Below are 57,671 nucleotides of genomic sequence, written 5' to 3' on the forward strand. Positions count from 1 at the left end.
TTATCTGAAGATGAAGTATTGGTCAAGCGTTTAGAGATGATTCCAGTTGAGTGCGTGGTTCGTAACTTTGCTGCGGGCAGCTTGGTGCGTCGCTTAGGCTTAGAAGAAGGGCAAGCGTTGACGCCACCTACTTATGAGTTGTTTTATAAAGATGATGCGCTGGGTGATCCGATGGTGAATGAGTCGCTTGCTGTGTCTCTTGGCTGGGCCACCAAAGAGCAGTTGGCTAAGATGGAAGAATTGACTCATCAAGTTAACGATGTATTAAAAGCTTTGTTTGATGCGGGTGATTTGATACTGGTCGATTTCAAACTAGAGTTTGGGGTGTTCCATGACCGTATCGTCTTAGGAGATGAGTTCTCACCAGATGGTTGCCGTATTTGGGACAAGACGACCAAGAAGAAGCTGGACAAAGACCGCTTCCGCCAATCATTAGGCGATGTCATCGAAGCTTATGAAGAAGTGGCTAACCGTATTGGTGTGCCATTAAGCTAGATATTTGATTGGCACTGCATTGCAGGTCAATTTCTATTGTAAAACAAAAAACTGAGCCACGCGCTCAGTTTTTTTGTGATTCTAAAGGGGTTTTAGTGTTTATCTTACGACTACTAATATAAAGGTTCTGGCCTAAAGATAGTCATTATTATCAAATATGGTTTTCTGAATAGCTCTTTACCAAAGCAGTTTCCAAAGTAACCAAAGCGATTGATAGCTCCACTGCTATTTGATTCACTCTATTGTTTCTAAAGTTAAAAATAACCTTATCGTTAAGACAGGTAAGGTTAGAGTTCTAGAGTTTATTATAAAAACAATAGTCCTAAACCAATCACAACACCACTGACAATCAGCACGATGACACAAAAGCCCATGATATCTTTGGCTTTTAGACCTGCGATCGCCAGTGCTGGTAATGCCCAAAATGGCTGAATCATATTTGTCCAAGCATCACCCCATGCCACAGCCATAGCAACTCGCGACGGATCACTACCCAACATTTCCGCCGCTTCTAACATAATCGGCGCTTGTACTGCCCATTGTCCACCACCTGAAGGAACGAAAAAGTTGACGAGTCCTGCACTGAGGAAAGCAAAAAGTGGTAGCGTCTCCGTTGTTGAAACGTTGACAAATGCTTCTGACATCACACCTGCCAACCCCGAAGCTGTCATCATTCCCATAATGCCTGCATAAAAGGGAAATTGGACGATGATAGCACCTGCACCTTTAACCGCTTCTTGAACCGCAATCAAATACTTGCGAGGTGTACCGTGAAATATAATACCAAGAAACAAGAACATAAAGTTAACCAAGTCGAGCGTTAGAGCAAAACCGTTCTGTGCGAAATAATACACGATAAAGGCGATGCCCAATACGCCAATGACCATTGATAAAATCCAGCTGTTTTCTAAACGTTCTGCTGGTGTCATATCCGATTTGGCTGGAAGTTCCTCAGGGATAGGATCTACTAGAAGTTTTGGATCTACCGTAATAGTATCTTCTTTTTTTGGCATCATCAGACGGTTTAATAAAGGGACGATAATCACCAATGCTGCAACGATAATTAGGTTATAGCTAGCAAAGATGGTTGCACTTGTTGGAATAACACCGATTTTATCAACGAAGGGATGGCCTGCTGTTGCAATGGATAATGGAATCGACCCAGAGAATCCGGCATGCCAAATAATAAATCCAGAATAGGCGCTGGCAATCAATAAACGGTAATCAACATTTTCGACACGCTTCGCCAATTCTTTGGCAAATAATGCCCCAATGACCAAGCCAAATCCCCAATTAATCCAGCTTGCTGCAAGCGATACTAAGGTGACCAGTATAATCGCACTACCTGGCGAGCTTGCAAAACTGGCAAGTTTACCCAATCCTTTTTTGAATATGGGGCTGCTTGCCAATACAAAGCCAGTTACTAACACCAAAACCATTTGCATTGAGAATGCTAGCAAAGCCCAGAAGCCTTCGCCCCAAAACGCCACCATCTGTACCGGTGAAGAGTCGGTTAAACCTAAGCCCATTACAAAAATAACCAAGGTTAAAATAATGACGAACAGAAATGGATCTGGTAAATATTTTTCCATCAAGCTATTCGAGAAGCGTGTAATCCCTTTCATTTTTTGACTTCCTTTTTGTCTAAGTTTACGTTTCATTCCTCATTCCAATGTTACCTCATTCTTACTTTTTTATGCTTATTCATTCAGCAGAAATCATCTTTTTTAATGCTATACCGACCTTGCAAGGTTTGTTTGAACATTCCTTAAACACTGTGCGCCATATCTTGCTTTATTTTTATGCTAACTTATTAGGGTATGTGGAACAGTCACCAATCGGTACTGTCAGTGCCATAGTCAAATATTACACACGCCCTAATTATTCAATAATATAAAAAGTATAAAAGGTCATTACTAATGTCAACGCCTGAAACTTCCACGACGCAGCCTACTATTTTAGAGCCATCATGGTTTACTCGTCCTACTTGTGTAGTGGCTGCTGACTTGGTTGGTAAGGTATTGTGCCGTCAGCTTACAGACAGTGATGGTGTGCAAAAAACGCTACGCATGCGCATCTCTGAGACTGAAGCTTATATCGGTGAGGGCGATCCTGCCTGTCATTCACATGCTGGTAGCCGAACGCCGCGCACTGAAATCATGTATGAGCAAGGTGGCATTTTTTATGTGTATTTGACTTATGGTGTCCATCATATGCTCAATTTAATCAGTGGTTCTATAGACTCGCCTGAGTCGGTACTGATACGTGCTGGGTTTTTGGCAGAGGGTAGTGATCGCCTGCGAGAGGAGCAATTGCTGAGCTTAGACCAACAACTTATTCATCCTAAGCAGTTTGCTGGTCCTGGTAAGCTGACCAAGCGTTTACAAATCGAGCGTGACTTGTATGGCAAATCTATTCATCCAGTGTCTGCCGTTTGGGTAGAAGAGGATGGTTGCAAGCCACCAGTATCGCTGCGTCCGCGTATTGGTATTGATTACGCAGGCGAGGCAAAAGAGTGGTTATTGCGTTATGTGTGGACAGATCATCCGTCGCTATCTAAGAAGTAAAGACAACCAAAAAAAGGACACGTTATGTATAAACTTACCGTTTTTATTCCAAATGCAGCGTTAGAGCCAGTAAAGTTAGCTTTATTTGCAGCGGGCGCTGGGACGCTTGGCAATTATGAACAGTGTTGTTGGCAAGTGCAGGGAACAGGGCAGTTTATGCCACTGGTAGGCAGTAACCCAAATATTGGAGCGCATGATAAACTTGAAACCGTTGAGGAATGGCGGGTAGAAATGGTGGTGGCTGATGCTGATATTAAGCAAGTTATCGAGGCGTTAAAGCAGGCGCATCCTTATGAAACGCCTGCCTATGATGTGATTGAGCTGCTAACCTTTTAGGCCAAGCTATCAGTCTTTTTTAATTTTAATCACGTTATAGCTCGGATAGCCAAGCTCGATTTTGTAATCTTCACCGCCGCGACGGGCTTTTACTTTTATTTTACTGTCACCTTTTTTGTATTTGACGTCTTTGACCTGATAACCCATATTGCTGACTTTATTAGCGGCTCTTTGCTCAATAGCAGGCTGATAAAGCTCTTTATCAATAGAGTTGATAGTCTTCTTATGCTTTTTGTAGACCTTACTGTCTTTATAAATGTCCTCATAAAGGTCGCCGTATGCATTATACCCCGGTGCGGTGACACAGCCAGTCGTTATGGTCAGTAGCGCTGCAATGAGACTGGTTGCAGCGGTGGTTTTTAATAAATGATGTTTTTTCATAATATCCTCTTATGATGTTAACGGCATCGGCAACTATGCCATACTAAATCATGCTATAAAAAGTCATGCTATAAAAAGTCATGCTATAAAAAGTCATGCTATAAAAAGTCATGCTATAAAAAGTCATGCTATAAAAAATGGTCAAATAAACCAAGGGCTGGCTTATTTGACCAAAGGCATCAAGTAGTCAACGATGCCAAAAAACTTAGTGGTACGTACTCAAAGGAAATTTAAGCAATCATTAGGTACAAGTAAGTACTAAGTACAAGCAATTTCCATCAATTCTAAGATAATTAAAAGCCGTATGCTGTTAGTAGAAGTGATATGCAGAGCTACTCTCTAAACGTGTAGCCGATAGACTACACCCGTATTTTTATGAGTTCTTCAATACTGTCAATTTACTTATAACGGTAATGGCTGTTTTGATAGCGACCATCATTGTTGTAGCGGCCGTTATTTTTTTTATGCTGACTTTTTTTATTTTTATAATGATTATTCTTATTTTTATGCTGATCTTTTTTATTATCATAGCGCCCGTTATTCGTTTTATAGCTGCCATTATTGTAACGCCCATTATTCTCATACTTCCCGTTACCCTGATGATGACCATTTGGATAATAGCCTTTATGATTGTCATATCTTGGCGTTACAGTGGTACAACTAATGGTGGTGCCTAATAAAGCAACCACAACCCCCGCAGAAAAAATACTTTTTAAAGCTGAAAAGGCTGATATTTTCATAATAATTAATCCTATTATCTAACTAATACTTTGGTGACTATTGTTGTTAAGAATGCAGCATACAGAATAGTGGTGTATCCAAAAAAATAATAAATCCATCTAAGGCGGGAGCATCGTGCCAAAGGTGTCAATTCAACAATGACGCCAAAGACCTAGCTTGATGCTGTGTAAATGACTGTTAGCAGGAGATAGCCAATGAAATCAGTCTTTCTCAACTTTAATCACATTTAAGTTTGGATAGCCAAGTCGTATTTCATACTCCTGTGATCCGCGCTTGGCCTCGATCTCAAATACACCGCGCCCGTTCTTTTCTTCCAGCTCAATATCTTTAACCCGATAGCCCATGCCTTGTATTTTATTGATTGCACGTTGCTTGATTGCACGTTGCTTGATTGCTGGATAACGCGACTCTCTTTTAATACTATCTTCGATATCATCATTCTTGTAGCGCTTATTATTCTTATATTTGTCATTATTTTTATATTCATCTTTCTTATAATGGTCTTTTTCATACTTATTATCTTGCCAAACATTAGACCAAGATTTTTTATTTGAGCTAATAAGTTTTAGATCGGGATAAGTATATTTCAGCTCGTAAGCTTGGTTGTTCTTTTTGGCATAAGCGGTCATTGCGCGATTGCCGCGGTAGTTATCAGATTTAATATCCATAACCTGATAGCCTTTACGGCGTAGATCAGTGCGTAGCTTTTGACTGATGCGGTTGTAATCAGCGTTACCATAATCATCATTGCCATCATATATTGGGTAATTGTCATAACCTGAACCGACGACGGCACACCCAACTGTAGTACCCAATAATGCAACCGCAAGACCAGCAGATATAACGGTCTTAAATGAGAAAGGCTTTAGAGTTTTCATGATCCAATATCCTATAATATTTTTAGATTGCCCGTCGCATCATTGCTGGTGATAGCCAAGCACCTACACACTCTGACTCTGTAGATTATTCATCTTCATAAGAAACGCGTGCTTACTAACACTGTATACATTACCATTATGCGCTTTGAAATATTTTCTTACATTATCTATGATAAGGGACAAAACTTGATGGTAAGTGTCTTTTGCGTTAATAAGTTGTAATCATTGTCAAAAATGCGGGCAATGTAAGCATATGCTTACACGTAATGACGCTCACGCGACTTAACATCAGGTTAGGAATTAGGCATTATAGTCATACGGCATTAGGGAATGTGACTCAAGGATTGAGTTAACCGCATTAAGGATAATGATTCACTTATTAGCATCAGGATGATAATGATAAGTGGAGTAAGGACACATACCCTTTGCTGCTATCAGTAGTTAATACTGGTAGTTGTAGTAAAAAGGGCAGGATGCCCAGTATCACAATATGCTGAATATTATGCAAGGATGCATGAGAAACAGTCGTGATAGGTAACATGGATGGTTAACAATAAAACCGCATAACAGTTGATTGCTATGCGGTTTTATCGTGTCTGGACTTTGAAAAATGCCCAATCAATAAAGTAATCACTATTTGTTTTAAGGGCTGGCAATAAAAAAACCGTATAAAGAATATACGGTTTTTTGCTTTTCAGAATTAAAATAACTTAGTACTTATGTTCATGACGCCATGCATCTACTTCACGTTCAGCAGCATCTTTGCTATGACCATAACGTTCTTGGACTTTACCGACCAATTTATCACGGCTACCTTTGACATGTAATAAATCATCATCAGTAAGCTCAGCCCATTTTTGTTTTACTGAGCCTTTTATTTGGTTCCATTCACCTTTTAGAGTATGTTCGTTCATTCTTATTTTCCTTCTTTTATTATAAAGTTAGTTATTGAGACAATTATTCCGTCTGTCTTTAGTCGAGCTTCTACTCAGATGCCGTCAATAGACGTTGATCGGCTAACTGGTGATATCTAATATAAGCGCTCACCATTGCCATGTCTGTATATGCAATGTTGAGAGTGTTGCTCCATTATGGATATCTACACAACTATGTTATGCATTGGCTATTTGTGTAATAAATAGAGTGCTTTATCAGTGACATACGTAACGACAATCAACAAGTCTAGCGATAATTTATAAAAAATGACGTCGCAAAACGCTTTAAATCTAGGAATAATAAAAGCAAAAAAATAGCTGTCATCATAGATATGACGGCTATTTTTTTATGCTTGCTTTAATGTGAGTGTTAAAACGAATCATTAAGAATGAGTAGGGTCAAATATTTAGTAATAGACTTCTTGTTTAAATGGCTATAGCCTTATAGCTGAAATAATAATTGTCTTGTAGATCAAGCTGGGGCAGATTGAGGGTGAATGTACTTGATAGTGTAAGTGCTACAAAATCGGAAACAAATCGCGAGCTGGCAAAGGCGAAAACGCGTCATGCCTTACTGAAAAGTGCCTTGCAGCTGTATAGCGTAGAGGGCACTTGTGGTATGAGTATGAATAAAATCGCGAAAGGTGCAGGTATTGCTCAGCCAAGTTTTTATAATCATTTTGATAGTTTAGATGCGTTGCAGCAGGTGTTAAGCGAGCAGCTTAAAGACAATTATTTATCGCCGATACGCATGGCGTGGGTAGATATGCTTAAAGACTATCCAACGCTGTCTAAAGAGGGTTTTAAACATCGTTGTCAGCAATGCCTAATGTTAATTTTTGATGCCGCCTTTCAAAACATCACTTTATTTCAACGTCTAATCGAAGACAGTCTGCGCTTTGATTCAAAAATAGAACGCAAAGGCTTGGGAGGTCTAATCACAGAGATAAGAGAGGAGTGGAGCAAGATATTTATGCAAGGATTACAGTCAGCCAAGTGCTCTTTTGAGGAATCTGACGTTCATCTCTGTGTCGATATCGCTGCCGCCCAAGTACATGAATTGATATTGGGCTGTCATCAACAGCGTTATTCACGGCAGCAAGCCATTGAGATGTTGTGCAAAAACTTTGATGGAGTCTTTAGTCCTTTTTTCACCAAAGACAGGCTTAGAATACATGGTTAGTTATTCAGCTTATCAATGCTGCACTTTGGCTAATTCTCAAGATTTTTAAGATGAGTCAGTTTATTAACTTCATAAAACGGAATTTATATAGTGGAAGCTATAATAAAAAATAATAGGGAGCGCCGCCATGAGTAGTGAAAAGAGTCACACGGATGAACAAACACATTTTAGAACTTGTAACTTATGTGAAGCGATGTGCGGTATTGTCATCAAGCATGATGGTAAAAAGGTATTATCGATTAAAGGCGATAAAGACGATCCATTTTCTAAAGGTTATATTTGTCCAAAAGCGACCGCCTTGCAAGACTTGCATGAAGACAGTGATCGCCTGCGTCATCCCGTTGAGAGAACGGCTAACGGTTGGAAAGAGATTAGCTGGGCTGATGCGTTGGATAAGGTGGCAGCCGGTATTCAGTCGGTACAGAAAAAACACGGTCAAAACGCCTTCGGTATTTATCTAGGCAATCCTAATGTCCATAATCTGGGCGGCATGTTAACCATTAAGCATCTATTAACCAGTATCAAGACGCGCAGCCGCTTTTCTGCGACTTCCATCGACCAGTTACCGCACCATATTGTGAGCATGCATCTGTTCGGGCATATGCTGCGCATCCCTGTACCTGACGTCAATCGTACCCAATATATGCTTATCATTGGTGGCAATCCGCTGGCATCTAACGGCAGTATTATGACCGCGCCAAATATGCGTCAAAAACTAAAAGACATCAAAGCACGTGATGGTAAAGTGGTGGTGATTGATCCAAGGCGCACCGAAACCGCCGACATTGCTAGTGAGCATCACTTTATTCGTCCAGCGACTGATGTTTTGCTCTTGCTTGCCATGTTCAATGAAATTTATATCCAAGGGTATGCGGACAAGGCACGCGCTAACAATAATCGAGCGGCGGCGCTCGCGCCAGAGATTGCAAGCATTGCAGACTTTGCCAAAGATTATAGCGCCGAGTCCGTTGCTGATATTACTGGCATTGCCGCAAATGAGATCAGGCGACTGGTCAAAGAATTTTGTGAAGCCGAAAGCTCGGTTTGTTATGGTCGCATGGGCGTATCGGTGCAAGAGTTTGGCTTACTGAGTCAATATCTGATTATGCTGATTAATATTGTCACAGGTCGCTTGGATGAAGTGGGTGGTCTGATGTTCCCCAATCCTGCGGTCGATGTGGTCAATAACTCAGGCCCAGGTTATTTAGGTAAGCGCCATAGTCGCGTGAGTAACTTGCCTGATTTTAATGGCGATTATCCCGTCGTGGCAATGGCGGATGAGATGTTGGTAGAAGGGGCGGGACAGTTAAAAGGATTTATGACTGTCGCGGGCAATCCTGTCCTCAGCACACCGAATGGTGAAAAATTAGATACAGCTTTTGCCAACTTAGACTTTATGGTCGCTATTGATTATTTTGTCACAGAAACCAGCCGTCATGCTCATATAATTTTGCCACCCGTATCGCCACTAGAGCGCGATCATTATGACGTCACCTTTAACAATTTTGCCGTCCATAACGTCGCCAAATATTCAAAGGCATTGTTTACTAAGAAAAGAAGCGCCAAGCATGACTGGCAAATCTACTTAGAGCTGGCGAAACGCTTGGATAAAAAAGCCGCACTTGCAACCAAAGCTGAACGTTTGCTAGTAAAAGTTTTGGGACCGAAATTTATGCTCGATCAGGGTCTAAAGCGTGGGCCTTATAAGGGGCTAAATCTAAAGCAACTGAAGAAAAGTCCGCATGGTATTGATTTAGGTACTCTCAAAAGGATGTTGCCAGAAGCGTTAAAACATAAAGACAAAAAAATTCATCTCAATGTCGATTTTTATCAAGCAGATTTAGAGCGAGTACAAGAAATGGTGCAGGGTTATGATGACAAGCAAATTCTATTGATCGGTCGTCGTCATGTACGCAGCAATAATTCGTGGCTGCATAACAGCTATCGCTTGGTAAAAGGTAAGCCGCGCTGTACGCTCATGCTACATCCTGAAACAGCAAAAGAATATGGTATTGAGGATGGTCAGAATGTAAAAGTTACCTCGCGCGTCGGTAGTGTAGTTATTGTTGCAGAGGTGACGGATGAGCTGATGCCTAGAGTGGTGAGTATTCCCCATGGTTGGGGTCACGGCCGTAAAGGAGTAAAACAAAAAATCGCTCAAGCGCATGCTGGCGTCAGTGTCAATGATTTGACGGACGATACCTTAATCGATCAGCTAAGTGGCAATGCAGCAGTCAATGGCGTACCGGTACAACTGCAAGCAATCGCGCCAGAAGTGGTTGATTTGGAGACCATTGATTCTAATGTTAATTCCGACATTGAATCAGGGAGCGCTGCATAAAATAACTCTAGAATAAAAGTCTTTAATATAAATAAGAAAGGTGCTTATATCAGCGCCTTTTTTACGTTTCTAATTTTTACGTTCCTAAGCCAACAAAATCAAAATCGACTGGCGGTGTCTCGCCTTGTATTAATAAACTGATCGCCTTGGCAGAACCGCAAGCATGGGTCCAACCAAGCGTACCATGCCCCGTATTGAGCCATAAATTATCAAAACCAGCATCCACATGATGACTACCATGACGGACTTGACCCCTGTGCGCGCGCCCAATTAATGGCACATTGGAAGGTGTCATCGGCCGTAGCCCTGTCCAGTATTGTACAGAATTGGCGATGATACCTTTGGGAAATAACTGCTGCACACGGCGGGTAATGGCTGCACAGCGGGTGCTATTTAAATCCAAATTATAACCGTTAAATTCTGCCGTTCCAGCGACGCGTAATTTGTCGCCAAGGCGTGATGTCACCAGCTTAAACTCATCATCAATGAGACTGACAAAGGGTGCTAGATGCGGGGCGTGGGGGTTGATTTGATAAGTGGCTGAGTAGCCTTTGGCGGGGAAAATAGGTAGATGAATATGCAGCGGTTTCATGAGCGATACGCTATAGCTGCCCAATGCCAGTACATGGCTATCTGCACTAAAGGTTTGCGCGTTTTCGCCCTTGGGTTGAATGGTAATACTATGCACATGCGGGCGAGCAGAATGGGCGTCAGTGTTTAACGCCAGAATCTCAGTATCGTATAAAAATTTCACCCCAGCCTCGATGCAGCGCTCGGCTAAACGCTGGGTAAATAAATGGGCATTACCGGATTCATCACGGCTGGTATAAGTAGCACCTTTTAGCTTATGAGCAATAGGGTAAAGCGCAGGCTCTAGGTTAACGGCATTATTTATATCGATAATATGGCGCTCACAGCCTAACTCTTGCATGCGCTCCGTTGGCGCAATGGCGGCATCAAACTCAGCTTGATTGGTATAAAAATGCATGATACCGCGTGTTTGCTGCTCGTAATCAATACCAATATTAGCACGCAGCTGTTGTAGTGCGTCTCGTGAATACAAACCTAAACGTACCATTTGTACCAGATTGGCATCGGCTCTATCTGCACGGCACTCTTGCAAAAACTGCATTGCCCATTTCAATTGCGCTTTATCAGCACGCAAGCGATACAGTAGTGGTGCATCCTCGCGAAACAGCCATTTAAGTGCTTTCATTGGAGCCGCTGGATTGGCCCAAGGGGTTGCGTGCGAGACAGATATCTGCCCACCATTGGCAAATGAGGTCTGCATACCGGCGGCTGGCTCACGCTCAATGACGGTCACATCGTAGCCTGCTTGGCGAAGATACCATGCGGTGGTCACGCCCACCACGCCCGCTCCGAGTACCGCAATATGAGTCATAGATTGCTCTGCTGCTTTTTTAGTAAAAATGTTTTGAAGAGTGCTGCTTGTCTCGCTTCATTCATTATGTCGTACTATTTTTGGCGCGCAACATCGGCTTGCAGCGCTGGTGGTAAGTCTAATATCGTAAGCTCACTATCCGCTAAATGCTCTGGACGGGCAACGACCAATGCTTTAAAACCATTACCATTAATAGTGTCATCGGCAATCGCATTAACCACATGGATTTTTTCTAGCTTGTCACCGGCTGCTGGCACGTCACCTGCGCCGCTGACATAATGTAAAAACGCTTTTGGCGCTGCCTTAAAATAAATACGGGCAATCACTTCTTGACCAAGATAGCAGCCTTTATCATAGTCCATACCGCCGCGCTGATGCAGACGCAGCTCTTGTGGCTGAAACAGACCTTGCGTGGCAGCAACTATCCAATAGTTACCAATGGCAAGACTCGCTTGCATCCACGTTTGGATATTTGCTGGCGTATTGTGGTCTTCCTGATGGCTAAAGGTTGGCACTTCATCGAGCACGCAAGGATAAATGGGCGCGGGCGCACTGGTATCAAACTTTGAAAAGGCACCGAACTTTTTTAAATGGGCTTGAAAAGCCTCAGCACAATCGGCACTGATAACCACATCATAATGCTTTTCGGCTTGTTTTTTTATCCACAAACCAAAATCAATGCGACCTTTTAAATTACTAAGCGCCGTTGCTTGATAACTGAGTCCGAGCTTGGTGACATCAGAGGTGAGCTGACCTTGTAAGAATTTTTCCGCATCTTCACCTTGAATTGTTAGTTGAACAAATTGTGGCAATGTTGATGAGAGTGTCGATACGCTTGATTGAGTCATTATTATTATCCTATTCATAAGTAGCTATAGCCTCAGATATTGTGATGAACACTGAGTTATTAAAGTAATTGCTAAAGTAGATATTGAGGTTTTTGCCATTTAAAGACATATGGCCATCGAACCAAAATTAGTTAAAGCAGAGTACCACAAAACACCGTGTGATAAAAAAGGTCTGCTGTAAGACATGAGCGAATGTATACATTGGGCACAGTACAGTATTTACAACCGAAGCGATTGGTTAAAGCTGGTGAGTTGCGGTACAATGTTAGCTCTAGAATACACCCAATTTATCACGGCTGACGAGGAAATTATGAGCTTACCCAATTGCCCAAAATGCGATGCTGAATATACGTACGAAGATGGTGCGTTACTGGTATGTCCTATGTGTGCTCATGAGTGGACCGCGGCTGAAACCGATGCGGCGCAAGCTGAAGAGCAAGACGCGGTCATTCGTGATGCGGTCGGTAATGAGCTGCAAGATGGCGATACCGTCACCGTGATTAAAGACTTAAAAGTCAAAGGCTCATCGATCGTTATTAAAGTCGGTACCAAAGCAAAAGGTATTCGCCTGCTGCCCGATGCGTCTGATGGTCATGATATTGACTGTAAACTTGATGGTTTTGGCCCAATGAAATTAAAATCGTCAGTGGTGAAAAAAGCATAATTTATTAAATGTGCTTTAAAAATCTGCTAAGCATTAAAAACAAGCAGCAAAGTTATTTTTAATAAAATAAGACAGAACCAATAAGTAGAGAATAATGATGAGCACTAAAAACGAACAGCTATTTGCGCAAGCCCGCAAACATATTCCTGGTGGCGTAAACTCGCCAGTCCGTGCCTTTGCTGGTGTCGGTGGCACGCCTATTTTTATGCACCGTGCTAACGGTAGCAAAATTTATGACACCGAAGACAATGCTTACATCGATTATGTAGGCTCTTGGGGCCCAATGATTTTGGGTCATGCGCACCCTAAAGTGATTGATGCGGTCAAAAAAGCGGCTGATGATGGCTTGAGCTTCGGTACACCAACGCCGTTTGAAACGACGGTCGCCGATAAAATTTGCGAAATTGTCCCAAGCGTTGAGATGATTCGTATGACCAGCTCTGGTACAGAAGCGACGATGAGTGCAATTCGTTTGGCTCGTGGCTATACTCAACGTGATAAAATCGTTAAATTTGAAGGCTGCTATCATGGGCATTCAGACAGCTTATTGGTAAAAGCAGGTTCGGGTATGCTAGATATTGGCGAGCCAACATCAAAAGGTGTGCCAGCTGATTTTGCCAAGCACACCATTACCATTCCTTATAATGATCCGCAAGCGATTAAAGACTGTTTTGAGAAATGGGGCGAAGAAGTCGCTTGCGTGATCTTAGAGCCGATCGCCGGCAACATGAATATGGTCATTCCGACCCAAGAATTCCATGATACGTTGCGTGCAGAGTGTACTGCCAACGGTTCAGTGCTTATCTTTGATGAAGTCATGACCGGCTTTCGCGTCGGACTTGGCGGTGCACAAGCGCATTTCGGTATCGACCCTGATTTAACTTGCTTTGGCAAAATTATCGGTGCAGGTCTGCCAGTGGGTGCTTTCGGTGGTAAAAAAGAAGTCATGTCTTGTATCGCACCACTTGGCGGTGTCTACCAAGCTGGTACGTTATCAGGAAACCCACTCGCGATGCGTGCTGGTATTGCGATGTTTGAAGATTTAACGGCAGACGGTTTTTATGATGAGTTAGCAGCGAAAGTTGATCGTCTAGTAGACGGTTTTCAAGCGGCGGCTGACAAACACGGCATCAACATGCGTACCAATAAATTGGGCGGTATGTTTGGCATGTTCTTTGTTAAAAACAATGAAACTGACACGCCAAAGAACTTCGATGACGTGACAGAGTGTGACATGGATATATTTAACACTTTCTTCCATGGTATGCTAGATCGTGGTATCTACCTTGCACCATCGGCTTATGAAGCAGGATTTATGTCAATCAAACATAGCGATGAAGATATTGATGCATCAATCAAAGCTGCTGATGAGATATTTGCAGAAATGGCAAAAGTGTAACAAGTTTATTTAAGGCTCACGTTCTTACAAAAAACCAGTATGAGAGATTATGCTGGTTTTTTTGTGCCTAATATTTACCCTTTTGTGATTTTCACTATAAAAATAAAGGTTTTTTGGTAATGACTGTATAATTTAAAAAACCAAGACTGAGACAATTGCTTCTTTGAGCGATTGCAAAATAAACGATAAATTATGCTATTCTGAGATGAATTAAGACAATTGAGCAAGGATGCTAATCGATGAATACCAGCGCTGAAAATACTGCTCCCAGTATTACCACGCCGCCGCTATGGCAGGCGGCTTATGAGCAGTATGGACTCATAAATAATTTGGATGCGTTAGAAGGTAAGCACAACCTAATAGATTTACTACAATCAAAGATAGATCAGCATAGTGATTCTGTGGCTTTTAGTATGGGGCCTGCAACGCTCACCTTTGGGCAATTGGATATTGCCAGTCGCCGCTTTGCTGCTTTTTTGCAAGCACAAGGCATCAGTAAAGGCGACCGTATCGCTGTGCAATTACCCAATATATTGCAGTATGCCGTGGTGTTACTTGGTTGTCTGCGAGCAGGCGCGGTGTTGGTGAATGTCAATCCGATGTATACCCATTATGAATTGGCGCATCAGCTGACGGATGCTCAAGCTAGTGTGCTGATTGTCCTCGATGGTATGACCTCTGCTTACGATCAGTTAGATGATGCAGTAAAAGCGCAACTGTCATTAGTCGTACATTGTTCCGTCGACCCCAATGCCACACTTGCCGACAACGATATTGCTTTGTTAACCCGCATCAATCAAACAGCAAGCGCTACAGATCAAGCAGATAACATTCATGAAACCACAGATGATATCGTAGCCAATGCCACTTTAGCAAAGAATATAACCTTTGCTCATATTATGAGTGCATACCGCGCCGAGCAATACCAGCCCGTGACTATCGAGCGTGAGGATCTGGCATTGTTACAATACACGGGCGGCACGACTGGTAAGCCAAAAGGTGCCATGCTGACACATTATAATGTCATGGCTAATATCTGTCAGTGTTATGCGATGTTTGGCAGTGCGATTGAAGCGGGTCGTAGCGAGCAGATCAAAATACTCAATCCGTTGCCGCTCTATCATATATTCTCATTTACCGTTTGCGGCTTACTAGGCATCTATAGCGGCTGGGAAGATATACTGGTCACCAATCCACGTGATATTGATGGGCTAGTTAATACCATCGAGCAGCATTGTCCGCATGTCATTCCTTCGGTCAATACCTTGTTTATTGGTATGCTGCATCATCCAAAATTTGCTAGCCTTGATTTTAGTCGATTGGCCTTATCTATCGGTGGTGGTACCGCCATCATCAAAGCGGTATCTGACCAATGGCAACAAGCCACTGGCATGATTATCAATGAAGGTTACGGCATGTCCGAAACCGCACCAGTTATCTCTTTTAATCCACCTGGTATAGATCATTTCAACGGTAGCGTTGGCCTGCCACTTGCGATGATGGAGATTAAAATCATTGATGAAGAGGGCGCAAATTGTGCAATAGGTACACGGGGCGAGGTTTGCATTAAAGGGCCACAGGTTATGCGTGGTTATTGGCAACGAGACAATGCGGACACTTTTACAAAGGATGGTTATTTTAAATCAGGTGATATTGGTGTGCTAGACGAACATGGATTTTTAACGCTGGTAGATCGTAAAAAAGACATGATACTGGTCTCAGGATTTAACGTCTATCCCAACGAAGTAGAAGCGGCATTGACAGAGCATCCGAAAGTACTTGAAGTTGCGGTGGTTGGTATTGCGGATGAGCACAGCGGTGAGGTACCCAAAGCGTTTGTGGTTAAAAAGGATTCGAGCTTAACTGTAAAAGAGTTACAAGGCTTCGCGAGCGACCGTTTGACAGGGTATAAACGCCCACAGTCATACGAGTTTATCGATGAATTACCAAAAACTGCAGTAGGTAAAATATTACGTAAGTCTTTACGTTAGTTGTGCAAGCGGCGAGTTATTGTGGTCCGATTTTATCAAACTTACGGTCTTTTAAGCTGAGTCTACCGCGTAGGACATCACTGTACATACGAAAGTCGCTGGCAAAGCTTTTTAGCGGGAATTTAAACGAGGCAGGTTTATTTTTTTCAAAGAAAAAATGACCGACTCAAGCGCAAGCATATCCAGCAGCGATGCCCTTGATTAATGGTTTTGGCGAACGAGTTTTGACCGACTTTGCCAATCCTAATAAGCCAAAGCTACTACCGACAAAGTGCAATCGTCGGCAAGCCATATTTTGGTGCTCAGCTAAATAGAAGTCATAAAATTTTTGCTTCGTTGGACTGACGGTTTTTATCATGTTTTTTTTAGCATTGCTGACAGCTTGAGCATCAGCATTTTTAGTGGTGTTTTGTGTGGTAGTTTGATTCATCTGTTTAGCTTCCTTGCTAATCGTTTATTGAGCATAAATATTAGGGCGAGTAATTAGGGGGCTGTCTGTTTTACTGAAACGGATATGCTTTCATTAAGTAACTGTTATTTATTATAATATTGGTCGTTTTTAATGTAGCAAAACGCTATCCTTAACACAAGCAATGGCTGTTTATGGCGCATTTGTTATTTTGTTAGTGATGCGCTTGCTGCTTAATTAGAATTTGGGTCACTTGCCAGTGTTTGGCATAAATGCTTTAATGGCGAAAATTGCGTCAAATACGTGAGCATCTTTGTATAGATGGCACTATTTGGTGTAGCTGTGCTGTTTATATGGCTCAATCGTCTGATTTTTAACCCATATCCTCTCCCTTTTATCCAACACGGTAACGATTCCTATTATGCCTATTGACTACCTTACAAATCCGCCACTTGCTGATGATGAAATGATGGCAGCCATTGATATCGGTTCCAATAGTTTTCATCTGGCCATTGCGCGTCTTGACCATGGTGAGGTGCGAAAAGTAGTTTCTATGTCTGAAAAAGTACAGCTCGCCGCAGGCTTGGATGAGAATAATATCTTAAGTGCGGCAGCTGAACAGCGAGGTCTCGACTGTTTGAGCCGATTTGTGGCACGTTTGGATTCGGTGCCACCCGAACGCATTCGCGTGGTTGCGACCAACGCTTTACGCCAAGCCAAAAACGCCAATGACTTTATTGCTCGTGCCAATAAAATTTTACCCAAGCCCATCGAGATTATCGCGGGACGAGAAGAGGCGCGCTTGATTTATTTGGGTGTGTCACACACCAATGCCAGTAGTGACAAGCGTTTGGTCATCGATATCGGTGGCGGTTCGACAGAGTTTATCATTGGTCAAGAGTTCGATCCGCTGTTGACCGAGAGTTTGCAGATGGGCTGTGTGGCCTTTACCCAGAAGTACTTTGCGGATGGTCAAATCACGAAAGAAGCCTTTAATAATGCGATATCAGCCGCTCGCAAAGAAGTGTTAGCGATTCAGGGTCGCTATCAAAAATTGGGTTGGAGTAGTGTGGTTGGTTCGAGTGGGACGATTAAAGCAGTACGTAATGTGCTGGTATCTAAGGGCTGGGCTGATGAGCAAGAGCGCATCACTTATAAAGGCGTCAAAAAGTTAGAGAAACTGTTGCTTAAAATTGGCAACGTCGACGACATCGATTTAGAAGGCGTTAAGGAACACCGCAAAGCAGTCTTCCCAGCAGGGGTTGCGGTATTGCGTGCGGTGATGAAAGTGCTGGGTGTAGACACCATTACTTACTCAGATGGTGCACTACGTGAGGGTGTGATGTACGACATGCTTGGCCGTTTTGCTAGCGAAGATGTTCGTGACCGCAGTGTGCTGGCGCTGATTAAGCGTTATTCAGGTGATAAAAAACAAGCCAAACAAGTGGTGAAAACCAGTCGTCATTTATTTGAGCAAGTGAAGGAGAAGCTCACCCTTACCAATGATGATTGTGATTTACTCAGGCGTGCTGCTTTCTTGCATGAGATAGGGTTGGCAATCAGTCATAGTAGTTATCATAAGCACAGCGCGTATTTGCTTGAGTATTCTGATATTCCAGGATTCTCGCAAGTCGATCAAAAACGCATGGCACAGCTGATGCTCAATCATCGTCGTAAGCTCAAGGCCGATATGTTAGAGCAGACCTGTACTATCGGTGGTAATCAGCTCGTTTATCTCTGTCTGCTGCTACGTTTGGCCGTACTGGCGCATCACAGCCGCAGTGATTATGAGTTACCAGAATTACAGTTACAAGCCATGGATGATAATTGCTGGCAAATCACCGTTGCCGATAGCAGTGAGCACTATGCTTTCTTATTGCCGGATCTGCATACTGAGATTGAGCAGTTTGCTAAATGGGGCGTGACGCTGAGCGTGGTTGAGGCCTAGACAGCGCTGGTTTGCACTGAGCGATCAACACGATACCGTTACTATTGTAATGAGTATGCTACAGATTAACGTAACAAAAGCGGCTTTGTCAGTAATGTTATGCCATTTAAGATGTGCTACTATAGCTTCTATTGAGTTTACAACTGTACTTTCATTATCTGAAAATTGATAACGATATTATTCTTAAACATAAATACATTAAGTATAATTATTAAAGGGAAGCGTCTATGAGCACTGTCTGGGATAGTGTGCAGCTTGCACGGCACGCCAAGCGTCCATTATTTATGGACTATGTTAATCAGCTGTTTACCGAATTCGATGAGTTGCACGGTGACCGTGCTTATGCCGATGACAAAGCCATTCTTGGTGGTCTGGCGCGTTTTGATGGTCAGCCTGTGATGGTGATTGGTCAACATCGCGGTCGCAGCACCCGTGAGCGTATTGCTCATAACTTTGGCATGGCCAATCCTGAAGGCTACCGCAAAGTAATTCGTTTGGTCAAAATGGCTGAGCGTTTTAATATCCCTGTGATGACCTTTGTCGATACCCAAGGCGCATATCCGGGTATTGGTGCTGAAGAGCGCGGACAAGCGCAAGCCATTGCCGAAAGTATCGCCGTTTTCTCTAGCCTAAAAGTGCCTATTATCGTGACCATTATCGGTGAAGGCGGCTCAGGTGGTGCGTTGGCAATTGGTGTTGGTGATAAAGTCAATATGCTACAAAATAGTATTTATTCGGTTATCTCTCCGGAAGGTTGTGCCTCCATTCTGTGGAAAACAGCAGAGAAAGCACAGGACGCCAGTGAAGCCTTGAAATTAAACGCGATTAATTTATATCAAATGGGCTTAATTGATGCCGTCATTGAAGAAGGTGAAGGTGCTCATATTCAGCCGCAACCAGTCATGATGGCCTTGAAAGCGCTTATTGCTGAGCAGTTAGATGAGATTAAAGATTTAGATGCACAAGCGCGTTGTGAGCTGCGTTATGAGAAGCTGAAAACTTTTAACTCAGAGGTGATGTTGCCCGCCTAATTGGTTGCTACGACACCTCTTTTACTAAACCTCTATTAATGAATACAAAGCTTTTCATATTAGAGGCTCAGTCTTAATGCTAAAATAAAAACGTGTCATTTTATGGCGCGTTTTTTTGTGGCTTTTAATATACGTCGTAACTGATGCTGTAACTGATGTATAGGCTCATTCATTTATACGTCAATTCATGTATGCATGCTAAATAAATAAGGCTGATTATGACCAGCAGTGCAATTCTCTCGCATCCTATTGAGCCAATCGCAGACTTGCCTGTCGATGCCGATCTGGCAAAAGCATTATTGAGCAGTATGGCTGAATATGGTGAACAGCTGCACGGTCGACGGCTTTGGCTGGCTTGTAGTGGTGGTCGTGATTCATTAGCATTGGCTGCGCTGTGTGTCCAGCTCTATCGCCAAGGTAAGTTGCCATTTTTACCGCAGTTGCTGCATGTTAATCATGGTTTGCAAGTAGATAGTGGCACTTGGGCGACACATGTCGCTCATTGGGCAAAAGCGCAGCAGATACCGTGTCGGATTTTGCGTGCGCAAGTGAATGGTCATGATGAGCAAGCCGCAAGGCAAGCTCGTTATGACGTCATGCGAGCGCAACTCAATCAAGATGATGTATTGCTCTTAGCGCATCATGCCGATGACCAAGCAGAGACGGTGCTGATGCGTCTGATTCAAGGTGCTGGGGTGAATGGTCTGTCGGGTATGCAGCCGTGGCGTATCCAAACGCAGGGCGCACAGCGTATGGCACTATGGCGACCTTGGCTGACGGTCAAACGCGTCAATATCAGCAATTATGCTCAGTGCCTAAAGCTGCCTTATATCAATGACCCGACCAATGATGCTGGTGATAATGTACGTAGTGGGCTACGCCTCGACATCATGCCAGTATTGGCGACCTATAATTCCAATGTCATTGATAATATTGCCCGTAGCGCGCAGCTATTGAGTGACGCCCAATTAATAATCAATGCGCAAGCGGCAGAGGATTTGCAGCAGACCGAGGTAGTATCATCACAGTTACCACCTGCACAGCGCGTGCTAAATATAGACAAGCTAAAAGCATTACCCATTTATCGTCAGCGTCAACTATTGCATCATTGGTTGGGTCAAGATGAACCATTACCGCCTGCTAAGCAGCTGGTCGATGATGTATTCATGCTAAGCCAACGTGATGATCCTGATCACCAAACGGCGCTTTTTTGGCAAGGTCGCAAGCAGTCCTATACGATTTACCGCTACCGTCAGCAGCTTTACCGTTTAAGCAGTGAGTGGCTCAAGTGGTTAGCATTGCCGCTTGCCAAACAGCTGCAGCCCTTATTTAATCTTGTTGTGGCTGATATTGATACGATGTCTGCCCAGCCTGTGTCAGTTACCTTACGCAGGGATAACAAATTTACTTGGCAGGTGCAGATGATGCCAGATATCTTGGCAGAACTATTAGACAGCTATCAAGATGATGATGACAGTCTTGAGATTACCTTTGCGCCATTAGGCCGTCAGCAGCGTGTGCAAACTGCCTTGGCATCACGTCCACAAGCGGGTAAGAAACTATATCAAACGCTTGGTGTGCCTGTATGGTTGCGCGAGAGTTTGGTGGTGGTCAGTGCCGTATCCGTGCAGCAGGCTAAAGAGTGGCCATTATTGCTGGTTTCACCTTTTGAAAGCTGGATACTAGGGACGAGTAGATCGCTGACAGACACGACAGAAAATATTGGCATTTTAGACAGTGCTATTAGAAACAATGTTATTAGTAACAGTCTAAGCATTAATAACGCTTTTTAATGTTTGTGACTTAAACCTTTTAAGATGTCAAGCTATCTAGGAAGTCAGGTCATCAAATTTGCTGACCATTTTAATATCTATTATTTGCATGTTTTTGTAGCATTCTTCACTCTTTTCGCCATTACCTACAAAGCCAAATTTTTGATAGAAATCAATAGCAGCTACATTAGCTTCTAATACCCATAAAGAAAAATGGGCATTGATATGAGATTCTAAGAGGGCTTGTAATGATGCTGTCATTAATTGAGTACCTATACCCAATCCTTGATAGTCGGGCAAAACATACAATGTGGTAATTTCATAATCTTTATGATTAGTGAAGTACCCAATAAACCCCAAATTATGATGATGAGCATCACATGCTATCCAGACACTAACATCAGGATGCGCCATCAACCCCTGCCACATTTTTTTCTTTTTGCATAAGGTGTTTTTATCATTGATATAGGACGCTGGTAGCAAACCTAAATAGGCGGCATGCCAACTTTTGAAGTGAATGGTAGCAATATCTGCATAATCCTCAGGGTTGGCTTTACGAATGAAAAACATATTAGTCCCCGTCACTGATTTTATATAATTTCCTTGTTAATCTAACCGTTTGGTTGTGCAATAGTCCATGGCAATTCAGTGGTTCAACGGAGTGTATGGCAGGGTTAGATGCCATCAATTTATCAAACGATGCCAGTAGCAGTATGGTAAACTGAGTGTCATTTTACCTATCATTATGTTAGTTTGAGTACCTTTGAATTTTTGAATAGGAGACATGTATGTCAGTATTAGATAATAAGAAAATCAGCTTTATCGGTGGCGGAAATATGGCGCAGGCTTTGATTAGCGGGCTTGTCAGCTGCGGTGTCAAACCAAGTTTGATTACCGTTGCTGATCCTAGTAGTGAGGCGCGCGAGCAATTGGCTGCTAAAGGATTGAACACGGTTGATCCAACTGCTGATGCAAAAGCTGCCGTTATCGATGCTGACATTGTGGTACTGGCGGTCAAACCGCAAGTAATGAAAGCAGTGGTCAGTAGCTTTGCAGATGCCTTAGACAAGCAGCTGGTGATTTCAGTGGCAGCAGGTTTGTCGACTGAGCTTCTATCTGAGATGTTGGGTGGCTATAACAATATCGTCCGTGCGATGCCAAATACACCTGCAATGATTCAAATGGGCGCAACGGGTCTGTACGGTACTGATAATATTTCTGCTGAACAGAAGCAATTAGCGACTGCGGTAATGGAAGCATCAGGATTGGTCATGTGGGTCGATAATGAAGAACACATGCATGCAGTAACCGCCGTATCAGGGTCAGCACCAGCGTATATGTTTTACTTCATTGAATCGATGGTCGATGGGGCAGTGGCTTTAGGTTTGGATAAAGAGCAGGCCTCAGCCCTTGCCATGCAAACCATGCTAGGCGCGGCAAAAATGGCGATGAATAGTGAGGATGCACCTGCTGAATTGCGTCGCAAGGTCACCTCACCAAATGGAACAACCCAAGCAGCCGTTGAGTCAATGCAAGCCAATGACATCGGTCGTCAAATTGCTGAAGCCATGCAGGCCTGCTATGACCGTAGCCAAGCATTGAGTGAAGAGATGAGTAAATAGCTATCCATATATCAGGCGCGTTATTTTCTAAAAGTTAATGACACGCCTGAGCCGTCAGCCCAAGCACCAATACTAAGCGCCTAGTAATGACAGTCGTCATCCCAAAACCTGTTAATAATGTCACATTGAGTAGCACTTCATGAACAACATGTTATTTCAAATCTTTGATTTGGTCACCACTTTCGCCATGATGTTGGTGTTTATTCGTTTTATGCTGCAATTTGCAGGTATGGATGCCAGCAACCCCATGATTGCGCCTGCTTATAAAGCGACCCATATTGTCGATGTATTTGGGCGTATTTTTCCAACCGTCGGGCAAGGGCGTATCAGTATTGCGGCTATCGTCCTGATGTTTTTGATTCGTTTGATCGATATCTCTGGAAAAGCAGCATTGACACATAAAGGTATTGCCCCTGTACCGTTGTTTTTCACTGGTACCATCAGCTTGGTATTAGACTTTTTACGTATGTGTCGCTATCTCGTCATTGGTTCCATCATTGTCAGCTGGATTGTGGTGTTTACCCAATCTCAGCATCCGATTATTGGTATCATTGTTAATTTAGCGGAGCCTATCTTGGCACCATTTCGTCGAATCACGCCAAACTTGGGTATGATTGATTTATCACCAATGGTTGCATTCATTGCCTTTATTTTGCTTGAGATGTTTATTGGTGGCTTTGCAGCGAGCTTTATGCCAATGTTGGGTTGAGCTAGATTAATGGTCATTTGAAAGCGATTGATTACATCAAAAAGGGCGCTCTATGAGACATAGAGCGCCCTTTTTTTATGTATCATTTAGAGATTATGCTGAAAATCTATAAAACGATTGGGTATCAATTGGGCTTGGTCATTATTAGGGTGCGGTGCATCAGCGGCGCGCAGCGTCTGGGTAATCCAGCGATCTGCGGCTTTGACTGCATCGATAAGCGCATCACCCATTGCTAAGCGCCCAGCGATAAAGCTGGCAAGCGAACAGCCAGAGCCATGAAATTCACCCTTTAAGCGTGGCAAGGTGCTTTTATGTACCATCTCACCTTTTATATACAGATACTGCTCGATATCGCCACTATCAAAGTCGTGTGAGGTTTTTACCAATACGGCATAGGTGCCCTGGGCACATAGTTTTTGCGCGCCAATATGTAAGTCTTGCTCAGCGCTTAATGCGCGTAGTTCATGAGTGTTTGGAGTGATTAAAGTAGCGTAGGGCAGTAATGCTCTAAAGGCAGTTACTAAAGTTTGCTCATCGCCCAAACTGCCACCACTATTAGCAACCAATACTGGATCTAAGACAAGTGGTATATTAGCGGTGATAAGGCGCTCAGCAAACAATTGAGTCAGCATAGCGATATTATCAGTCGTGCCCAGCATACCTGACTTAATAACTGCAACAGGCAAATCATCGAGCACTGCGGTGGCCTGATCCTTTACCAAGTTTGCTGCACAAGCTTCAAAACCAAAGACTTGCTGCGAGTTTTGTATCGTAATAGCCGTACAAGCGATAGCGGCATGAGCGCCTGCCTGACCGATGGCTTCTATATCCGCTTGTAATCCAGCACCGCCTGAGGGGTCTAGTCCTGAAAAACACAGTACCACTGGTCGCATAAACCTTCCTTTGACATAATCTAAAATGAGTAACAAATACTATAGACACCCACTGCTAAAAAAGCCATAGTAGGTTAGAGATGGTATATAGACAATCCATCAATTAATAGTAATAATCCAGAGCGTGCTGACTAACTTAAACATCGTTTTTACTAGTTTTTATTGATATTTGAGCTGCTCAAGAGACTATGAAACCATATAAACAAATAAATATGATAAAAACTGCATTAAATTTGTAGACAGTGCTTGCAATTCGTTTTGGCTTTGCTATAATACTCGCCCACGGTATAAGACGTATTATCAGCAATAATACTATTTTTTAGAACTTAAAAAGTCTTACATCGTTTGGTGAAGTGGGTGAGTGGCTGAAACCAGTTCCCTGCTAAGGAACCATACGTTTGCGCGTATCGAGGGTTCGAATCCCTCCTTCACCTCCATTTATTCGGTTTTTAGTAGAGTAGTGACGCAGCATAAAAGCGTTAATAATCTTCTGTTTTATTAAAGCAAAAAATAATTTGATTTTAATAAAAAAAGATGTTGACACAAGCGAAATTATCTATATAATAACCAACCTAATTTGCTGCAATTGTTTCTTAACAACGCAGTAAATGATGTGCAAAGTACGCGCTTGTAGCTCAGTTGGATAGAGCACTTGGCTACGAACTAAGGGGTCGGGAGTTCGAATCTCTCCAAGCGCACCATTTGCATCATCACTTCTTTATTAGTTTAAAGAAACCATTAAATTAATCGCCTGTCTTATGACAATTTGGCGATTTTTTTATGTCCGCAATTTCTGTGTGACAGTCTTACGAGGTGATGAGTCATACGACATTGCTATATGACTTACGGCATCTTAGGATAATGTACGATAAGACGGTTAATTACGGTACAATAGAGCCACTATTCACTGCTTGCTATGAGCTTGTACCATGTCAAAGAGTTTACCTAAACGACCGACCAAATCTGCTGCTAAAACTAAAGCATCAGCACATCATCCCTCTGAGGAAGAGCTAACGATCGCTAAACCTGGCACCCGTATGGCAGCGATTCTTTATGATGGCATGTTGATTTTAGCGTTGTTGTTTTTAGTCGGCACCCTGCTGACCGTCATTGGTACACTTATCACAATGGAGACGGGTAGCGAGTCGTCACAAGCGCAGTCACTGCCAACATGGTATCAAAACGTTGTTATGACGCCGTCTTTTATTCTGACTTTGGTAGGGTTCTACGGGATATTTTGGCGTCGCGGTGGGCAGACATTAGGTATGCAGACTTGGCGTTTAAAGACGGTCAATAGCAATGGTCATTTGCTGACGTGGGGACAGTCATTTAAGCGTATTTTAGCCGCCAGTATCATGCCACTTATATTTGGCATCATTGGTAGTGTCATCGATGGCTCGCGTGCTGTTTTATTAACCAGTGCCTTTTTGGGCTTTGTCTTTAATTATGCTTTTTGCCTCTTTAACCCGCGTGGTCTCGCAGTGCAAGATATGCTATCGAACACCATTACGTTAAAAATGCCAAAAACAGAGAATGAAGGACTATGGCGGGTGATTAGAAACCGCAAGCAGGGAAAATAAACCACATTATCATCGCCATAGTCTGTTAACACATTTTAAGCGTTACAGGTTGACTGTTTGCATCAGCCATAAAGTATAGCCGACAAAGAATAAGACCAAAGTCGACCCAGAAGTGCGACCGAATGGACGTTTACTCATAAAGGCAAAAACTGCCATAGCGACTAGTAAAAGCGTGACCAGACTCATCGCCAATATATCACGTGATAAGATAATTGGACTGACTGTGATGGGCGCTATAAGTGCTGCGAGACCAACGACGCCTAAGGTGTTAAATATATTAGAGCCAATAATATTACCCAATGCCATGTCGTGTTCGCCTTTACGGGCGGCCGATAAGCTCGATACCAACTCGGGTAATGATGTACCTACAGCTACAATCGTCAATCCAATCACTAGTTCACTCACGCCCCACAGCGTTGCCAATTCTACAGCACCCCAAACAATAGCCCGCGAGCTAATGACCAGCATAAGCATGCCGATAACTAAGCTGATGAGTCCCCGTGTTAGGGTTTGCTCGATATGTTCAGCATCGACGCTTTCTGCTATGGGTTCCCCTTCGTGCTCATGGTTGCCTTCACGTAAGCTTAGTACAATCTGAATGCCTAAAGTCACCACTAGCAACGCTATCAACACAATACCATCTGCTTGGTTTAATTGCCCATCACGCAGCTGCCATGCGGCGACAATAGTAATCAATACCAATAGGGGTAAATCACGCTTGATGATGCCTTTACGAATGATAATAGGGCTAATCAGTACAGTTGCACCCAATACCAGCGCAATATTGATGATGTTTGAGCCATAAGCATTGCCTAATGCCAAATCAGGGCTGCCTTCTAGTGCCGCCAATACCGACACCACCATCTCAGGGGCGGATGTACCTACACCCAAAATCAACACACCTATTAAGAAACTGGGGACATTGAATTTTTTTGCTAAGGCAGTGGCACCATCAACAAAAAGGTCTGCACTCCACACAAGAATAGCTAGTCCGATCAATACTGCAATAACTGCCAACCACATTAATCTGTTTCCTTATTAGTATTAATACCAAACCCAAAAATACGTTTAGCCGTGTCAAACTCTTTTAGCCTATAAACATAGCACTGACATTTATTTTTCTGACGACTTCAGCTTTTAAGAATGGTATAAAATGTGAATTTGCCATCTCAAAATGGCATAAAAAAAGCTGAATCAGAATGGAGATTCAGCTCTCATATTAGCATAGAGGTTTTAGCTGGATTATAAGAATAATTTCAACAGCTTAGTCGACTATTTACTCTTGCTTTATCCAAAAAAACCTCAGTGTTTTGGTACTTTAGGCCACTTGTACCGGAATGATATTTGCTGTGTCTTTTACAGTGTTGTCTTCGTTGCAATACACCAGTTTTGGCTGGTAGGTTGCCGCTTCTACTTCATCAAAATAAGCATAAGCACAAATAATGACGATATCTCCTAAGTCTGCCATATGAGCCGCCGCGCCATTTAGCGAGATGATGCCAGAACCAGCTTCAGCACGGATCGCGTAGGTACGAAAGCGCTTGCCATTGGTCACATTGTAGATATCGATAGACTCATTTTCGCGCAGACCAGCAAGATCCAATAAATCACCATCGATACCGCATGAGCCTTCGTAATGAAGTTCGGCATGGGTGACGCGAGCACGGTGTAATTTGCATTTAAGCATATTAAGTAGCATAGGTTGCTTCCTTAGCGTAACTGAGATTAATGATTCAAATCAGAAAGTTAATGGGGATTAAGTGGCTAAAATAAAAGGCTGCTATGGTTAAGTCAGCATTTTATTCAGGCAATTTAAAACCATTGATTTGCGAACGTGCTTTTTCAATATCGCCATCTAGTAATAATGGTAGCGCCTCAAACGCTGCTGTCAAAGCGTTATCAATGGCAATTTGCTCATTGGGCGCAGCTTTTGAGAGGACGTGTCCACTAACTTTAGACTTGTGACCAGGATGACCAATACCGATACGCAAACGATGGAAGTCGTTGCCGATATGAGGGGTAATATCACGCAGACCATTATGACCGCCATGACCGCCATCCGTCTTCAGTTTGATACTACCGGCTGGAATATCGAGCTCATCATGGGCGATCAGTAATTCATTATTTTCAATGCCATAAAACTTAACCATCGGCACCACTGACTGACCAGACTTATTCATAAAGGTGAGCGGCATCAATAGACGCACGTCATGCCCATGAATCTGCCCACGTCCAGTTACTCCATGAAATTTTTTATCATGGGAGAGGGTAATATTGAACTGTTGAGCCAAGTGATGGACAAACCAAAACCCTGCATTATGACGTGTAAACATATACTGCTGACCAGGATTACCAAGACCGACAATAAGCTTTATGGCCATAAAAATACCCTGCTTAAATTTAATAAATGAGGCATAAGATTTATGATTGTGCTATTTGTTGATAACACATCTCTTATTTTTCAAACTGTACTTACAAAAACAGCAGGAGATATTTATCACCTGCTGTTTTTTGACTAAACAAACCTTATATTACATAGTAGACGCTAAGTCGCGTGCTCTATGTAACGGCGGTTTATTATTCGCCGTCTTTGTCTTCAGTGCCTTGCTCAGTAGCAGGTACGTCAGTAGCATCAACTTCTTCAGCGTCTGCGTCAACTTCTTCAACGGTTGGTGGCTGCATGTTAACGATAGTACGGTCATGGCCGTCTTCTAGCTCAAGCTCATGAATGACAACACCTTCAGGAAGCTTGATGTCTGATAAACGGAACAAGTCACCGATTTCCATACCAGATACGTCTACTTCTAGATATTCAGGAAGTAGTGATGGTAGGCAGATAATTTCAATATCAGATACTAGTGTAGACAATACACCAGCAGCAGCGGTACCAGGCGCATCTTCACGACCAGTGAAATGCACAGGAACATTCATGTGGATTTTTTGACCTTTCACAATGCGCTGGAAGTCAGCATGCATTGGGAAGCCTTTAGCAGGATGGCGTTGCAAGTCTTTGATAACAGCTTGGTGCTCTACGCCGTCAACATTGATAGTCAAAATGTGTGAGAAAAATGCTTCGAATTCAAGTGACTTTACTAGCTCGTTAATCTTGATAGAGATTGATGTTGGCTCTTCGTTGCCACCATAGATAATAGCAGGAACTAGATTCTGCTTACGTAGGCGGCGGCTCGCACCTTTACCTTGTTGTTCAGCAGAACGATCAACTGCGTTTAGCTCAAAATGGTTAATGCTCATGGATATAATCCTATAAAAAGAATGAGAAAGTGTCTGGTCATAAAAAAGTGGATTTGCGACCAATCCACTAAGACGTGATGATAGCTAAAAGGTGTCATTGCTCATATTCGTTATTGCTAATAATACTCATAATGTACAATTTTAGCCATTTGCTCACAACAACGGTTTCATGATAATTACTATCATTGTGTTCGTTATTTTGGGCATGATCAGCACTTTTAAGAATGCCAACCTGATTGCATCAAACAAACGGTCAGCACAGGCGCGCATTATACGTGATTTTGTAGTAATAATAAAGACCTACGCAAAATGACTGTACAAAATCATTAAGCAAAAAAAGCGTCAAGTAAAGATACTTGACGCTTTTTTTAAGCTTGAGCAGTATTTTATAACGAGCATCGCCAAAAGAAAGTAGGGCAAGGCTCTTAGTAAAAATCTAAGCGTCAAACATGGCGCTGATAGATTCTTCATTATTGATACGGCGTAAGCTTTCAGCAAGCATCGGTGCGATACTTACTTGGCGGATTTTGCTACAGGCTTTTGCCGCGTCAGACAATGGAATCGTATCGGTCACGACCACTTCGTCTAGCGCAGATTCGCTGATATTTTGCAGTGCGTTGCCTGATAGGACAGGGTGCGTAATATAGGCTAAAACGCGACGTGCACCGTTTGCTTTCAATGCTTCAGCAGCTTTACACAGAGTCCCTGCCGTATCAACCATATCATCGACGATGACACAATCACGGTCACGAACGTCGCCGATGATGTGCATCACTTGTGACTCATTGGCACGGGCACGGCGTTTATCAATAATGGCCATGTCGGTATCGCCCAACTGCTTAGCCATGGCACGCGCACGAACCACGCCGCCAACATCAGGTGAAACAACCATGATGTTGTCATAATCTTGTTTTTGTAGGTCGTTTAGTAATACAGGCGTGCCGTAGATGTTATCGACTGGGATATCAAAGAAACCTTGAATTTGATCTGAGTGTAAGTCAACGGTCATTACACGATCGATGCTCACGATGTTTAGCATGTCAGCGACGACTTTAGCAGAAATAGGCACACGAGCTGAGCGTGGACGACGGTCTTGACGGGCATAACCGAAGTAGGGCATAACCGCTGTGATGCGACCCGCACTAGAGCGACGCAGCGCATCGGCCATCATCATGATTTCCATTAAGTTATCATTGGTGGGTGCACAAGTAGGCTGCATGATAAACACGTCTTTACCGCGCACGTGTTCTTTGATTTCTACGGCGATTTCGCCATCAGAAAAACGCGTGATGTCAGCTTTACCAAGAGGTATATGGAGATGATCGGCTACGGTTTTTGCTAATTCAGGGTGGGCATTACCCGTAAAAATCGCCAAATAAGGCATGACAGAAGTCCTATTGATTGACTCAAGCAGCGACCGCTAAGCAGTGTCAAACTGCTCAAATTCAGAAAAGAGTGGTGAAAAGTTTTGATGACTACTATTACAGTAAAAAATGGCAGGGGTAGCTGGACTCGAACCAACGGATGTCAGGATCAAAACCTGATGCCTTACCAACTTGGCTATACCCCTGTAATGTCTAGGCTGTGTACGTCGATATCTAATAGCAACTTTTAATAAAAGTCATTGTTAGAATAGCGTCACGACCTGTTCGCTATATTATAAACGGATAAACCATTTAAAACATAACTTTTCCCTAGCGGTGTTCATTGCGAACTATACCGAAACTGGGATGACGTTGTCAATGTCAATAAGATAAGTGGCTATTTATAAACCGCTTATAATCATTGCATATCAAACGCTTCGTACTAAAAAATGGCAGGGGTAGCTGGACTCGAACCAACGGATGTCAGGATCAAAACCTGATGCCTTACCAACTTGGCTATACCCCTATTGAGGCGACCTATTATAATTAAATTTTCAGATTTTGCAAGCCATTTGCGCTTTTTTATGGCTTTTATTAAAAAATAGGTCAAAAATAAAACGGGTATTGGGTCAATAAAAACCTTTACGCTGTATTTATAATGATTTTATTTTCACACTACAGCTCAAATCTAACTCATAAATTACGAACTAAATAGGCAGGACAGGGCGCCTCTTTAATCCACTTTACCAAACGCGCTTTATCAGATATCACACTTGTATCCAAAGGCAAAAATACTGCGCTACCTGAGCCCGTCATCCGTGCTGTACCCAGTGCTTGCGCCTCTAATCCTTGCAAATAATTCAAAGCATCTTCAACAGCAGGAGCAAGGCTCGTTACCACTGTGGTAAAGACATTTTGATAAGGCGTGTTTAAATGTTGTACATAATTATTGTACTGGTTTTTGATGGTTTTAATCGATAGCGCGGCGATATCTCGTTGTAGTTTCGGGTGCGCGAAAAGCTGGGTAGTATTCACATGGGCATCAGGCGTCAGTATTAAATACTGCTGCTCTGGCAAATCAATAGTCGTTAACTCCTCACCAATACCCATCGCAATCGCATCCTGACCAAAGATGAAGATTGGCACATCTGCGCCAATAGTGGCAGCAATTTTTATCAGCTCATCTTGAGTCAATTTTAGCTGCCAAATCTCGTTAAGTGCAAGTAAAGTCGTCGCAGCATTGGATGAGCCGCCACCCAAGCCTGCACCCATCGGCAAATGCTTATCTAAAGCGATATGCACTTGTGCTAACTGCTCAGGTAGAGTGTTTGACTGTATGGCAGACGCTAACAATGCACGCGCTGCTTTAAAGATTAGGTTGTCCTCTATATCAGCAGTTATAGTCTCTGCACCAGCCAATACTAGAAGTTGATGACAGAGCTTATTCGCATCTAATTCACTATTCGCCGTAGAAATCACGATGTCATCCGTGACCGCAAAATGCAAATAATCGCCCCAATCCAGTAAGCGGAAAACAGTTTGTAAATTATGATAGCCGTCAGCACGTTTGCCAGTAATGTGCAAAAACAAGTTGATTTTTGCTGGTGATAAGCGACTGATAGTAGAAGGTGTGGCTATGTTTTTAATCATAATGTTTGGTTGTAGACGGCTATGGTAATAAGTAATAAGCAATTTTTATCGTTTTTGCGTGACGTCTTAATGATTGATGGTCATTACCACCTTATTGCCTTGTGGCTGTACGGCACTGATTTTACTGGGTAACTTGTCAGTTCCTTTGTAAGCGAAACTGGCACTCCAGTCACCATTAACTGAGCTGATTAAACGATTCTGATCGTCGAGCTGTGGTGCGCTATCGGAAGGCGCTGGGCGACCAGATATCCAATAGGGCATTTGTGAAATAGGTGCTTGCCAACCTGTGGCTTTTTTGAGCAAAGTTTCAGGGTTATCAGCGGTTAAGGTACCTGTTTTTTCGCTGACTAAAGTGGCAGTTTGACCATTGTATTCGATGTTGGTTTTACCAATACCGAGCGCACCGATTAGCTCAATGGCGAAGCGATCATTCTGCTGCCCCCATGCATAGAATGCACTACCACCTTGAGTGCCTGTGGTGTCATTGGCAGGCATTGTCACACCAATTTTTCCAGTGATATTGAAGCTCTCAAGCTTTTGCGGCTGCTCAGCGTTTTGACCTTGTAAGGTCGCGCTGGGTTGGTTAGTAGCGTTGGCTGTTTTTAGTGATTGACAACCAGACGTGATGACGAGCGCGGTTGTCACGGCAGCGAATAGCGCTAATTTATTAGGCTTATTAGCATTGACCAATACTGACATGATGTTTCCTCAAAAATAGACAAATTTACGAAATCATTGTTTCGAAAAAAGGTTAGCTTAATGGTTGTATGTTACTCAGTTATGCGTGGCTGTTAGCATCTTATGAGTGCCTTGTAAGCATAGCACCCAACAGTTTATCCATTATAAAACGGCGGGTCAGTAGAGTTGTATACGGTCGCTGATGTTGTGCTGTCCAAATGAGAAGCGCTGCTGCAAGTCTGCGAGTAATGCCTCGACTTTTTCATTGTTACCTAAACCTTGATAAGCGCGCAGTAGCAAAGTACCAGAGCGTAAGGTAGGAAACACGTCGTAAGGGGTTTGTAGGTAGTCGATGACTTGTTGATAGTTTTCATTGGCCAATGCATTGCCAGCCAGCACATTCAGCGCTTGCAGATGCAGTTCATTATCATAACGTGGGTCATCATAGTGAATCTGAATGATGGCGGTAGCCAATGCCAATCCTTGTGCAGAGCTACGTTCATTGGCTAGCAATAGTTGCGCATAACTGAGCTGGTAGGAGAGGTTGGTTGGGTCAAGTGCCTGCAGATGATTGAGCAAGGTACGCTTAACGATATAGTCGTTTTTGTCATCAAGGAGCTGGGCGCGTGCAAACAAGAGCATTTCATTATCAGGATACTTGCGAGCAGCTTTGGTTAGTAGGCGCAGTGCTTCTTCGGTCTCATTTTGCTGCCATAAAATATCGGCTTGCATCACAAAAGTGTCAGGCGCAAAGACGTTAAAGTCTTTACGCAGTTTTTCCAAAGTAGCAATCGCCGCATCCACATCGTTGTTAAGCAATTCAAAAGCCACTACTTTTCTACGGGCTTCTAATACCAAGTCTTCTTGCATGACACCGTTGAGATAGTATTTGGCTTGGTCAAAGCGCTGCTGACGCTCGGCACTGATACCAAGGTAATAGTAAGCTTGATCAAGGTAAGCGGGGGTTTTTGCGAGCATATTGAGTAGCTCATCGGCACTGTCATATTCTTCGATATCCAAGCTCACCAACGCCGCCAGCAAGGTAATCTCGGCATCATCAGCGAAGCGACCATGGGCGTCTAGCAATAATTGCCACGCGTCTTGGCTTTGTTTTAAATCAAGCAAATAACGAATCTCGTATAGATAGAGACTTTTACTATCGGGATTACGCAGGCGTGCTTGGCTCACATAATTGACGACTGTTTCAGCCGTGACGATTTTGCGCAGTATATCAGCCTTTAGCGTAATAAAAGGTACATAGTCAGGCTGGCGTTCTAGTGCACGATTGATATGGACAATGGCAATCTCAGGCTCGTTAAATTGGTAAAGCAATCCTGCTTTCAATACGGATAATGAGGCATTTTGCTCGCTATCTAGTGGTTGCAAAGCGGCAAGCAATTCACGTTTGTCCTCATCGTTGTTTGGATAGATACCGATAAGAATTTCGCTTAAGTCTGCTCGAGGGTCATAACGCAAAATACGATTCAAGGTCTCGCCAGCTAAGAGATAATCGTGTGCTCGCAGGGCCAAATGCGCCACATAAAACCAAGCAGGCACATGATCTGGATTTTGGTCTTGCCATGACTTGGCAAATTGTAATGATTTCTCAACCCTTTCAGTGCGTAAAGAAAGGCTGAGCGCTCTTTCAAATACGGCGGTTGCATCGTCTTTAAACGCTTGCTGCTTATAGATAGTAATCGCTCGTTGTTTATCACCGCGATCTGCTGCAAATTCTGCATCTAACAGAGCATACAAGCTGGGCTCTTTGAGTTCAGGTTGCCATAACGTGGTTGGTGCTAATCCATTAATATTGGCGACATTTTCTACTGGCTGTGCATTTGTAGGAGCAGTTGCCTGTATCGTTGAGCTGTTATCATCAATGCCGTCGCTACTGACTGCCTTGTCATTCTTATCAGCAACAGATATTTTGGGTACGTGGGCTTCTATTGAGATATCAGGATGACTGGCGTGAACGGAAGATGATCCTAAGCATAAGCAAAAGGCCAACGACAAGGTTAGCTTATAACGCTGGCACAGACGTTCGATAACCGCATGCAATAGCGCGCGCAGATTAGATTGGTCGTCATGTGCAAGTTGTGATCGAAATAATGACCCAAAAAAAATCATAGATAACCGTATTCGCCCATTGTTTATCTATATCGATAAGACAATTTTATTTTAATCATTTCATACTAGGGGCTGTTCTCACTTTTATCTCCATTTTTAAAATGAGGACATGCCCTAGGTATTGGGAACGAGTACCCATGCCTGACATTATAAAAGCAGATCGATGGGATAAACAATAGTGCCCGTGTTACTCCATCATGAGTAGCAGCCACTCTACCAAATCCTTTCTAACAAAATAGGATTGGCTGATAACCTGTATCAATGAAGTCTTTCATTCGTTATGAATCGCCGCCTAAATATTGTGAAAATATAACAAGTTAACGTCAAGTAAGCGAATGATTTATGTCTATTTCTATGAGCAATCGCTAAAACACAGATATTGGTTTTAACAATCGTATCGGTAGTTGATTTGTTACTCATGTGCCCAGATACAAGCAAATAGCTATCATCGATAGCTGAGTGTTAATTAAAGCTGGCAATAATGATATAATGATCGGCTTTTAGGGTCTTCCTTTCAGCGCTGTCGTCTACAACTGTCTTTCAAGAATAATGAGATAGCGTGGCTGGCAGGTGAGCGTCATGTTTATGGTCTATCAATAATGAGATTAGTGGTCATTGGGGTCAATCACAAAACTGCACCAGTCGCTCTGAGAGAGCGCTTGGCGCTTGTAGGTGACGATGTGAATGTCGCTCTTGAACAATTAGAGGCCTTTACTGATGGCAGTGTGATTGTTTCTACTTGCAATCGTACTGAAATCTATGCGCTTGTGCCGCAGCTAACAGAGCCGCAAGATGTCCCCTCTATGTCTGCTAATGGCGCGGTCGGTGCTCAGACATCTTCGGCGGCCATTAGTGCTCATATCTTAAAAATTAAAGCGTGGCTTGCTGATTTTAAGCAGTTGTCACTGTCTGAGGTCGATCCCTATCTTTATGTGCACCGCGACACTCACGCTCTGACCCATTGGCTTAGAGTTGCCGCAGGGCTTGACTCTATGATATTGGGTGAGCCGCAGATACTCGGTCAAATTAAGCGCTCAGTACAGCTCGCGCAAGAACAAAAAGCTTTGAGTAATCAGCTTGGCTGGATTGTAGATCAAGTATTTGCTGCTGCCAAACGCGTACGTAACGAGACTAAGGTTGGCGCACAAGCGGTATCGCTCAGCTATGCGGCCGCCAAATTGGTGACGCAAATATTTGATGATTTGCCCAGTCGTACTTTGTTGGTTGTCGCAGCAGGTGAGATGAACCGTTTGGTCGCCACCCACATTGCTGGGCTTGGCGTCGGTCGCGTGATTATTTGCAACCGTAATCCTGAACGCGCTGAAGCGCTGGCAGTGGAGCTGCGTCGCGCAGGTCACTTGGTAGAAGTCAGACCCCTGCAAGAGTTACCACAAGTTTTGGCAGAAGCCGACATCGTTAGTAGCTGTAGCGGTAGTATGGATGTGTTGATCGATAAAACCATGACTTTGCGCGCGCTGAAACAACGTCGTTATCAGCCCATGTTGATGATTGACTTAGCAGTACCGCGCGATATTGACTCGACCATTAGTCGTATCGATGATGTTTATCTTTACTCTGTCGATGATCTACAACACGTGATCGCTGGAAATATCGAACAGCGTAGGCAAGCGGCAGTCGATGCGGAACTGCTCGTTAGCCAATTGGTCGTTGAGATGGATCGCAGCTTTCAAGTGCGCCAAGTCGGTAAAGACATTCAGCAGTATCGCGAGCGTACTCATGACCAAGTAGATAAACTCCTGCATGAATCCATCGCCAAGCTACAACAGGACAATGCCAGTCCTGAAGATATTATCATCGAGCTGTCACGCCGCCTGACGCAGACGCTAACCCACGCACCATCAAAGCTCATGCGCAAGGCTGCCCGTGAAGGGGATAGTGAGCTGCTAGAGTTTGTGGTATCTGGGCTGCAAGATGCTCATCGTGGACGTCGATAGCCATTATTTAATGATCAAAAAAACATAAGTGGCGCAAACGTTATTATTGCGCAAACATATCGTTGTCAACCTGCATTATCAGTGCTAATATCAAGCTGTTATGAGTATATTAAGCGACGATAATCTTTTGTTATACGCGAGCGGTTATTCTCTAAAAACCCTAGTGTATATGTTCTCGCTTGATGCCTATTCATCTCATCAGTTGTTAGTGACCATTATTAGCCTACCACCGCGTAGCCCCTATAATGGTGCACCTGTTCTGTACGACTTTGTCTAAAATCAATAAAAACACGGCGTGCAAAACACAATCACCAACGGCAATAGCGCTAGGATAAAGTGCTATATCGTCAACCCTGCGTCATGCTCTCGACTATTACCCAATATTAATACTCAGTTAATACTACCTATAGTGGTATCTAGCTGCTATGCAATCTAACGACTATGCTATTAATCAGCAATGCTATTTGACAGCCATGTTATTTAACAAAAACGTTATTTGGCGAAGTTGGCGAACAGTAGGTGTCTAGATTGGTTAGCGGTATTAAGGCAGGTTGGTTTAAGAGAGTATCTGGATTTTGCTATAGCCAATGCTTGAGAAAAATTAAACTATCTAACTATAAACTAGGAGCTTCCTATGACTGCATTACGTCAAGATATTGATCCAAACGGCTTATTAGAATACTCAGTGGTCTATACTGACCGCGCCTTAAACCACATGTCAAAAGTCTTTCAACAAGTGATGAATGACCTATCTAGCGACCTAAAATCCGTGTATAACGCCGAAGCGGTGGTGATTGTACCCGGTGCTGGTACTTATGGAATGGAAGCCGTTGCGCGCCAATTGGCCAATGATGAAGATTGCCTCATTATCCGTAACGGTTGGTTTAGCTATCGCTGGACGCAAATTTTAGAAAAAGGCAAAATCGCCAAGTCGTCTACGGTATTGACGGCACATCGTGAAGAGGGCGAGTCACCAAAACCATTTGCCCCCGTTGATATCGATGAAGCGGTTGCTAAAATTAAAGCAGAGAAACCAGCAGTGGTTTTTGCGCCGCACGTCGAAACGTCATCGGGTATTATTTTATCATCAGACTATATCAAAGCGCTAAGCGCGGCTGTACATAGCGTTGGTGGTTTATTGGTCATTGACTGTATCGCTTCAGGTTGTGTGTGGTTGGATATGAAAGATTTGGGTATTGATGTCCTCATCAGCGCCCCGCAAAAAGGTTGGAGCAGCACTCCGTGTGCAGGCTTAGTAATGCTAAGTGATGCGGCAATCGAAAAAGTAGACAACACAGAATCGGATAGCTTTAGCTTAGACTTAAAGCAGTGGTTAAATGTCATGCGCGCCTATGAAAATGGCGGTCACGCTTATCATGCCACCATGCCAACCGATAGCTTGCGTCAGTTCCGCGATACTATTAATGAGGCCAAAAAAATCGGCTTTGATACATTGTGTGATGCGCAGTGGCAATTGGGCAACCGTATTCGTGAAGTATTAGCCGCTAAAGGCATTGAAAGCGTCGCGGCGAAAGGTTTTGAAGCGCCAGGCGTCGTGGTTGCTTACACTGAGCGTGATGATATGCATAAAGGCAGTGCTTTTGCCGAAACAGGCATGCAAATTGCTGCTGGTGTACCGCTAAAAGTTGGTGAGCCGGATAACTTTAAAACGTTCCGCTTAGGTCTATTTGGTCTGGATAAATTGACCGATGTAGACGGTGCAGTACAACGTTTTGAAAGCGCACTTGATAAAGTATTGGCCAAATAATATCTTTAATTCATAAGATGTTTTTTAAATAAAAAGAATACTGAGCCTATGTAACGAGGGTTCAGTATTTTTTTACCTATTTATTATATTTTATAATATAATGTATTTATATAAAACGAAATTCAAAACTGTTTTGATAAAAATTGGCTTAGGTAAATATTATGAGTATACAAATAGATTGGCAGGCCTTTACGCCAATTTCCTTGGTAGGCGGGCTGATGCTAGGCGTTGCGACGGTTATCTTGCTATTGGGCATTGGTCGTATCGCGGGTATTAGTGGTATTTTCTCAAGTCTTCTTAAACCCAAGCGCGTCGAGATGTGGCAGGTATTATTTATACTTGGTCTCGTTATTTCACCATTATTATATCGCTTGGTCAGACCACTGCCCGATATAGAGATTAGTAGCTCTTTGCCACTGCTCATTGGGGCAGGATTACTGGTTGGTTTTGGGACACGTTTGGGTTCAGGTTGCACCAGTGGACATGGTATCTGCGGTAATGCACGACTATCACCACGTTCGATGGCGGCGACGGTGACCTTTATGTTTTTTGGTATTGTGACCGTTTATCTTGGTCGTCATGTCTTGGGTTTGATTTAAAAATCACATAGACAGTACGTTGCGAAGATAGCGATGAATATTGTTTATATCGGATGGTTATAACAGCTTGGATTAACACATTAGATGCGAGAAAAAATAATGCTAAAAAATATAATTGGATTACTGGCAGGGTTATTATTTGGCTTTGGACTGCTGATATCAGGCATGACCGATCCTGTTAAGGTACAGGGCTTTTTGGACGTCTTTGGTGCATGGGATATTTCTTTAGCACTGGTGATGGGCGGCGGTCTAATGGTGGCGATAGTCGGTGTACAATTGGCTAAGCGTCAACAGACCAGCTGGATTGGGTCATTAATTGAGATGCCAACCAAAACCACCATTAATAAAAAACTGCTGATTGGCGCGATGCTGTTCGGTATCGGCTGGGGTTTGGTCGGTATTTGTCCAGGACCCGGTATCGTGCTGCTCGGCACAGGACAATGGCAGGCCTATGTCTTTATCCCAGCAATGATAGTGGGGATGTTGGTATATCAATGGCTAGAGCCAAAGCTTAATTAATATTGGCTTGGTTTTTTTAGTTCAATAAAAGGGTCAGCCTAATTCAGTTAGGTTGACCCTTTTTTATCAATGTTCATCAATGATGTTTCATTAAGCGTTAATGATAAAAGCTTACTTAGCGCTTGCTGTTACTTTTGGCGTTTCGTGTGCTAATGACTTGGCCGCTTGACGCAGCTCAAATTTCTGAACTTTACCAGTGCTGGTCTTTGGGATTTCAGCAAAGACAATATATTTGGGTACTTTAAAACCCGCTAAATGCTGCTTGCAATGCTCCATCACAGTGTCACGCTGTAAGGTGCTGCCTTCATGAATCTCGATAAATGCCACCGGTACTTCGCCCCATTTATCATGCGGCGCGGCAACGACAGCACAGCTTTGGATTTCTGGCATTTTATATAAGATGTTTTCGACTTCGATGCTTGAGATGTTTTCGCCACCTGAGATGATGATATCTTTAAGCCTGTCCATGATTTTGATATAGCCGTCAGGATATTTAACACCCAAATCACCGGTGCGGAACCAACCATCAGCAAAGGCTTCTTCGGTGGCTTTACGGCTTTTTAGATAACCTTTCATCACCATATTGCCGCGCAGTGCCAGTTCACCCATTTCTTCGCCATCAGCGGCAACCGGCTCAGTGGTACCTTGTTTAAACAGCTCAAACCCAGTCATTAAATGTGACGTTACGCCCTGACGTGATTTCTTTTGCGCACGAGCAGCGATATCCAGCTCATCCCATTCTTGCTGCTCAGCGCAGACGGTGACCGGACCATAGACTTCGGTAAGACCGTAAACGTGCGAGATATGAAAACCCATTGCTTCCATGGCGGCGAGCATGGTTTCAGACGGCGGCGCACCAGCGACCCAGCCTTTTACTTCATGATTGATGGCGTCTTTATATTCAGCTTTTCCGCCAGCAATCATATTGTGCACCACCGGTGCTGAGCAATAATGACTGACTTTATACTTGGCAATCAGCTGCAAAATCAAATCAGCGTCAATCTTGCGCAAGCAGACGTTGATGCCCGCGCGCTCAGCAATCGTCCAAGGAAAGCACCAACCATTACAATGAAATAATGGCAGAGTCCATAGATACATAGGGTGCTTGGGCATATCCCAATCTAAAATATTGGAGACGGCATTGAGCGTCGCACCGCGATGATGATAGACCACGCCTTTGGGTTTACCCGTCGTGCCAGAGGTGTAGTTGAGCGCGATAGCATCCCATTCATCTGTTGGTTTTTCCCAATTATCCAAACTATCTGAGCTGGCGATTAATGCCTCGTAGCTCATTTGCCCAAAACGTTCAATATCGAGTGCTACATCTGTCGCATGAATCACGATTAGATTTGGAAAGGTTTCATCGATAATTTCAGCATGTTCAGCAAACTCGCTGTCTAGAATCAACACTTTGGCTTCTGAGTGTTGCAGACAAAAGGTCAGGGCGTTGATATCGAGCCGGGTGTTAAGTGTACAAAGCACACCGCCTGACATGGGCACCCCAAAAGCGCATTCGATCATGGCTGGAGTGTTTGGCATCATGACTGCAACTGTGTCATTTTTATCGATGCCTAATTTACGTAGACCATCTGCCAATTGCCGACAACGCGTGTAGGTTTGTTGCCACGTTTGCGTCAGATCATTATGTGTTAAATCGTCATAGATAATGGCAGTCTTATCAGGATAAACCTGCGCGCTACGGATAATAAAGTCGATAGGGGTAAGTGGTTGATGGTTGGCAGTATTTTTGCCAAGACCGGTATGGAAGTCTGTCATAGAGATAGTCCTTTATCTTGCTTTTATAATTCGGTGAATACGCTACAAACCTGCTATAAAGTTGGCTTCGCTATTTATCACTGTTTGATAAGCCGTTAATATTTTTGCTGATCTTCCTTGTAGCAACCCGCCGATAGATGACTCACGGTAAATATTTGTTCGTCCATTATAGACAATGCTCTGTGAAAAGCGAGTATGTTTTTAGCGCTTTCTGATATTGGACCACACGAGCAATCAGCCGAACGCACATAGTGTTCACTCATCAGTCGCTTGTCTGCATAGCTGATGATAATAGCGGTGTGTTACGATACCAGTGATGTTAAGTCCTATAGCCTAACTATTTCTAAAGAGCCTAATTTTTAAAAATCTTAACTTTTAAAAAGCCCAGCCAGCTTTAACAAGCGTTTCCACAAACCATTCATAAGGAAAATGATATGTCCGCCAGCCGTACTGCCAATGCCATTGAGACTGCCAGCACCAACGAACACTATCCGCATTTATTTGAGCCATTAGACTTGGGCTTTACGACGCTTAAAAACCGCATGGTGATGGGCTCAATGCACACGGGGCTTGAAGACCGTTTTTATAACTATGGTAAGCTGGCAGCGTATTTTGCTGAACGTGCCAAAGGCGGCGTGGCGATGATGATTACGGGCGGTATTTCGCCCAATCGCGAAGGGTGGTTACTCCCTGCTGGTGGCACCATGAATACCAAAGCTGACGTAATAAACCATCAGCGTGTGACCCGTGCGGCGCATAAATATGACAGCAAAATCATCATGCAAATCTTGCACAGTGGTCGTTACGGCTATCATCCATTTGTCGTCTCATCCAGTCCGATTAAGTCACCAATCTCACCATTTAAGCCGCGTAAGATGAGCATTAAAAACATTGAACAAACGGTAAAAGATTATGCCCGTTCGGCCAAACTTGCCAAGCAAGCTGGTTATGATGGTGTTGAGATCATGGGTTCAGAAGGCTATTTGCTCAATCAGTTTTTATCGCGTCATGTGAATCAACGTACCGACGAATACGGCGGTGATATTCAAGGTCGTATGAAGCTGGCGGTCGATGTTGTCAAAGCCGTACGCGAAGCTGCTGGTGAAGATTTTATTATTTTATTCCGCTTGTCAGTGATCGATTTGGTCAAAGACGGCAACGTCATGGATGAAGTAATTACCGTTGCCAAAGCGCTAGAAGAAGCGGGCGTGACCATCATGAATACTGGTATCGGCTGGCATGAAGCGCGTGTACCGACGATTGTCACCAGCGTACCGCGTGCTGCTTTTGTTGATTTCACTGCTGAAATTAAAAAGCATATCAATATCCCAATGATGGCAGCCAACCGTATCAATATGCCAGAAACGGCAGAAGGAATCGTGGCTAGTGGTCAGGCGGATATGATTCAAATGGCACGTCCATTCTTAGCCGATGCCCATTGGGTCAATAAAGCTAAAAATGGTCAAGCCGACCGCATCAATACCTGTATCGCCTGTAACCAAGCATGTCTTGACCATACCTTTGAAAATAAACGCTCGACTTGTCTGGTCAATCCACAAGCGTGTTATGAGACAGAATTGGTTTATAAGAAAACCAAAAAACCTAAAAAAGTTGCCGTCATCGGTGGCGGTGTCGCTGGCATGTCAGCCGCTCATGTCGCCGCACTACGTGGTCATGAGGTAACCTTGTTTGAAGCAAAAGACATCTTGGGTGGACAGTTTAACTACGCCAAAGTCATCCCTGGTAAAGAAGAATTCTTTGAAACCATTCGCTACTATATCAATGAGCTTGAGCATTTAGGCGTTGAGATTAAACTCAATACCAAAGTCGATAAAGCCATGCTTGAGAAAGCCAAATTCCATCACGTCATCGTCGCTACAGGCGTTGTACCTAGAAGCTTAGCTGGCAAACTTGAAGGGGCGGATTTGCCACAAGTAATGAGCTATGCTGAATTACTCTCTGGCGAGAAATCTGTCGGTGATACCGTTGCTGTCATTGGTGCTGGTGGTATCGGTTTTGACGTTAGTGAATATCTGACCGCCAAGCATGGTCAGCCATTAGATGAGCTAGGCCCTGAATTACTAAAAGACCCAAGCTATCGTCCAAAAGCGCAATCTATCGAAGAGTGGCGTGAAGAGTGGGGCGTGACAAATGATACCAACTATCAAACTGATGGTGGACTGATTAAGCCTGAAGCCATCAAACCTATCCGCCAAGTGTACTTGATGCAGCGTAGCAAAGGTCGCTTGGGCAGTGGTCTCAATAAAACCTCGGGCTGGGTACATCGTGCCCATGTCAAATCACACGGTGTCATCCAAGTATCAGGCGCTCAGTACGATAAGATCACCAATGAAGGCATTTGGATCACCAATAACCAAGGTCAAAGCCAGTTGCTACGTGTCGATAGCGTCGTGGTCTGTGCGGGTCAAGAGTCAGTGGTTGAGCTGATGCCAAACGTCGGTGATGCGCCAGATGCGCAATATCATCTAATTGGCGGGGCAAAATTGGCCGCTGAGCTGGATGCCAAACGCGCTATAAGAGATGGAGCAGAGGTTGCGGCAGCGATTTAGGGTTTGAATAGTTTAGGTTAAATATAGAAACGGCGAGATTAATTATCTTGCCGCTTTTTTAGTTAGAGCCTTTATTTTTATTGGGTTTATAGAATAGGTTAGAGAATACGTAATTTATCAAACTTGGTATTCAGCGGTGATTTGAGTTTAATCTGCCCTTTCTATGAAAGATTGCCATAACTAACATACCCTATACTTGCTACAACATAAATCGTTTCATCAAAACTTCATCAATATATTGTCCATTATCTTTCATTGCCTTTGTTTCTACACCATAAGTTTGAAAACCAAATTTTTTGTAAAGTTGAATTGCAGGCTTATTATCATCGGCAACCGTAAGTAAAATTTGCTCCACATGTTTTTCACTGTGTTCGATGACGGCACTAAGCAAGCTGTTTGCCACCCCTTTTCGTTGAAATTCAGGCTCGATAAATACACTTGATAAAGATGCTTTATGAGAAAACTTTATTCCATTTTCTTGTGTTAAGGTTGCTAACCCTATAATTTTACTTTTATGGTAGGCACCAAATACAGTTGAATTTAATAAACAATCTTCGAAAAAATTTAAGGGCTTGTCTGCTTCGGCCATATGGGTGGATCCAAACATTTCGGGAGAATTTTTCAAAGCGGACAGTCTGATAGCTCTGAAATCATTAGACTCATTCACATTTAAAATTTTAACATTAACGTTTAACATATGATGACCTTGTAAGTACAAGTAGATCGTTAAAATGGAAATACTTTTATAGCATATGTTAGCTATTAACTCATTTAACTTGTATGTAAACTAAAACAACAGAAATTTTTATCTTAAATATTAGCAAGCGCAGGGTATGCTGACGTTAGCCCACCCTAAATTTATATATGGCATTAAAACCCCAACCCTCCATCTCAGAATCCAGCCACTTCCCAAAACCATCAACCTGCGCCGCCAACTCCGTATGCGCTTGTTTTAGCCCATCCAGTGCCGCTTTGACAGTATTGCGATCGTATTTAATACCCGTCAGCGTATCTTTTAACAAATCAATCAATTCAACGTTTAGCGCATCTGAGAAGATAGCAATCATGTATAAATATTAAACCAAGTTGCGTATCACTCTAGTTGTTTAAACTATTCTCGATATCACCCAATGTAAGCCCCGTTTCTTGAGTGCTATAGATAGTGATGCCAGTATCATCAATTTTACCATTCATGACCAATCTACCAATGCGATTACTGGCTTCTTGATTGCCTTGGTCGGCGGCCTTTTTGTACCATTCAAAAGCTTCGTCATAGTCTTGAGGGACGCCATAGCCGTTTTCGTAGAGACCACCGATATTAAGTTGTGCTAAATCCAGATCTTGAGCGGCAGCTTTGGTATACCATTCCAATGCTTCGGTATAGCTTTGTGGCACGCCGTAGCCGTTTTCATAAAGATTGCCAATATTGTTTTGAGCATCAAAAGATCCATTGTCAGCAGCTAATACATACCACTCCATTGCTTTTTGGTAATTTTTCTCAACACCACTACCTTCATAATACATGATGCCTATACGATATTGAGCATCAGAATCTCCTTGGTTAGCAGATTTTTGAAACCATTCAAATTTTTTGAAATCATCTTGCTTAACAGCAATACCTTCGTGGTACATAACACCTAAATCAAATTGAGCATCAGAATCTCCTTGGTTAGCAGCTTGCTTAACCCATTCAAATGCTTTTTGATAATTTTGATCTACGCCTAAACCTTCATAATACATAATACCTAGATAATGTTTAGCAGGGGCATAGCCTTGATTGGCAGCTTTTTCAAATAGTTCAAAAGCTTTGTTATCATCTTCAGGAACTGAGTTGCCTTCATAGTAGGCAAGGCCAAGATCATAGGTCTCAGCAGGAGTGCTTTGATTTGATAGTACTGGTGCGTTTGATGATTCAGCTGAACAAGCGGAAACGATTAATATATTTGATAATAAAGTAGCTAATAGTAAAGACTGAATGAGAGTAGTATTTTTTCTTTGATGCATTGAAATCTCTTAGATAAACATTTATTTGCTAGGCTGGTTTGGACTTACCTGTTTATGGGTCATGGCTTTTGGTACAGGTATACACTCTACTTCTTTTTGGGATTGGTTAGGCTGACAATAATCAAGCGTGTCTGATATGATCTCTTCTTGCATCTCTAAAATATTTGGATCCGCTGGAGTCAAGTAAACTTTACCCATATTGATATACCTTTTGATATCTACGTTATAAGATTCTTGGTCTTGAGCAGTATTTGTACTGGGTAAATTACCTAACGTGTAGGATTTATCTTTGTAGTTATCTTTGATAAATATTAAAGCAGCACCGCTATAATCACTATAGTCATAACTCTTAGGAGGAAATACTCTATAGTGATACTCAATCTGCGGTATCAAAAACTTACCATCATTGTCTGTTACGTCGAAATCCTTCGACGTTAATATGACCTTAACATTACTAACAGGTTCGCTAGTCCTTCTGTCTATTACCTGCCCTTCGATCTGAGGCGTCATGTAAGCTACCTTTGCTTCACACGCCGTTAGCACTACGCACATCATAACTGTAGTCATAGAAAATATATTAAGTTTCACTTAATTAATCTCCAGTCGGCTTGCCCATAATAAACCTTTAACATCAGTTTCATTAGCCACCACACGTTCAAAAAAATCTTTTGGTTCTCCTCTAGCATATTTCATTAAATCTAACTCTCCTTTTGTAGGGTATTGATATGTATCATTTGGTGCTTGTAGTACAGTAGAGCTGCCTTCATGAATTAATGACTGATAATCACCTCGGTAGGCTGAAACGAAGGTATGGCCCAACTCATGAGCAAAGGTTTCTTCAAACTTATTATTACTATAGTCTGCATTTCGAGTGACCCATCTACCATCGCTTCTCTTCAAACAGCCAGTGTTGTAAACTACTTCTTGGAATTTAGGGAAGTTGTTCGATCGTCCAAATTTACCGTTTGTATTGTAGGTAACCTTTGTCTGATTTGTTGCCCTCTTATTGGATAATATGGCCTCGGTATATACTTGATAAACTTGTTTTTGAATAGTAACGTGCGGCTTAATATGGGAATGAGTACTATGGTTACGACTCCAATACTTTTTTACTCCAGCCGATGCAAGTTTAAGCAAATCGTTATCCGTCATGTTCGGTTTTACTAGCATTCTATTCAATAGGCGGCTGGCTTTAATTTCCTCTACCGCTACTTTAGAGGGTGGAATGCCCCTGAATTCTATAGCGTCGGCAATATTAATACGTAAACTTACATCAATACGTTTATTCTGTTTATTAATTTTAATGTCTGCCCATTGTTCTTGTTTATATCCAAACTTAACCTTTTTTGAATGATCAGCAGAAAAACCAGATTTAGACTGCCCTGTTACCTTAAACTCCTGTTCTCCATGAACAAGCATACTGCTATCATACTTATCTTTAACAAAGCCATTCCACTCAAAGGCAACCATATCTCCTGCACTAAAAATACCTATCTTCTCAGCAAGAAGTGCAGAGCCTCCTGAACTTCCAGATCCTGTACCTAATATGTTCAATTTTAAATTCTTAAAAGTACCGCTATGAATTTTTACTTCAATATAAATTTTACTGTGTTTAAGTCCGTTGGCGATGGAATCATTAAACTTTGGAATACCCATGGGTACGTAGGTATTATCTTTTAAATATATTTTGCTTAATGTTAAATACGCTCCCTTATCTTTCTCTTTAAAAAGGTTATTTTGTAAATCTGACTTCGGAAACACTAAAGGCTCTGCCTGCGCAATACTGCCAACATCAAAGTCAGACTCCGCAAATGACTGCTGAATCGCAATCAGCTTCGCGCCGCAGCTAGTGACATCGCCACCACGTGCGATGGGTGCGCCATCGACAATAAAGGATGGGTCGCCACTAAGAATGGTGGTCACCTTTTTGCATTTTTTACAGATGACTTTATCGCCTTTACGCGCGACAGGGATACCGTTATGAGTGGTGTGCGGTGAGCCGGAGATGACCGTCCCACCGTGAGAGGTCTTTGCGCCGACGGTGATATAGGCTGCCATAGTGCTACCTTGCTTAAACGTTTAAAGTTTGGACTTTTATAGCGGATCTATTATTTGCATCACATTATAGATGGCTAAAGCGTAATATATCAAACTTAAGTTTGTCTAAAGGCGTGGTTTATATGGAAAGCTGAGTCGGCATAAAGCACAAAAGCGTTTGAGTAATTGGCTGCAATAAGAACTTGAGATTTTTTATACAGTATTATTAATGAGCAAAAATCTAACCTTCCATCTCACTAGTCAGCCATTTAGACACATCATCAATTTGTACTACCAGTTCAGCATGAGCCTTATCTAATTCAGCAAGTTTGGCATTAATCTCATGTTTGTCATATTTAATGCCCATCAATGTGTCTTTTAATAGGTCAATTAATTCAACGTTTAGCGCATCAGAGAAGATAACCACATCGCGTATCACTGCGTGCTTCACATCAAGGTGCAAATCAATAATGCCCCAATCAAATCGCGTCTCAATGTGATGGGTAAATTCAGGCGTCTTACCAAAGCGCCAATTCCAGTCCGCCATTTGTTCATAGTATTTATTTAATGACGGCTCTTTTGCGAGCGTCGCTTCATCCAATTCTTCTACTGGCGTAGTGTCGCCATAATCTTTGTCGCGATAGTATTCACAAAATGCTTTGATAATCGCCTCAGATAACGTCTCGTGATTGATGTCCTCATTAAACTCAACCAAGTTGGCAACGCGCGCGCGTACCGATTTGATGCCTTTGGCTTTCAACTTAAGTGGATGCGGGTTGAGATACTCACCGAGCTTTTGCATGTTGGCATTGACCAATAAGGTCCCATGATGAAAGCTGCGATCCGCTGCATGTTTAAAAGCGCTGCCTGATATTTTCTTATCACCGACTTGCATGTCGTTACGCCCAGATAAATCTGCCTCTATGCCCAATTTTTTTAGCGCATTGATGATGATGGTGAAGTTTGCGTCTTGGTCGTAGTCGTCTTTGGGTGATAAAAAGGTAAAGTTGGTATTGCCCAAATCATGAAACACCGCGCCACCGCCACTCTGACGCCGCGCAAGGTACACCGCGTCTGCTTCCATCTTATCGATTTTGCATTCTACCCATGGGTTTTGCGAGCGCCCAATGACCACGGTCTCGCTATTGCGCCATAAAAATAGCGTGTGCGAGTCTGGGTCGAGCGTATTAAATATCCAATCCTCGGTCGCAAGGTTAAACCAAGGGTTGGTCACGGCAGATTTTAAGATGCGCAGTTTCATTGTTTGTCCTTCTTATTATGAAGATTGTTAGTAGAAGCTACTGTTATTGTTGCTGATGCGAGATTGGAATTCAATGGCTGTGTGGTAGGGAGAAGAGTTTTGAGGCTTGTTGGCGAAAAGGTTTTTCAAGGTGTTGAAAGCTTAATAGATTGATATACTCTTCATACGAGTTTTTTGTGAGGGTGTAGAGGGTGCAATATATTAAAAAGTTAAAGCTTGAAAATTTTAAGAGATTTAAGTCTTTAGAAGTGGATTTTAAAGAGGGTGTCAATACTATTATTGGTGATAATGAATCAGGGAAAAGCTCAATAATCCAAGCAATTGACTTAGTTGCAAAAGGAAGTCGTAGTAGAGTTGAGACAATTGGTATTGAGTCTTTGTTTACAAAAGAAGCCTGTACTGATTTTATACAGCTTACTCAAAAATCTATAAGTGATTTACCTGAAATACATGTTGAAATTTTTCTTAATGAAGACTCGAAGTCTGAATTAACAGGCAAACATAACTCTGATAATATAAATACAGCAGGGCTTCACTTAATTATAAAACCCAATGATGATTTGTCTAAAGAGATAACACAGTTATTAGCACAAAACCCTTTTTGCTTTCCATTCGAATTCTATATAGTTAATTTTGTTACTTTCAGTGGTGAGTCTTATTCCGGTTATAGTCGATTTCTTTCAACACTAACGATTGATAATTCACAAATTAGCAGTGAATATGCCAATAGAGAGTACACAAAGACAGTTTATTATTCGACTGTCAACGACGTTCAGCGTGTCCAATTAAAAAATGAGTATAGACAGCATAAAGAAAGCTTTTCAGCAAATCATTTAACAAGTATAAATAGCAGTATGGTTGGCAACTACGACTTTGCTATACGCTCAAGTTCTAAATCGAACTTAGAGACTGATATAGGTTTAATCGAAGATAATATTCCAATTGATGAGAGAGGGAAGGGTCAGCAATGCTTCATCAAAACTGAGTTCGTTTTATCACAAAGTTCCAATAAAAATATAGACGTATTACTACTTGAAGAACCTGAAAATCATTTAAGCCATACTAATATGAAGCGATTAGTATCAAGAATTGCGGATTCTGAACAAAATCAGATTATCATCGCTACTCATAATAGCCTAATTAGTAGCAGGTTGAATTTAAGAAAATCAATTCTATTGAGTAGTACAGGTACCAGTATTGCTACACTTGAAAACCTTTCAATTGATACCGCCAAATTTTTTATGAAAGCACCTGACAATAATATTTTAGAGTTCATTTTGTCTACTAAAGTTATTTTAGTAGAAGGTGATGCAGAGTATATGCTATTTGATACCCTGTATCGTAATCAAAGTCGTAATCTTGAAGATGATGCTATCCATATTATTTCAGTAGATGGGTTGAGTTTCAAAAGATATTTAGATTTAGCGAAAATATTGAATATAAGAGTTGCTGTTATTCGTGATAATGATGGAGATGCTCAAAAAAATTGTATTGCTAATTATGCCGAGTACCCTGAAGATAACATCAGTATTTTTTACGACTCAGACGATACAGTACGTACGACTTTTGAAATATGTGTTTATGAGGATAATAAGGATTTCTGTGACAATCTATTTAATAATGGCATTATTCAAAAACTACCGTTAGATTACATGCTAGATAATAAAGCCGAAGCTGCCTATAGAATTGCTGAAAAATGTGATTCTGATCAAGTCTTTTTAAAAGTGCCTGACTATATAGAGAGGGCAATAGTATGGATAAACGAGTAATTCTAGCCGTTGCGGGTTCAGGAAAGTCTAGTACCATTATAGATAAGCTCGACGAAAAGATAAGAGCTTTAATTGTCACGTATACAGATTTGAATACTAAACAGCTTAAACAGCGGATTATCAATAAATTTGGCTATATGCCAAATGGTATTAAGGTTTACTCGTACTTCTCATTTATATATGCTTTTTGTTTTAGACCTATTTGTGGTTACGAGTTAAAAACTAAAGGTTTGGTATTCCTGAATCCTCTTCCGCAACATATACAGCGTAGTAGTAAAGATTGTCGTTTACATTGGATGAATGGTCATAATCGCCTCTATTCGAATAGAGTAGCTAAGCTTTTGATTGAGGCTGGTGCAATCGATGAGGTTATTGCGAGAATAGATAAATATTTTGACCTAATCTGCTTTGATGAAGTACAGGATTTTGCTTCAAACGATTTTAATTTTATTTGTAAGCTAGTCAATTCAACAAAAGAAGTACTATTAGTTGGTGATTTTTATCAACATACTTTTGACACGAGTCGAGATGGATCGACAAGAAAAAATTTGCATAATAATTATGAAAGTTACTGTAGAGAGTTACGTAAAGTGGGTTTTTATATTGATGAAAATGCACTTTCAAAAAGTTATCGATGCAGCCCTACAGTTTGTGACTTTATATCTCAAAAGATGAAAATATCAATTGACTCGTATAGAACAGATAATGTTCATATTCGTTTTATAGATAAGGACCTCGAAATTACAAGCATTTTTAACAACGACTCAATAGCTAAGCTATTTTATCAGAAGAGTGATAGATACATAGGGAATACTGCTAATTGGGGAGCTGTAAAAGGCACTGATGGATATAAGGATGTATGTGTTGTTTTGAATCCTAATACTAGTAAAGCATACCATGAGAACAAGTTACATGAACTATCAGCTATTACATTGAATAAATTGTATGTTGCATGCTCAAGACCTAATGGTAATCTATATTTTATTGATGAAAAGAAATTAAAAGCATTTATTAAGTGATGAATATATTTGTAGAACAAGGTAGTGAAACGCATCCTGCATATTATATTCAAAGCGAATACCGTATGAAAAACGCCCATCAAGAGCGTTTTTCATACCTCTAAATCCTAAAACCCTACCCAAAATCTCTCTTCAAAATAGCCGCCATATTACGCTCCGCAAGTCCTGTGATAAACACATACGGATTGACGCCAGCACTACCGGGGATTAACGCGCCATCTTGCACATATATATTTTTGTGCCCTTTGACGCGTCCAAACTCATCAGCCGTTCCACTCTGTTAGATTTATTCCTTAACTTGACCAAATAAGAAATTTCCCTTACTATCTTGTTTCAATGTACTAGAACGTAAATACATAAAAATATTTTTATCATCAAACATGCTAAATAATTCGGCAAAAATGCCAATACTAATCCTCATTTTAAAATAATAAGGCTTAACTATGACAACGCAAAATACCAACACTGGCTACGGTTTACATCAATCAATATTACCGAATAGTGATGGCTTATACGGAGAGTTCGGTGGCAAGATTGGTCATCCTGAGCTTGCCAAAGCCATGGCAGAAATCGAAGTAGGCTTTCGTGAAATCATTAAAAATGACGATTTTATCGTTGAGATGAAACGCTTGCGTGAGACCTATGTTGGTCGCCCAAGTCCTATTTATCATGCACAGCGTTTGACGGAGCATTGCGGCGGCGCGCAGATTTATTTTAAACGTGAAGATTTAAACCATACGGGCGCGCATAAGATTAATCACTGTTTGGGTGAAGTGTTATTAGCTAAGAAATTAGGCAAAACCAAAGTGATTGCCGAAACGGGCGCGGGGCAACATGGCGTAGCGTTAGCAACGGCAGCAGCATTGATGGGGTTGGAGTGTGAGATTCACATGGGTGTGGTCGATATTAAAAAAGAGCATCCAAACGTCAGCCGCATGAAGATTTTGGGTGCCAATATCGTTCCTGTATCGCGTGGCGCTGGTACGCTAAAAGAAGCGGTCGATAGCGCCTTTGAGACCTATCTTAATGAGCTAGATACCAGCATGTTTGCGATTGGATCGGCATTGGGACCCGCGCCTTATCCTGAAATGGTCAGCTATTTTCAGTCAGTGGTCGGACATGAAGCACGGGCGCAGTTCTTAGCGACAACGGGTCAGCTGCCTAATAAGGTAGTTGCTTGTATTGGCGGCGGCTCTAATGCTATCGGTATGTTCAGTGGCTTTTTTGATGATGCAGATGTAGAAAAAATCGGCGTGGAACCAGCTGGTGAAGGTTTGGACACCCCCAATCATGCAGCGACGATGTCACTGGGCGTGAAAGGCGAGATTCATGGTTTTAAATGCTACGTGCTGCTCGATGAAAAAGGTGAGCCAGCTCCCGTACATTCGATTGCATCAGGGCTTGATTATCCAGGGGTTGGACCTCAGCATTCGCATCTGCGAGATTTAAAACTGGCCACTTATGAGTCGGCGACTGATGCAGAATGTTTAGAAGCCTTTATGGCATTATCGCGCCTTGAGGGTATTATTCCTGCCTTAGAGTCGGCACATGCCATCGCCTATGCGATGAAAATCGCCAAAGATATGTCAGCGGATGAGACGATTTTGGTCAATTTGTCAGGGCGAGGCGATAAAGACATTGATTTTATTTTGGATAAAGTTAATTTGTAGAAGAAATTGGCTATAAATACAAAAAATACAACACCCATTGAGCGATTAAAAAGTTATCATCGAGGTTTTTTTTATCACACGATACTTTTTACGACTCAGCCTTTTATAAATGCGCTTTTATGATGAGTTTTTGATAATGAGAAGTTCATAAATCGCCATTTTATAAGTCAGGAGCAGTCGTCTAACGCTTGATAGGATTCACTCATGTCTAACCGCGACCTCATTATTTTTATGACACTGTCCTTTATGTGGTCGCTGTCTTTTATTTTTTATCGTATCGGCGTGCCTGAATTTGGCTCGTTGGCTTTTGCCAGCCTGCGTGTTGTCTTGGCTGGGCTGACCATGCTGGTTTTTGTTTTAATCAGCCCAAAAAACAGAGAGGGCATACGGGATAATTGGAAAGTGTTGACGCTGGTTGGATTATTTTCTGCGGCTATTCCTTTTATCCTGTTTGCTTTTTCAGCGCGCTCGGTAAACGCTGGAGTATTGGCGGTGCTCAATGCGTCTGTGCCAATGATGAGCGGTTTCATCGCCAGCACCTTTTTTAAAGATAGACTGTCAAGAAAGCAAATTCTCGGTTTAGTCATCGGTGTTATCGGTGTGATTATTTTGATGAGTGAAAATTTATTTGGCGGTAGCGGGCAGGGCGCTGAGTCAAGTTCAGGGTTGCTACCAATGGGCTATGCGTTACTGGCCTGTGTCGGTTATGCCGTCGGTGCCAATATCACCAGAAACTACTTATACAATGTCTCACCAGTCGCTATTACCGCAGGTTCGCTTATCATTGCCAGTATTATCATGCTGCCAATAGCGGTCTACGAATTCCCGTATGGTAAAAGTATTAGCCTTACTGCTTGGGTTTCTGTCATTTGTATTGGCGTATTTTCAACCGCCATTGCTCTGATTTTTATGAACCAATTGATAAAAAGCATTGGCCCTATGCGCGCCACCAGTATTACCTTGGTGATTCCGATTTTTGCCATTATTTTTGGTTATCTGCTGCTTGGTGAGGCGTTGGACACACCAGCGATTATTGGCTCGATGGTGATATTATTTGGTACGTATCTGTCGTTGGAGCTGTCTATTAAAAAGATGCTCAAGTCATAAAGGTCTTTGATTGATTCATCGTTCAGGCGGATAGGTGATGAGTAGATTTTTGACTGAGAGGTTATGAGTACAAGTTATTTGTGATTAATAATATTCTGCTATTTATGTTTTTCAATGGAGAAGGTTACTGCCAAATCCAATGCCCATAGTTTAGATTAACTTTATTAAATGTATCTGTTTGTAAATTATACTTGAATATAAGCAGCTATTCCTCATTAAGAAAATGGCTGGTTAATGTAGTGTTTCACTTATTTCTAGTTAAGCTATTAGCGAAGCAACGATGCATTCTATTGACCCAATAACTTAGAAGGTTTTCATAGTTTGATCAAATTACTTAAGAGTAATAAGTATCATAATAATGAATACCAACTCATAAAAACAAACAAAGTAAGGCTTTTTATGGCACACGATAATTTATTTGAACCCGTAAAAATGGGCATCCAAACGCTAAAGAACCGCATCATTATGGCACCGCTGACCCGTGTTCGTTCAATTGAACCGGGTGATGTACCGACTCCATTTGCGGGGGAGTATTATTCACAGCGCGCGGGCGCTGGATTAATCATTACTGAAGCGACGCAGGTTTCTTTTCAGGCGAAAGGTTACGCGGGCGCGCCGGGTATCCATACCCAAGAGCAAATCACTGCGTGGAAAACTATCGTTGATAATGTCCATGCCAAAGGTGGCAAAATTGTGGTACAAATCTGGCATACCGGTCTGGTGTCGCACAAAAGCGTACAACCGAATGGTAAAGCACCCATTTCTGCTTCTGATGTTGATGTTGGTATTCGTACCTCACTTCGCGATAGCGACAATCAAGCCATTCGTGTAGACGCCACGCCGCCACGTCCAGCGACACTTGATGAGATTAAGCAAGTCATCGCTGATTTTGCTCAGGCCACTAAAAATGCTAAAGAAGCAGGTTTTGATGGGGTAGAGATTCATGGTGCACACGGTTATCTATTGCATCAGTTTTGGGTTGAGCAGACCAACCAGCGTGATGATGAGTATGGCGGTAGCCGTGAGAATCGTGCGCGTTTAACACTCGATGTGATCGATGCTTGTGTTGATGCGTGGGATGCTGATCATGTTGGTATTCGTATCTCGCCGCTAGGTACTTTCAACAATGTAGAAGCGGGCTACAACGAAGACGAAAACATTTGGCTGATTGAGCAGATTAACAAGCGTGGTGTGATGTATTTACATCTGTCAGAGCCTGATTGGGCAGGTGGCACCCCTTATAGCGATGCATTTCGTCAGTGTGTCCGTGATGCCTTTGATAATATGATCATCGCTGCTGGTGGGTATACTGCTGAAAAAGCAGAGAAAAATATCAAAGCAGGCTACATCGATGCCGTCGCTTTCGGTCGTGACTATATTGCCAATCCTGATTTGGCTGAGCGTATCCGCACAGGGGCGATGCTCAATGAGCAGCACCCAGAGTCTTTTTATGGTGGTGGTATTGAAGGCTATACGGATTATCCGTTTCTTAACCAAGCGTAATGGATGATCAGTTGCCCTTATGATGAGCTAACTTTAAGGCTTGTCAAATATACCTTTGTTAGCTCATACATAAGCGCATAATAAAAAGCCACCTGACGAAGACCGTCAGGTGGCTTTTTTAATGCCTGAATTTCAACTACTTAATAAAATTGCCCGTTTGGTAATCCCGAAACGTTTGGCGAAGCTCTTCTTGAGTGTTCATTACAAAGGGTCCATAACCTGCGACTGGCTCGCCGATAGGTTCTCCACTGAGTAGTAACAGTTTGACAGGTGCTTGCTCACCATTTTCGGTAGCAGAATAATGCAGCTCAATAGTATCAGTAGCCGGTTTTTGCTCAGCTTGCATATCAGTACGGTGCTGAGTTGGCGCATCAAATTGAATCAAATTACCGGCACTAACTGACGTACCATTGACCAGTAACTCACCTTCTTGTATCAGCAGGAGCGTATTGTGAGTATTGGGCACTTTTAGCGTCGTTGCGCCCGCAGTATGCAGCTCGATATCCCATAAGTTAATCGGGGTAAAAGTATTTGCCGCGCCTGTTATTTCTTGCCAAGTACCAGCAATGATAGCCGCCTTACCAATCGTCGTTTGGTGGTCAATATTGCGGCTGTCGATCAACTCAACGATAGGCATGTCTGCCCGTTTGATGCTTTGATAGTTTGGGTCGGTCAGTTTGTGCGTACTTGGCAAGTTAACCCACAGTTGCACCATACTAAAGACGCCGCCGCGCTGACCGAAAGCCTCCGAATGAAACTCTTCGTGCATGATGCCACGACCTGCGGTCATCCACTGCACATCGCCTTCTTGAATAGTCCCTTGTCCGCCTACTGAATCGGCATGACTGATTTCACCTTCGTAGGCGATAGTGACGGTTTCAAAGCCTTTGTGTGGATGCTGTCCGATCCCATGAGGCT

At 42.5% G+C, this 57,671-nt stretch carries 49 protein-coding genes, 4 tRNA genes and 2 pseudogenes (2 of these 55 cut by a window edge); 26 read left to right on the plus strand and 29 right to left on the minus strand.

Annotated elements, in window-relative coordinates; genetic code table 11:
* Window positions 1-495, plus strand: the 3' portion of a protein-coding gene (gene purC / locus JMX93_RS07110) for a phosphoribosylaminoimidazolesuccinocarboxamide synthase (protein WP_193010975.1). It extends 219 nt beyond the left edge of the window; the window shows 495 of its 714 coding nt (coding positions 220-714); its start codon lies beyond the left edge, outside the window; its stop codon occupies window positions 493-495.
* Between the two features lie 305 nt (window positions 496-800).
* On the opposite strand, the gene JMX93_RS07115 is transcribed toward purC, so the two are convergent.
* Window positions 801-2,120, minus strand: a complete 1,320-nt coding sequence (locus JMX93_RS07115; protein ID WP_193010976.1) for a short-chain fatty acid transporter — start codon at window positions 2,118-2,120, stop codon at window positions 801-803.
* A 294-nt stretch (window positions 2,121-2,414) separates the two neighbouring features.
* Between JMX93_RS07115 and JMX93_RS07120 the strand changes: the two genes are divergently transcribed.
* Together JMX93_RS07120 and JMX93_RS07125 are read left to right on the plus strand one after the other, a co-directional pair.
* Entirely contained in the window at window positions 2,415-3,062 is a 648-nt protein-coding gene (locus tag JMX93_RS07120) for a DNA-3-methyladenine glycosylase (RefSeq protein WP_193010977.1), read from the plus strand.
* 24 nt (window positions 3,063-3,086) lie between these two features.
* A complete protein-coding gene (locus JMX93_RS07125) occupies window positions 3,087-3,398 on the plus strand; it encodes a YqfO family protein (RefSeq protein ID WP_193010978.1) in 312 nt (103 codons plus the stop codon).
* A 9-nt stretch (window positions 3,399-3,407) separates the two neighbouring features.
* Here the strand turns inward: JMX93_RS07125 and JMX93_RS07130 are convergent, their stop codons facing one another.
* From JMX93_RS07130 to JMX93_RS07145, 4 genes are all read right to left on the minus strand, one after another.
* Window positions 3,408-3,779, minus strand: coding sequence for a hypothetical protein (locus JMX93_RS07130; protein WP_193010979.1), 372 nt, complete (start codon window positions 3,777-3,779; stop codon window positions 3,408-3,410).
* A gap of 398 nt (window positions 3,780-4,177) precedes the next feature.
* A complete protein-coding gene (locus JMX93_RS07135; protein WP_193010980.1) occupies window positions 4,178-4,519 on the minus strand; it encodes a hypothetical protein in 342 nt (113 codons plus the stop codon).
* 201 nt (window positions 4,520-4,720) lie between these two features.
* Entirely contained in the window at window positions 4,721-5,398 is a 678-nt protein-coding gene (locus tag JMX93_RS07140) for a PepSY domain-containing protein (RefSeq protein WP_499204328.1), read from the minus strand.
* A gap of 710 nt (window positions 5,399-6,108) precedes the next feature.
* Entirely contained in the window at window positions 6,109-6,312 is a 204-nt protein-coding gene (locus JMX93_RS07145; protein WP_193011096.1) for a CsbD family protein, read from the minus strand.
* A gap of 514 nt (window positions 6,313-6,826) precedes the next feature.
* Here JMX93_RS07145 and JMX93_RS07150 point away from each other — a divergent pair.
* Window positions 6,827-7,516 carry a TetR/AcrR family transcriptional regulator gene (locus JMX93_RS07150; RefSeq protein ID WP_499204329.1) on the plus strand — a complete coding sequence of 230 codons (690 nt, stop codon included), beginning with the start codon at window positions 6,827-6,829 and terminating at the stop codon, window positions 7,514-7,516.
* Window positions 7,517-7,643: 127 nt separating this feature from the next.
* Window positions 7,644-9,857 carry a molybdopterin oxidoreductase family protein gene (locus JMX93_RS07155; protein ID WP_499204330.1) on the plus strand — a complete coding sequence of 738 codons (2,214 nt, stop codon included), beginning with the start codon at window positions 7,644-7,646 and terminating at the stop codon, window positions 9,855-9,857.
* 76 nt (window positions 9,858-9,933) lie between these two features.
* Here the strand turns inward: JMX93_RS07155 and JMX93_RS07160 are convergent, their stop codons facing one another.
* Both JMX93_RS07160 and ygfZ read right to left on the minus strand, forming a co-directional pair.
* Window positions 9,934-11,259, minus strand: coding sequence for a D-amino acid dehydrogenase (locus tag JMX93_RS07160; protein WP_499204331.1), 1,326 nt, complete (start codon window positions 11,257-11,259; stop codon window positions 9,934-9,936).
* A 74-nt stretch (window positions 11,260-11,333) separates the two neighbouring features.
* Window positions 11,334-12,107 (minus strand): CAF17-like 4Fe-4S cluster assembly/insertion protein YgfZ, encoded by a 774-nt coding sequence (gene ygfZ / locus JMX93_RS07165; protein ID WP_499204332.1) that lies wholly within the window; start codon window positions 12,105-12,107, stop codon window positions 11,334-11,336.
* A 310-nt stretch (window positions 12,108-12,417) separates the two neighbouring features.
* Here ygfZ and JMX93_RS07170 point away from each other — a divergent pair, with 310 nt between their 5' ends.
* The 3 genes from JMX93_RS07170 to JMX93_RS07180 all read left to right on the plus strand — a co-directional run bounded on the left by JMX93_RS07170 (window position 12,418) and on the right by JMX93_RS07180 (window position 16,161).
* Entirely contained in the window at window positions 12,418-12,771 is a 354-nt protein-coding gene (locus tag JMX93_RS07170; RefSeq protein ID WP_055123598.1) for a zinc ribbon domain-containing protein YjdM, read from the plus strand.
* A 97-nt stretch (window positions 12,772-12,868) separates the two neighbouring features.
* Window positions 12,869-14,170 carry a glutamate-1-semialdehyde 2,1-aminomutase gene (gene hemL / locus JMX93_RS07175; RefSeq protein WP_499204458.1) on the plus strand — a complete coding sequence of 434 codons (1,302 nt, stop codon included), beginning with the start codon at window positions 12,869-12,871 and terminating at the stop codon, window positions 14,168-14,170.
* 239 nt (window positions 14,171-14,409) lie between these two features.
* Complete coding sequence (locus JMX93_RS07180) at window positions 14,410-16,161, plus strand: AMP-binding protein (RefSeq protein WP_499204333.1); 1,752 nt, start codon at window positions 14,410-14,412, stop codon at window positions 16,159-16,161.
* A 16-nt stretch (window positions 16,162-16,177) separates the two neighbouring features.
* On the opposite strand, the pseudogene JMX93_RS07185 reads toward JMX93_RS07180, so the two are convergent.
* Window positions 16,178-16,519 (minus strand): annotated as a pseudogene (locus tag JMX93_RS07185) (Mpo1-like protein).
* Between the two features lie 472 nt (window positions 16,520-16,991).
* Between JMX93_RS07185 and ppx the strand changes: the two are divergent.
* The 3 genes from ppx to tilS all read left to right on the plus strand — a co-directional run bounded on the left by ppx (window position 16,992) and on the right by tilS (window position 21,342).
* On the plus strand, window positions 16,992-18,518 hold the full coding sequence (ppx, locus tag JMX93_RS07190) for an exopolyphosphatase (protein ID WP_443511345.1): 1,527 nt from the start codon (window positions 16,992-16,994) through the stop codon (window positions 18,516-18,518).
* A gap of 227 nt (window positions 18,519-18,745) precedes the next feature.
* The gene (locus JMX93_RS07195) at window positions 18,746-19,549 is read left to right on the plus strand and encodes an acetyl-CoA carboxylase carboxyltransferase subunit alpha (RefSeq protein WP_193011105.1); all 804 of its coding nucleotides are present in this window, start codon (window positions 18,746-18,748) and stop codon (window positions 19,547-19,549) included.
* A 218-nt stretch (window positions 19,550-19,767) separates the two neighbouring features.
* Window positions 19,768-21,342: a tRNA lysidine(34) synthetase TilS gene (gene tilS, locus JMX93_RS07200; protein ID WP_193011106.1), complete on the plus strand. Its 1,575-nt coding sequence runs from the start codon at window positions 19,768-19,770 to the stop codon at window positions 21,340-21,342.
* 36 nt (window positions 21,343-21,378) lie between these two features.
* Here the strand turns inward: tilS and JMX93_RS07205 are convergent, their stop codons facing one another.
* Complete coding sequence (locus JMX93_RS07205; RefSeq protein ID WP_193011418.1) at window positions 21,379-21,891, minus strand: GNAT family N-acetyltransferase; 513 nt, start codon at window positions 21,889-21,891, stop codon at window positions 21,379-21,381.
* A gap of 218 nt (window positions 21,892-22,109) precedes the next feature.
* On the opposite strand from JMX93_RS07205, the gene proC reads away from it, so the two are divergent.
* Window positions 22,110-22,943: a pyrroline-5-carboxylate reductase gene (gene proC, locus JMX93_RS07210; protein ID WP_193011417.1), complete on the plus strand. Its 834-nt coding sequence runs from the start codon at window positions 22,110-22,112 to the stop codon at window positions 22,941-22,943.
* Window positions 22,944-23,082: 139 nt separating this feature from the next.
* A complete protein-coding gene (locus JMX93_RS07215) occupies window positions 23,083-23,652 on the plus strand; it encodes a YggT family protein (protein ID WP_060490268.1) in 570 nt (189 codons plus the stop codon).
* Window positions 23,653-23,738: 86 nt separating this feature from the next.
* On the opposite strand, the gene JMX93_RS07220 is transcribed toward JMX93_RS07215, so the two are convergent.
* Window positions 23,739-24,545, minus strand: a complete 807-nt coding sequence (locus JMX93_RS07220) for a hydroxymethylpyrimidine/phosphomethylpyrimidine kinase (protein WP_193011416.1) — start codon at window positions 24,543-24,545, stop codon at window positions 23,739-23,741.
* A gap of 347 nt (window positions 24,546-24,892) precedes the next feature.
* Here JMX93_RS07220 and JMX93_RS07225 point away from each other — a divergent pair.
* From JMX93_RS07225 to JMX93_RS07235, 3 genes are all read left to right on the plus strand, one after another.
* Window positions 24,893-24,982: transfer RNA gene (locus tag JMX93_RS07225), tRNA-Ser, on the plus strand.
* A gap of 187 nt (window positions 24,983-25,169) precedes the next feature.
* Window positions 25,170-25,246, plus strand: a tRNA-Arg gene (locus JMX93_RS07230).
* A gap of 228 nt (window positions 25,247-25,474) precedes the next feature.
* The gene (locus JMX93_RS07235; RefSeq protein WP_193011415.1) at window positions 25,475-26,125 is read left to right on the plus strand and encodes an RDD family protein; all 651 of its coding nucleotides are present in this window, start codon (window positions 25,475-25,477) and stop codon (window positions 26,123-26,125) included.
* A 42-nt stretch (window positions 26,126-26,167) separates the two neighbouring features.
* Here the strand turns inward: JMX93_RS07235 and JMX93_RS07240 are convergent, their stop codons facing one another.
* The 10 genes from JMX93_RS07240 to JMX93_RS07285 form a co-directional block, all read right to left on the minus strand.
* The gene (locus tag JMX93_RS07240; RefSeq protein ID WP_499204334.1) at window positions 26,168-27,148 is read right to left on the minus strand and encodes a calcium/sodium antiporter; all 981 of its coding nucleotides are present in this window, start codon (window positions 27,146-27,148) and stop codon (window positions 26,168-26,170) included.
* A gap of 295 nt (window positions 27,149-27,443) precedes the next feature.
* On the minus strand, window positions 27,444-27,824 hold the full coding sequence (gene panD, locus JMX93_RS07245) for an aspartate 1-decarboxylase (protein WP_499204335.1): 381 nt from the start codon (window positions 27,822-27,824) through the stop codon (window positions 27,444-27,446).
* A 100-nt stretch (window positions 27,825-27,924) separates the two neighbouring features.
* Complete coding sequence (gene pth / locus JMX93_RS07250) at window positions 27,925-28,506, minus strand: aminoacyl-tRNA hydrolase (RefSeq protein WP_496190880.1); 582 nt, start codon at window positions 28,504-28,506, stop codon at window positions 27,925-27,927.
* A gap of 196 nt (window positions 28,507-28,702) precedes the next feature.
* Complete coding sequence (locus JMX93_RS07255; protein WP_193011412.1) at window positions 28,703-29,377, minus strand: 50S ribosomal protein L25/general stress protein Ctc; 675 nt, start codon at window positions 29,375-29,377, stop codon at window positions 28,703-28,705.
* A 436-nt stretch (window positions 29,378-29,813) separates the two neighbouring features.
* Window positions 29,814-30,761 (minus strand): ribose-phosphate pyrophosphokinase, encoded by a 948-nt coding sequence (locus JMX93_RS07260; protein ID WP_193011411.1) that lies wholly within the window; start codon window positions 30,759-30,761, stop codon window positions 29,814-29,816.
* Window positions 30,762-30,871: 110 nt separating this feature from the next.
* A tRNA-Gln gene (locus JMX93_RS07265) sits at window positions 30,872-30,947 on the minus strand.
* 244 nt (window positions 30,948-31,191) lie between these two features.
* Window positions 31,192-31,267, minus strand: a tRNA-Gln gene (locus tag JMX93_RS07270).
* Window positions 31,268-31,434: 167 nt separating this feature from the next.
* Window positions 31,435-32,391 carry a 4-(cytidine 5'-diphospho)-2-C-methyl-D-erythritol kinase gene (gene ispE, locus JMX93_RS07275; protein ID WP_499204336.1) on the minus strand — a complete coding sequence of 319 codons (957 nt, stop codon included), beginning with the start codon at window positions 32,389-32,391 and terminating at the stop codon, window positions 31,435-31,437.
* Between the two features lie 66 nt (window positions 32,392-32,457).
* The gene (gene lolB / locus JMX93_RS07280; protein ID WP_499204337.1) at window positions 32,458-33,090 is read right to left on the minus strand and encodes a lipoprotein insertase outer membrane protein LolB; all 633 of its coding nucleotides are present in this window, start codon (window positions 33,088-33,090) and stop codon (window positions 32,458-32,460) included.
* A 156-nt stretch (window positions 33,091-33,246) separates the two neighbouring features.
* Complete coding sequence (locus JMX93_RS07285; protein WP_193011408.1) at window positions 33,247-35,196, minus strand: tetratricopeptide repeat protein; 1,950 nt, start codon at window positions 35,194-35,196, stop codon at window positions 33,247-33,249.
* Window positions 35,197-35,795: 599 nt separating this feature from the next.
* Here JMX93_RS07285 and hemA point away from each other — a divergent pair.
* The 4 genes from hemA (at window position 35,796) to JMX93_RS07305 (ending at window position 40,037) form a co-directional block, all read left to right on the plus strand.
* Window positions 35,796-37,151 (plus strand): glutamyl-tRNA reductase, encoded by a 1,356-nt coding sequence (hemA, locus tag JMX93_RS07290; protein ID WP_193011407.1) that lies wholly within the window; start codon window positions 35,796-35,798, stop codon window positions 37,149-37,151.
* A 634-nt stretch (window positions 37,152-37,785) separates the two neighbouring features.
* A complete protein-coding gene (locus JMX93_RS07295) occupies window positions 37,786-38,919 on the plus strand; it encodes an aminotransferase class V-fold PLP-dependent enzyme (protein WP_499204338.1) in 1,134 nt (377 codons plus the stop codon).
* A gap of 161 nt (window positions 38,920-39,080) precedes the next feature.
* A complete protein-coding gene (locus tag JMX93_RS07300) occupies window positions 39,081-39,518 on the plus strand; it encodes a YeeE/YedE family protein (protein WP_443511364.1) in 438 nt (145 codons plus the stop codon).
* 99 nt (window positions 39,519-39,617) lie between these two features.
* Complete coding sequence (locus JMX93_RS07305; RefSeq protein ID WP_193012662.1) at window positions 39,618-40,037, plus strand: DUF6691 family protein; 420 nt, start codon at window positions 39,618-39,620, stop codon at window positions 40,035-40,037.
* A 111-nt stretch (window positions 40,038-40,148) separates the two neighbouring features.
* Here JMX93_RS07305 and JMX93_RS07310 read toward each other — a convergent pair whose 3' ends face one another.
* Window positions 40,149-41,813: an AMP-binding protein gene (locus JMX93_RS07310; protein WP_193012663.1), complete on the minus strand. Its 1,665-nt coding sequence runs from the start codon at window positions 41,811-41,813 to the stop codon at window positions 40,149-40,151.
* A 434-nt stretch (window positions 41,814-42,247) separates the two neighbouring features.
* Here JMX93_RS07310 and JMX93_RS07315 point away from each other — a divergent pair, with 434 nt between their 5' ends.
* Complete coding sequence (locus tag JMX93_RS07315; RefSeq protein WP_499204339.1) at window positions 42,248-44,383, plus strand: 2,4-dienoyl-CoA reductase FMN-binding domain-containing protein; 2,136 nt, start codon at window positions 42,248-42,250, stop codon at window positions 44,381-44,383.
* A 199-nt stretch (window positions 44,384-44,582) separates the two neighbouring features.
* On the opposite strand, the gene JMX93_RS07320 is transcribed toward JMX93_RS07315, so the two are convergent.
* From JMX93_RS07320 to lplA, 6 genes are all read right to left on the minus strand, one after another.
* The gene (locus JMX93_RS07320; protein ID WP_193012665.1) at window positions 44,583-45,080 is read right to left on the minus strand and encodes a GNAT family N-acetyltransferase; all 498 of its coding nucleotides are present in this window, start codon (window positions 45,078-45,080) and stop codon (window positions 44,583-44,585) included.
* A gap of 145 nt (window positions 45,081-45,225) precedes the next feature.
* Window positions 45,226-45,450 carry a lipoate protein ligase C-terminal domain-containing protein gene (locus JMX93_RS07325; RefSeq protein WP_193012666.1) on the minus strand — a complete coding sequence of 75 codons (225 nt, stop codon included), beginning with the start codon at window positions 45,448-45,450 and terminating at the stop codon, window positions 45,226-45,228.
* A 31-nt stretch (window positions 45,451-45,481) separates the two neighbouring features.
* Window positions 45,482-46,387, minus strand: coding sequence for a tetratricopeptide repeat protein (locus tag JMX93_RS07330; protein WP_499204340.1), 906 nt, complete (start codon window positions 46,385-46,387; stop codon window positions 45,482-45,484).
* Between the two features lie 21 nt (window positions 46,388-46,408).
* Window positions 46,409-46,897 (minus strand): peptidase associated/transthyretin-like domain-containing protein, encoded by a 489-nt coding sequence (locus JMX93_RS07335; protein WP_193012427.1) that lies wholly within the window; start codon window positions 46,895-46,897, stop codon window positions 46,409-46,411.
* A 78-nt stretch (window positions 46,898-46,975) separates the two neighbouring features.
* The gene (locus JMX93_RS07340; RefSeq protein WP_499204341.1) at window positions 46,976-48,445 is read right to left on the minus strand and encodes a PAAR domain-containing protein; all 1,470 of its coding nucleotides are present in this window, start codon (window positions 48,443-48,445) and stop codon (window positions 46,976-46,978) included.
* Window positions 48,446-48,665: 220 nt separating this feature from the next.
* Entirely contained in the window at window positions 48,666-49,685 is a 1,020-nt protein-coding gene (gene lplA / locus JMX93_RS07345) for a lipoate--protein ligase (protein WP_499204342.1), read from the minus strand.
* Window positions 49,686-49,876: 191 nt separating this feature from the next.
* Here lplA and JMX93_RS07350 point away from each other — a divergent pair, with 191 nt between their 5' ends.
* Window positions 49,877-51,454 (plus strand): ATP-dependent nuclease, encoded by a 1,578-nt coding sequence (locus JMX93_RS07350; RefSeq protein WP_499204343.1) that lies wholly within the window; start codon window positions 49,877-49,879, stop codon window positions 51,452-51,454.
* On the plus strand, window positions 51,439-52,473 hold the full coding sequence (locus JMX93_RS07355; RefSeq protein ID WP_499204344.1) for a hypothetical protein: 1,035 nt from the start codon (window positions 51,439-51,441) through the stop codon (window positions 52,471-52,473). Before JMX93_RS07350 ends, JMX93_RS07355 begins: the two co-directional genes overlap by 16 nt.
* Window positions 52,474-52,588: 115 nt before the next feature.
* Here the strand turns inward: JMX93_RS07355 and JMX93_RS07360 are convergent.
* Window positions 52,589-52,729 (minus strand): annotated as a pseudogene (locus JMX93_RS07360) (hypothetical protein); the annotation flags it as partial.
* A gap of 187 nt (window positions 52,730-52,916) precedes the next feature.
* On the opposite strand from JMX93_RS07360, the gene trpB reads away from it, so the two are divergent.
* The 3 genes from trpB to JMX93_RS07375 all read left to right on the plus strand — a co-directional run bounded on the left by trpB (window position 52,917) and on the right by JMX93_RS07375 (window position 56,753).
* Window positions 52,917-54,143 (plus strand): tryptophan synthase subunit beta, encoded by a 1,227-nt coding sequence (trpB, locus tag JMX93_RS07365; protein ID WP_499204345.1) that lies wholly within the window; start codon window positions 52,917-52,919, stop codon window positions 54,141-54,143.
* 204 nt (window positions 54,144-54,347) lie between these two features.
* Window positions 54,348-55,250 carry a DMT family transporter gene (locus JMX93_RS07370; protein WP_193011821.1) on the plus strand — a complete coding sequence of 301 codons (903 nt, stop codon included), beginning with the start codon at window positions 54,348-54,350 and terminating at the stop codon, window positions 55,248-55,250.
* Between the two features lie 399 nt (window positions 55,251-55,649).
* Entirely contained in the window at window positions 55,650-56,753 is a 1,104-nt protein-coding gene (locus tag JMX93_RS07375) for an alkene reductase (RefSeq protein ID WP_499204346.1), read from the plus strand.
* Between the two features lie 136 nt (window positions 56,754-56,889).
* Here JMX93_RS07375 and JMX93_RS07380 read toward each other — a convergent pair whose 3' ends face one another.
* Window positions 56,890-57,671, minus strand: the 3' portion of a protein-coding gene (locus JMX93_RS07380) for a pirin family protein (protein ID WP_499204347.1). 187 nt of this gene lie beyond the right edge of the window; 782 of the gene's 969 nt are visible here — the last part of the coding sequence; the start codon falls outside the window, past its right edge; its stop codon occupies window positions 56,890-56,892.

The organism is Psychrobacter muriicola 2pS (assembly GCF_904846535.1).
Taxonomy (GTDB): Bacteria; Pseudomonadota; Gammaproteobacteria; order Pseudomonadales; family Moraxellaceae; genus Psychrobacter; species Psychrobacter aquimaris.

Coding starts and splice junctions, on each gene's coding strand:
- JMX93_RS07300 (WP_443511364.1), top strand. CDS start 39,081: ATGAGTATACAAATAGATTGGCAGGCCTTTACGCCAATTTCCTTGGTA.
- JMX93_RS07220 (WP_193011416.1), bottom strand. CDS start 24,545: ATGCGACCAGTGGTACTGTGTTTTTCAGGACTAGACCCCTCAGGCGGT.
- trpB (WP_499204345.1), top strand. CDS start 52,917: ATGACAACGCAAAATACCAACACTGGCTACGGTTTACATCAATCAATA.
- ppx (WP_443511345.1), top strand. CDS start 16,992: ATGCCTATTGACTACCTTACAAATCCGCCACTTGCTGATGATGAAATG.
- JMX93_RS07155 (WP_499204330.1), top strand. CDS start 7,644: ATGAGTAGTGAAAAGAGTCACACGGATGAACAAACACATTTTAGAACT.
- JMX93_RS07130 (WP_193010979.1), bottom strand. CDS start 3,779: ATGAAAAAACATCATTTATTAAAAACCACCGCTGCAACCAGTCTCATT.
- JMX93_RS07310 (WP_193012663.1), bottom strand. CDS start 41,813: ATGACAGACTTCCATACCGGTCTTGGCAAAAATACTGCCAACCATCAA.
- JMX93_RS07160 (WP_499204331.1), bottom strand. CDS start 11,259: ATGACTCATATTGCGGTACTCGGAGCGGGCGTGGTGGGCGTGACCACC.
- JMX93_RS07115 (WP_193010976.1), bottom strand. CDS start 2,120: ATGAAAGGGATTACACGCTTCTCGAATAGCTTGATGGAAAAATATTTA.
- panD (WP_499204335.1), bottom strand. CDS start 27,824: ATGCTACTTAATATGCTTAAATGCAAATTACACCGTGCTCGCGTCACC.
- JMX93_RS07335 (WP_193012427.1), bottom strand. CDS start 46,897: ATGACGCCTCAGATCGAAGGGCAGGTAATAGACAGAAGGACTAGCGAA.
- JMX93_RS07215 (WP_060490268.1), top strand. CDS start 23,083: ATGAACAACATGTTATTTCAAATCTTTGATTTGGTCACCACTTTCGCC.
- JMX93_RS07355 (WP_499204344.1), top strand. CDS start 51,439: ATGGATAAACGAGTAATTCTAGCCGTTGCGGGTTCAGGAAAGTCTAGT.
- JMX93_RS07255 (WP_193011412.1), bottom strand. CDS start 29,377: ATGAGCATTAACCATTTTGAGCTAAACGCAGTTGATCGTTCTGCTGAA.
- JMX93_RS07295 (WP_499204338.1), top strand. CDS start 37,786: ATGACTGCATTACGTCAAGATATTGATCCAAACGGCTTATTAGAATAC.
- JMX93_RS07170 (WP_055123598.1), top strand. CDS start 12,418: ATGAGCTTACCCAATTGCCCAAAATGCGATGCTGAATATACGTACGAA.
- JMX93_RS07125 (WP_193010978.1), top strand. CDS start 3,087: ATGTATAAACTTACCGTTTTTATTCCAAATGCAGCGTTAGAGCCAGTA.
- ispE (WP_499204336.1), bottom strand. CDS start 32,391: ATGATTAAAAACATAGCCACACCTTCTACTATCAGTCGCTTATCACCA.
- JMX93_RS07325 (WP_193012666.1), bottom strand. CDS start 45,450: ATGATTGCTATCTTCTCAGATGCGCTAAACGTTGAATTGATTGATTTG.
- proC (WP_193011417.1), top strand. CDS start 22,110: ATGTCAGTATTAGATAATAAGAAAATCAGCTTTATCGGTGGCGGAAAT.
- tilS (WP_193011106.1), top strand. CDS start 19,768: ATGACCAGCAGTGCAATTCTCTCGCATCCTATTGAGCCAATCGCAGAC.
- JMX93_RS07285 (WP_193011408.1), bottom strand. CDS start 35,196: ATGATTTTTTTTGGGTCATTATTTCGATCACAACTTGCACATGACGAC.
- lplA (WP_499204342.1), bottom strand. CDS start 49,685: ATGAAACTGCGCATCTTAAAATCTGCCGTGACCAACCCTTGGTTTAAC.
- hemA (WP_193011407.1), top strand. CDS start 35,796: ATGAGATTAGTGGTCATTGGGGTCAATCACAAAACTGCACCAGTCGCT.
- JMX93_RS07135 (WP_193010980.1), bottom strand. CDS start 4,519: ATGAAAATATCAGCCTTTTCAGCTTTAAAAAGTATTTTTTCTGCGGGG.
- JMX93_RS07375 (WP_499204346.1), top strand. CDS start 55,650: ATGGCACACGATAATTTATTTGAACCCGTAAAAATGGGCATCCAAACG.
- JMX93_RS07330 (WP_499204340.1), bottom strand. CDS start 46,387: ATGCATCAAAGAAAAAATACTACTCTCATTCAGTCTTTACTATTAGCT.
- JMX93_RS07235 (WP_193011415.1), top strand. CDS start 25,475: ATGTCAAAGAGTTTACCTAAACGACCGACCAAATCTGCTGCTAAAACT.
- lolB (WP_499204337.1), bottom strand. CDS start 33,090: ATGTCAGTATTGGTCAATGCTAATAAGCCTAATAAATTAGCGCTATTC.
- ygfZ (WP_499204332.1), bottom strand. CDS start 12,107: ATGACTCAATCAAGCGTATCGACACTCTCATCAACATTGCCACAATTT.
- pth (WP_496190880.1), bottom strand. CDS start 28,506: ATGGCCATAAAGCTTATTGTCGGTCTTGGTAATCCTGGTCAGCAGTAT.
- JMX93_RS07180 (WP_499204333.1), top strand. CDS start 14,410: ATGAATACCAGCGCTGAAAATACTGCTCCCAGTATTACCACGCCGCCG.
- JMX93_RS07340 (WP_499204341.1), bottom strand. CDS start 48,445: ATGGCAGCCTATATCACCGTCGGCGCAAAGACCTCTCACGGTGGGACG.
- JMX93_RS07240 (WP_499204334.1), bottom strand. CDS start 27,148: ATGTGGTTGGCAGTTATTGCAGTATTGATCGGACTAGCTATTCTTGTG.
- JMX93_RS07305 (WP_193012662.1), top strand. CDS start 39,618: ATGCTAAAAAATATAATTGGATTACTGGCAGGGTTATTATTTGGCTTT.
- JMX93_RS07315 (WP_499204339.1), top strand. CDS start 42,248: ATGTCCGCCAGCCGTACTGCCAATGCCATTGAGACTGCCAGCACCAAC.
- JMX93_RS07260 (WP_193011411.1), bottom strand. CDS start 30,761: ATGCCTTATTTGGCGATTTTTACGGGTAATGCCCACCCTGAATTAGCA.
- hemL (WP_499204458.1), top strand. CDS start 12,869: ATGAGCACTAAAAACGAACAGCTATTTGCGCAAGCCCGCAAACATATT.
- JMX93_RS07145 (WP_193011096.1), bottom strand. CDS start 6,312: ATGAACGAACATACTCTAAAAGGTGAATGGAACCAAATAAAAGGCTCA.
- JMX93_RS07370 (WP_193011821.1), top strand. CDS start 54,348: ATGTCTAACCGCGACCTCATTATTTTTATGACACTGTCCTTTATGTGG.
- JMX93_RS07205 (WP_193011418.1), bottom strand. CDS start 21,891: ATGTTTTTCATTCGTAAAGCCAACCCTGAGGATTATGCAGATATTGCT.
- JMX93_RS07120 (WP_193010977.1), top strand. CDS start 2,415: ATGTCAACGCCTGAAACTTCCACGACGCAGCCTACTATTTTAGAGCCA.
- JMX93_RS07320 (WP_193012665.1), bottom strand. CDS start 45,080: ATGTTAAACGTTAATGTTAAAATTTTAAATGTGAATGAGTCTAATGAT.
- JMX93_RS07195 (WP_193011105.1), top strand. CDS start 18,746: ATGAGCACTGTCTGGGATAGTGTGCAGCTTGCACGGCACGCCAAGCGT.
- JMX93_RS07140 (WP_499204328.1), bottom strand. CDS start 5,398: ATGAAAACTCTAAAGCCTTTCTCATTTAAGACCGTTATATCTGCTGGT.